58 protein-coding genes (2 of these 58 only partly in view) are annotated in these 55,708 nt (G+C 59.1%); 34 read left to right on the forward strand and 24 right to left on the reverse strand.

Annotation, left to right across the window (positions count from 1 at the left end; genetic code table 11):
• Nucleotides 1–34 carry the beginning of a lysylphosphatidylglycerol synthase transmembrane domain-containing protein gene (locus ABD903_RS09365; RefSeq protein WP_345223563.1) on the reverse strand. Its footprint begins 908 nt before the window's first position, so only the first 34 of its 942 coding nucleotides appear in the window; the start codon lies at nt 32–34; its stop codon lies off the left edge, out of view.
• 93 nt (nt 35–127) lie between these two features.
• Between ABD903_RS09365 and ruvC the strand changes: the two genes are divergently transcribed.
• Nucleotides 128–760, forward strand: a complete 633-nt coding sequence (gene ruvC, locus ABD903_RS09370; protein ID WP_345223565.1) for a crossover junction endodeoxyribonuclease RuvC — start codon at nt 128–130, stop codon at nt 758–760.
• A gap of 76 nt (nt 761–836) precedes the next feature.
• Here ruvC and ABD903_RS09375 read toward each other — a convergent pair whose 3' ends face one another.
• Together ABD903_RS09375 and ABD903_RS09380 are read right to left on the reverse strand one after the other, a co-directional pair.
• Entirely contained in the window at nt 837–1,799 is a 963-nt protein-coding gene (locus ABD903_RS09375) for an NAD(P)-dependent alcohol dehydrogenase (RefSeq protein ID WP_345223568.1), read from the reverse strand.
• Nucleotides 1,800–1,911: 112 nt separating this feature from the next.
• Nucleotides 1,912–2,715 carry a PhzF family phenazine biosynthesis protein gene (locus ABD903_RS09380; protein WP_345223569.1) on the reverse strand — a complete coding sequence of 268 codons (804 nt, stop codon included), beginning with the start codon at nt 2,713–2,715 and terminating at the stop codon, nt 1,912–1,914.
• 105 nt (nt 2,716–2,820) lie between these two features.
• On the opposite strand from ABD903_RS09380, the gene ABD903_RS09385 reads away from it, so the two are divergent.
• Nucleotides 2,821–3,441: a hypothetical protein gene (locus ABD903_RS09385; protein ID WP_345223571.1), complete on the forward strand. Its 621-nt coding sequence runs from the start codon at nt 2,821–2,823 to the stop codon at nt 3,439–3,441.
• Nucleotides 3,442–3,491: 50 nt separating this feature from the next.
• Here the strand turns inward: ABD903_RS09385 and ABD903_RS09390 are convergent, their stop codons facing one another.
• Together ABD903_RS09390 and hutI are read right to left on the reverse strand one after the other, a co-directional pair.
• The gene (locus ABD903_RS09390; RefSeq protein ID WP_345223573.1) at nt 3,492–4,145 is read right to left on the reverse strand and encodes an NTP transferase domain-containing protein; all 654 of its coding nucleotides are present in this window, start codon (nt 4,143–4,145) and stop codon (nt 3,492–3,494) included.
• 211 nt (nt 4,146–4,356) lie between these two features.
• Entirely contained in the window at nt 4,357–5,619 is a 1,263-nt protein-coding gene (gene hutI / locus ABD903_RS09395) for an imidazolonepropionase (RefSeq protein WP_345223575.1), read from the reverse strand.
• Nucleotides 5,620–5,892: 273 nt separating this feature from the next.
• Here hutI and ABD903_RS09400 point away from each other — a divergent pair, with 273 nt between their 5' ends.
• Nucleotides 5,893–6,249, forward strand: a complete 357-nt coding sequence (locus tag ABD903_RS09400; RefSeq protein WP_345223577.1) for a hypothetical protein — start codon at nt 5,893–5,895, stop codon at nt 6,247–6,249.
• 123 nt (nt 6,250–6,372) lie between these two features.
• Here the strand turns inward: ABD903_RS09400 and ABD903_RS09405 are convergent, their stop codons facing one another.
• Nucleotides 6,373–7,395, reverse strand: a complete 1,023-nt coding sequence (locus ABD903_RS09405) for a spore photoproduct lyase family protein (RefSeq protein ID WP_425555456.1) — start codon at nt 7,393–7,395, stop codon at nt 6,373–6,375.
• Between the two features lie 409 nt (nt 7,396–7,804).
• Between ABD903_RS09405 and pncA the strand changes: the two genes are divergently transcribed.
• The 4 genes from pncA to ABD903_RS09425 all read left to right on the forward strand — a co-directional run bounded on the left by pncA (nt 7,805) and on the right by ABD903_RS09425 (nt 10,667).
• Entirely contained in the window at nt 7,805–8,413 is a 609-nt protein-coding gene (pncA, locus tag ABD903_RS09410; RefSeq protein WP_345223581.1) for a bifunctional nicotinamidase/pyrazinamidase, read from the forward strand.
• 16 nt (nt 8,414–8,429) lie between these two features.
• A complete protein-coding gene (locus ABD903_RS09415) occupies nt 8,430–8,960 on the forward strand; it encodes a 2'-5' RNA ligase family protein (RefSeq protein ID WP_345223583.1) in 531 nt (176 codons plus the stop codon).
• A 192-nt stretch (nt 8,961–9,152) separates the two neighbouring features.
• Nucleotides 9,153–9,728, forward strand: coding sequence for a hypothetical protein (locus tag ABD903_RS09420; protein WP_345223585.1), 576 nt, complete (start codon nt 9,153–9,155; stop codon nt 9,726–9,728).
• A 228-nt stretch (nt 9,729–9,956) separates the two neighbouring features.
• Nucleotides 9,957–10,667, forward strand: a complete 711-nt coding sequence (locus tag ABD903_RS09425) for a hypothetical protein (protein WP_345223586.1) — start codon at nt 9,957–9,959, stop codon at nt 10,665–10,667.
• Nucleotides 10,668–10,700: 33 nt separating this feature from the next.
• On the opposite strand, the gene ABD903_RS09430 is transcribed toward ABD903_RS09425, so the two are convergent.
• The gene (locus ABD903_RS09430; protein ID WP_345223588.1) at nt 10,701–11,213 is read right to left on the reverse strand and encodes a hypothetical protein; all 513 of its coding nucleotides are present in this window, start codon (nt 11,211–11,213) and stop codon (nt 10,701–10,703) included.
• Between the two features lie 188 nt (nt 11,214–11,401).
• Here ABD903_RS09430 and ABD903_RS09435 point away from each other — a divergent pair, with 188 nt between their 5' ends.
• Nucleotides 11,402–12,961 (forward strand): malate:quinone oxidoreductase, encoded by a 1,560-nt coding sequence (locus tag ABD903_RS09435; RefSeq protein WP_345223589.1) that lies wholly within the window; start codon nt 11,402–11,404, stop codon nt 12,959–12,961.
• Nucleotides 12,962–13,039: 78 nt separating this feature from the next.
• Nucleotides 13,040–13,597, forward strand: coding sequence for a GNAT family N-acetyltransferase (locus ABD903_RS09440; RefSeq protein ID WP_345223590.1), 558 nt, complete (start codon nt 13,040–13,042; stop codon nt 13,595–13,597).
• A 6-nt stretch (nt 13,598–13,603) separates the two neighbouring features.
• Here ABD903_RS09440 and ctlX read toward each other — a convergent pair whose 3' ends face one another.
• The 5 genes from ctlX to ABD903_RS09465 form a co-directional block, all read right to left on the reverse strand.
• Nucleotides 13,604–14,536, reverse strand: a complete 933-nt coding sequence (gene ctlX, locus ABD903_RS09445; RefSeq protein ID WP_345223592.1) for a citrulline utilization hydrolase CtlX — start codon at nt 14,534–14,536, stop codon at nt 13,604–13,606.
• 474 nt (nt 14,537–15,010) lie between these two features.
• Entirely contained in the window at nt 15,011–15,205 is a 195-nt protein-coding gene (locus ABD903_RS09450; RefSeq protein WP_345223594.1) for a cold-shock protein, read from the reverse strand.
• 294 nt (nt 15,206–15,499) lie between these two features.
• Complete coding sequence (locus ABD903_RS09455; RefSeq protein ID WP_345223596.1) at nt 15,500–16,333, reverse strand: phosphatase PAP2 family protein; 834 nt, start codon at nt 16,331–16,333, stop codon at nt 15,500–15,502.
• Between the two features lie 337 nt (nt 16,334–16,670).
• Entirely contained in the window at nt 16,671–19,328 is a 2,658-nt protein-coding gene (locus ABD903_RS09460) for an outer membrane protein assembly factor BamB family protein (RefSeq protein ID WP_345223598.1), read from the reverse strand.
• A gap of 280 nt (nt 19,329–19,608) precedes the next feature.
• Nucleotides 19,609–20,313 carry a hypothetical protein gene (locus tag ABD903_RS09465; protein WP_345223600.1) on the reverse strand — a complete coding sequence of 235 codons (705 nt, stop codon included), beginning with the start codon at nt 20,311–20,313 and terminating at the stop codon, nt 19,609–19,611.
• Between the two features lie 505 nt (nt 20,314–20,818).
• Between ABD903_RS09465 and ABD903_RS09470 the strand changes: the two genes are divergently transcribed.
• The 3 genes from ABD903_RS09470 (at nt 20,819) to ABD903_RS09480 (ending at nt 23,572) form a co-directional block, all read left to right on the forward strand.
• Nucleotides 20,819–21,649, forward strand: a complete 831-nt coding sequence (locus ABD903_RS09470) for an ion transporter (RefSeq protein ID WP_345223601.1) — start codon at nt 20,819–20,821, stop codon at nt 21,647–21,649.
• Nucleotides 21,650–21,733: 84 nt separating this feature from the next.
• On the forward strand, nt 21,734–22,303 hold the full coding sequence (locus tag ABD903_RS09475; RefSeq protein WP_345223602.1) for a cupin domain-containing protein: 570 nt from the start codon (nt 21,734–21,736) through the stop codon (nt 22,301–22,303).
• Nucleotides 22,304–22,999: 696 nt separating this feature from the next.
• Complete coding sequence (locus ABD903_RS09480; RefSeq protein WP_345223603.1) at nt 23,000–23,572, forward strand: hypothetical protein; 573 nt, start codon at nt 23,000–23,002, stop codon at nt 23,570–23,572.
• Nucleotides 23,573–23,733: 161 nt separating this feature from the next.
• On the opposite strand, the gene ABD903_RS09485 is transcribed toward ABD903_RS09480, so the two are convergent.
• Complete coding sequence (locus ABD903_RS09485) at nt 23,734–24,162, reverse strand: BLUF domain-containing protein (RefSeq protein ID WP_345223604.1); 429 nt, start codon at nt 24,160–24,162, stop codon at nt 23,734–23,736.
• Between the two features lie 260 nt (nt 24,163–24,422).
• On the reverse strand, nt 24,423–25,331 hold the full coding sequence (locus tag ABD903_RS09490) for a DUF5694 domain-containing protein (RefSeq protein ID WP_345223605.1): 909 nt from the start codon (nt 25,329–25,331) through the stop codon (nt 24,423–24,425).
• A gap of 444 nt (nt 25,332–25,775) precedes the next feature.
• Between ABD903_RS09490 and ABD903_RS09495 the strand changes: the two genes are divergently transcribed.
• Nucleotides 25,776–26,345, forward strand: a complete 570-nt coding sequence (locus tag ABD903_RS09495; protein ID WP_345223607.1) for a hypothetical protein — start codon at nt 25,776–25,778, stop codon at nt 26,343–26,345.
• A gap of 186 nt (nt 26,346–26,531) precedes the next feature.
• On the opposite strand, the gene ABD903_RS09500 is transcribed toward ABD903_RS09495, so the two are convergent.
• From ABD903_RS09500 to ABD903_RS09515, 4 genes are all read right to left on the reverse strand, one after another.
• The gene (locus tag ABD903_RS09500; protein WP_345223608.1) at nt 26,532–26,873 is read right to left on the reverse strand and encodes a DUF3592 domain-containing protein; all 342 of its coding nucleotides are present in this window, start codon (nt 26,871–26,873) and stop codon (nt 26,532–26,534) included.
• A 214-nt stretch (nt 26,874–27,087) separates the two neighbouring features.
• A complete protein-coding gene (locus tag ABD903_RS09505) occupies nt 27,088–27,936 on the reverse strand; it encodes a GIY-YIG nuclease family protein (RefSeq protein WP_345223610.1) in 849 nt (282 codons plus the stop codon).
• Between the two features lie 27 nt (nt 27,937–27,963).
• Nucleotides 27,964–29,727 carry a urocanate hydratase gene (hutU, locus tag ABD903_RS09510; RefSeq protein WP_345223612.1) on the reverse strand — a complete coding sequence of 588 codons (1,764 nt, stop codon included), beginning with the start codon at nt 29,725–29,727 and terminating at the stop codon, nt 27,964–27,966.
• Between the two features lie 72 nt (nt 29,728–29,799).
• Nucleotides 29,800–29,997 carry a hypothetical protein gene (locus ABD903_RS09515; RefSeq protein ID WP_345223614.1) on the reverse strand — a complete coding sequence of 66 codons (198 nt, stop codon included), beginning with the start codon at nt 29,995–29,997 and terminating at the stop codon, nt 29,800–29,802.
• Between the two features lie 203 nt (nt 29,998–30,200).
• Here ABD903_RS09515 and ABD903_RS09520 point away from each other — a divergent pair, with 203 nt between their 5' ends.
• The gene (locus ABD903_RS09520; RefSeq protein ID WP_345223616.1) at nt 30,201–31,235 is read left to right on the forward strand and encodes an MBL fold metallo-hydrolase; all 1,035 of its coding nucleotides are present in this window, start codon (nt 30,201–30,203) and stop codon (nt 31,233–31,235) included.
• Between the two features lie 137 nt (nt 31,236–31,372).
• Here ABD903_RS09520 and ABD903_RS09525 read toward each other — a convergent pair whose 3' ends face one another.
• The 6 genes from ABD903_RS09525 to ABD903_RS09550 all read right to left on the reverse strand — a co-directional run bounded on the left by ABD903_RS09525 (nt 31,373) and on the right by ABD903_RS09550 (nt 36,469).
• A complete protein-coding gene (locus ABD903_RS09525; protein WP_345223618.1) occupies nt 31,373–32,188 on the reverse strand; it encodes a DUF4097 family beta strand repeat-containing protein in 816 nt (271 codons plus the stop codon).
• A 142-nt stretch (nt 32,189–32,330) separates the two neighbouring features.
• Complete coding sequence (locus ABD903_RS09530) at nt 32,331–33,092, reverse strand: LytR/AlgR family response regulator transcription factor (protein WP_345223620.1); 762 nt, start codon at nt 33,090–33,092, stop codon at nt 32,331–32,333.
• A complete protein-coding gene (locus tag ABD903_RS09535; RefSeq protein WP_345223622.1) occupies nt 33,089–34,288 on the reverse strand; it encodes a sensor histidine kinase in 1,200 nt (399 codons plus the stop codon). Before ABD903_RS09535 ends, ABD903_RS09530 begins: the two co-directional genes overlap by 4 nt.
• 22 nt (nt 34,289–34,310) lie before the next feature.
• Nucleotides 34,311–34,583, reverse strand: coding sequence for a TlpA family protein disulfide reductase (locus tag ABD903_RS09540; protein WP_345223625.1), 273 nt, complete (start codon nt 34,581–34,583; stop codon nt 34,311–34,313).
• Nucleotides 34,546–35,349 carry a hypothetical protein gene (locus ABD903_RS09545; RefSeq protein ID WP_345223627.1) on the reverse strand — a complete coding sequence of 268 codons (804 nt, stop codon included), beginning with the start codon at nt 35,347–35,349 and terminating at the stop codon, nt 34,546–34,548. Before ABD903_RS09545 ends, ABD903_RS09540 begins: the two co-directional genes overlap by 38 nt.
• A gap of 211 nt (nt 35,350–35,560) precedes the next feature.
• Nucleotides 35,561–36,469, reverse strand: coding sequence for an arginase family protein (locus ABD903_RS09550; RefSeq protein WP_345223628.1), 909 nt, complete (start codon nt 36,467–36,469; stop codon nt 35,561–35,563).
• 119 nt (nt 36,470–36,588) lie between these two features.
• Between ABD903_RS09550 and ABD903_RS09555 the strand changes: the two genes are divergently transcribed.
• The 20 genes from ABD903_RS09555 to ABD903_RS09650 form a co-directional block, all read left to right on the forward strand.
• Nucleotides 36,589–37,080, forward strand: a complete 492-nt coding sequence (locus tag ABD903_RS09555) for a hypothetical protein (RefSeq protein ID WP_345223630.1) — start codon at nt 36,589–36,591, stop codon at nt 37,078–37,080.
• Nucleotides 37,081–37,113: 33 nt separating this feature from the next.
• Nucleotides 37,114–37,977, forward strand: coding sequence for an SDR family NAD(P)-dependent oxidoreductase (locus tag ABD903_RS09560; protein WP_345223632.1), 864 nt, complete (start codon nt 37,114–37,116; stop codon nt 37,975–37,977).
• 126 nt (nt 37,978–38,103) lie between these two features.
• On the forward strand, nt 38,104–38,838 hold the full coding sequence (locus ABD903_RS09565; RefSeq protein WP_345223633.1) for a YebC/PmpR family DNA-binding transcriptional regulator: 735 nt from the start codon (nt 38,104–38,106) through the stop codon (nt 38,836–38,838).
• Between the two features lie 201 nt (nt 38,839–39,039).
• Nucleotides 39,040–40,122, forward strand: a complete 1,083-nt coding sequence (locus tag ABD903_RS09570) for a proline iminopeptidase-family hydrolase (protein WP_345223635.1) — start codon at nt 39,040–39,042, stop codon at nt 40,120–40,122.
• A complete protein-coding gene (locus ABD903_RS09575) occupies nt 40,122–40,799 on the forward strand; it encodes a hypothetical protein (protein WP_345223636.1) in 678 nt (225 codons plus the stop codon). Before ABD903_RS09570 ends, ABD903_RS09575 begins: the two co-directional genes overlap by 1 nt.
• A 79-nt stretch (nt 40,800–40,878) precedes the next feature.
• Nucleotides 40,879–41,454: a hypothetical protein gene (locus ABD903_RS09580; RefSeq protein ID WP_345223638.1), complete on the forward strand. Its 576-nt coding sequence runs from the start codon at nt 40,879–40,881 to the stop codon at nt 41,452–41,454.
• 101 nt (nt 41,455–41,555) lie between these two features.
• Nucleotides 41,556–42,557: a 23S rRNA pseudouridine(2604) synthase RluF gene (rluF, locus tag ABD903_RS09585; RefSeq protein ID WP_345223640.1), complete on the forward strand. Its 1,002-nt coding sequence runs from the start codon at nt 41,556–41,558 to the stop codon at nt 42,555–42,557.
• A 324-nt stretch (nt 42,558–42,881) separates the two neighbouring features.
• The gene (gene yiaA / locus ABD903_RS09590) at nt 42,882–43,280 is read left to right on the forward strand and encodes an inner membrane protein YiaA (RefSeq protein ID WP_345223642.1); all 399 of its coding nucleotides are present in this window, start codon (nt 42,882–42,884) and stop codon (nt 43,278–43,280) included.
• A gap of 130 nt (nt 43,281–43,410) precedes the next feature.
• A complete protein-coding gene (gene bioB / locus ABD903_RS09595; RefSeq protein WP_345223645.1) occupies nt 43,411–44,415 on the forward strand; it encodes a biotin synthase BioB in 1,005 nt (334 codons plus the stop codon).
• 98 nt (nt 44,416–44,513) lie between these two features.
• Entirely contained in the window at nt 44,514–45,671 is a 1,158-nt protein-coding gene (locus ABD903_RS09600; protein WP_345223647.1) for an aminotransferase class I/II-fold pyridoxal phosphate-dependent enzyme, read from the forward strand.
• A gap of 4 nt (nt 45,672–45,675) precedes the next feature.
• Nucleotides 45,676–46,299 (forward strand): dethiobiotin synthase, encoded by a 624-nt coding sequence (gene bioD, locus ABD903_RS09605; RefSeq protein ID WP_345223649.1) that lies wholly within the window; start codon nt 45,676–45,678, stop codon nt 46,297–46,299.
• A gap of 105 nt (nt 46,300–46,404) precedes the next feature.
• Nucleotides 46,405–47,733 (forward strand): adenosylmethionine--8-amino-7-oxononanoate transaminase, encoded by a 1,329-nt coding sequence (gene bioA / locus ABD903_RS09610; protein WP_345223652.1) that lies wholly within the window; start codon nt 46,405–46,407, stop codon nt 47,731–47,733.
• Nucleotides 47,726–48,907, forward strand: a complete 1,182-nt coding sequence (locus ABD903_RS09615) for a beta-ketoacyl synthase N-terminal-like domain-containing protein (RefSeq protein WP_345223653.1) — start codon at nt 47,726–47,728, stop codon at nt 48,905–48,907. Before bioA ends, ABD903_RS09615 begins: the two co-directional genes overlap by 8 nt.
• A gap of 84 nt (nt 48,908–48,991) precedes the next feature.
• Entirely contained in the window at nt 48,992–50,356 is a 1,365-nt protein-coding gene (locus tag ABD903_RS09620) for a M28 family metallopeptidase (RefSeq protein WP_345223655.1), read from the forward strand.
• A gap of 82 nt (nt 50,357–50,438) precedes the next feature.
• The gene (locus tag ABD903_RS09625) at nt 50,439–51,146 is read left to right on the forward strand and encodes a hypothetical protein (RefSeq protein WP_345223657.1); all 708 of its coding nucleotides are present in this window, start codon (nt 50,439–50,441) and stop codon (nt 51,144–51,146) included.
• A 14-nt stretch (nt 51,147–51,160) separates the two neighbouring features.
• Nucleotides 51,161–51,844, forward strand: coding sequence for a hypothetical protein (locus tag ABD903_RS09630; RefSeq protein ID WP_345223659.1), 684 nt, complete (start codon nt 51,161–51,163; stop codon nt 51,842–51,844).
• A 131-nt stretch (nt 51,845–51,975) separates the two neighbouring features.
• Nucleotides 51,976–52,911, forward strand: a complete 936-nt coding sequence (locus ABD903_RS09635) for an alpha/beta hydrolase (protein ID WP_345223661.1) — start codon at nt 51,976–51,978, stop codon at nt 52,909–52,911.
• Between the two features lie 60 nt (nt 52,912–52,971).
• The gene (locus ABD903_RS09640; RefSeq protein WP_345223662.1) at nt 52,972–53,436 is read left to right on the forward strand and encodes a GNAT family N-acetyltransferase; all 465 of its coding nucleotides are present in this window, start codon (nt 52,972–52,974) and stop codon (nt 53,434–53,436) included.
• A 22-nt stretch (nt 53,437–53,458) separates the two neighbouring features.
• Complete coding sequence (locus ABD903_RS09645; protein WP_345223663.1) at nt 53,459–53,845, forward strand: hypothetical protein; 387 nt, start codon at nt 53,459–53,461, stop codon at nt 53,843–53,845.
• A 93-nt stretch (nt 53,846–53,938) separates the two neighbouring features.
• Nucleotides 53,939–55,708 carry the 5' portion of a glycoside hydrolase family 97 protein gene (locus ABD903_RS09650; protein WP_345223665.1) on the forward strand. It continues 366 nt past the right edge of the window, so 1,770 of the gene's 2,136 nt are visible here — the first part of the coding sequence; the start codon lies at nt 53,939–53,941; the stop codon falls past the right edge of the window.

Here is a 55,708-nt window from a genome sequence, read left to right on the forward strand (position 1 = left end):
GGTACAGCAGCCAGAGTGTGAGGGCCGTAATCAATAGCTTACCAGCCACCACGGCCGGACGCCGCCACGGGTGCCGGGGCTTGCGTGGTGGCGAGGTATCGGGGGTTTTGCCGTAGTTTTGTAGATAATGGCCGCTCTTCTCGCTTCCCTCCCCGACCTGCCCAAGATCATCATGGGTGTCGACCCTGGCACCCAAATTATGGGTTACGCCATCATTGAGGTGACGGGCCAGCGCGTGTCCGTGCTGCGCTACGACGTTATTAATATGAAGTCCTTGGGCACGAATCACGCGGTAAAATTAAAGAAGATCTTCGACCGCATGATCGAGCTCATCGAGGAGTTTCTGCCCGACGAGCTGGCCATTGAGGCGCCCTTCTACGGCACCAACGTGCAAAGCATGCTGAAGTTGGGCCGGGCCCAGGGCGTGGCCATTGCTGCCTGCCTCTCCCGCCAGATTCCCTACGTGGAATACGCCCCCACCAAGGTAAAACAGGCCGTTACGGGCTCGGGCGCCGCCAGCAAAGAGCAGGTAGCGGCCATGCTGCGCCAAACCCTGAAGCTGCCCGTGGAAGACGTTCCCAAGCTGCTCGACGCCACCGACGCCCTGGCCGTGGCCATGTGCCACCATTACCAGAAGGGCAACAACGTGCAGGCCGGCGGCAAAAGCTGGGGCAAGTTTTTATCGGACAACCCAAGTAAGCTGGCCGCGCCGGTGGCGGGGAAGAAGGCCGTGGCGGCGCGCAAGAAACCGGCGGCTTAGGCTTAGCAAACCAATTCGGCAAAATGCGCCTTTAACCGACCAATTAATTTCAGTCTTACCACCATAGGTCGCTGTTTTAAAACATGGTAATGACCACGTTGCCGATTTTCTGGCCGGTTTCTACGTAGCGATACGCTTCCACGATTTGCTCTAGCGCATAACAGCGGTCAATTACGGGCTTGTATTTGCCTGCCACCACCAGCTCTTTCAGGAACTGAACATCCTGCTGGCTGATAGATGGCAACGGGAACAATACTTTCTTGTTGCCAAGCACCGGCGCGGCTAACGCCATAAAAACATTCTCCCCGTTTTTGCCCAGTTCGGTGGATATATATACCCCGTGCTTGCGCAGCAACGGCTTGCACTGGCCAAAAGAGCTTTTACCTACGGCGTCGAACACAAAATCGAATGGTTGTTCGATGGCGGTGAAGTCTTCCTGGGTGTAATCAATTACACGGTCGGCCCCCAAGCATTTGACCAGGTCCAAGCTACGGGTATGGCACACGGCGGTGACCTGGGCTCCGAAGTTCTTGGCCAGCTGCACTGCGGCTGAGCCAATACCGCCCGTAGCGCCATTTACCAGCACTTGGTGGCCACTGCTGACTTTAGCTGCCCTGATGTTGCCCAACGCATAGTGCGCACCTTCGGTAATTGGGGCCGCTTCCTCGAAAGTTAACCCTTCCGGTATCGTTGCCATGGCTCCTTCGGCATCCATGACCATGTACTCGGCATGGGCGCCGAAAGTGGAATCGTTGTAGCCGAATACCCGGTCACCTTTTTTGAGTGTTTTAACCTGTGCCCCAACGGCGTCTATTACGCCCGCAAATTCATTGCCTAGTATGTGGTTCTTGGGCCTTAGCAAGCCGCTGAATAACCGGGATACAAAGTACTCCGCTCTTCGAAAGCCACAGTCTGTACGGTTGACCGTGGCGGCATGAACCCGAATCAGCACTTCGTGGTCTTTGGGCACCGGCCGGTCTACTTCCAACACCTGTACCACTTCGGGCGGCCCGTACTTTCGGTGAATTGCAGCTCTCATAATTTGCTTACCAAATTGGTTGTATCATTTACCGCCAATGGCAGCTTGTTTTCAAGCATTTGCAGCTCCCAGCGTTATCAAGGGGCTTTTGTGTTTCAGATCCGGTCCTGACCTAGCTCCATTCGATTTCCCCACGCAAATACGTTACCGCGTAGCCGCTGATCAGCACCCGGTTGCCGCGCAGCTCGCACCACAGGTCGCCGCCGCGGGCCGATACCTGGCGGGCGTGCAGCTCGGTTTTGCCGAGGCGCTCGGCCCAGTACGGCACCAGCTGCGTGTGGCCCGAGCCGGTAACGGGGTCTTCGGGCACGCCCACGCGGGGGCCAAACCAACGGGAAACGAAGTCGATGTCGTTAGAGCCGGGCGCGGTGGCAATAACGCCGCGGTACTCCACCTGAGCCAGGTGCGTCATGTTGGGGTGCAGGGCGCGCACTTCGGCTTCGGTATCGAACACAGCAATTAGGTCGGGGCCGGCCAGAATGCGCAAGGGCGTGGCCCGCAGGCCGTCGGTGAGGCCCTCGGGGTGCTGGTGCAGCGGCAGTGGCGGCTGGGCCGGGAAGTCCAGGGTCAGGCGGCCGTTGGGCTGCTGGCGCACGTGCAGGGGGCCGCTTTTCGAGTGGAACGTAAGTTGCTCGGCCGTGGCGCCGAGGTGGCGAAACAGCACGTGGGCCGAGGCCAAGGTGGCGTGCCCGCACAAGTCTACTTCCACGGTGGGCGTAAACCAGCGCAACTCAAATTCGGCATCGGAGCCGCCGGCGCGGGGCACGAAAAAAGCGGTTTCGGCGAGGTTGTTCTCAGCCGCAATGGCCTGCATTTGCTCGGTGGGCAGCCACTCTTGCAGCGGGCACACGGCAGCGGGGTTGCCGGCAAACACTTTATCGGCAAAGGCGTCGACCTGGTAGATGGGGAGCGTCATAACCTGGAAGGGGAAAGGAGAAATCGGACTCTTTACGCCTGGGAGCTAGCGGCGGCCGGGACGAAGCTAGATATTGCTCCCCATTTCGCCGCTTTAACTTAATTTTTGATGCTGATTGTTGGTGCTATCCTGCTCGTTTTGCTGGGGCTTTTGCTCTACGCCTCCAACTCGCTGAAGAAACCGACTGGCAGAGAATCCACCGCATCCGCGGCGGCAGTGCCCGCCGGAGTAGCGCCGCCCAAGGACAAAACGGTTCTGGTGGTAGGGCCTCCCTTTGGCGAGGTTTTGCAGGCCGCAACAGAATTCACCAAGCTGTACGCCGGTACATCCATGAACCTACTGGCCGTGGAGTCGGGCATAACGGCAGCGGTTTTCCCCGCCAATATTGACCAGGGTAGGTTTTATTACCTTGTCAATTTCCTGCTTTACCCGCTTGATGTTAGTTACAGCCAGTCGGTACGGGTGCGGGGTTGGGCCAGTTTGCCGGTGGTTGCGCCCTGCCAACCGGGCTCTGATCCGGAACCCGTAATGGTTTTTGTGCCCGAAACGGACAACGAGTACGATTTTGTGCTGCTGGCCGCGGCCGCGGGCCCGGTCTACCGGGTTGATTTCGGCACCATGCGGCCCATTGAGCTTCCGCAGCCTGTGGCCGAAACCTATCTGCCTCTCCCCTACTCGCCAGACCGCTTGCGTGAGCTTGGTGCGCAAGCGGTTAGCGTACCGTGAGGGCCACTGCAGCGTTGGGAAGCTCCAGCGCCGCTTGCCTCGACTTGGGGCTAACGGCCCGCTGGGGTTTCGCCGGAATTCCGCGTGAGCACGTGCCCAGGGCGCAGGGCCCGCCGGGCGGCTTCGTATTCGGCAGGCGTGTTCACATTCAGCAGTTCGTTGGGGTTGGGCGCCCGCAGCAGGTGAATTTTACTGGGCGCGTAGTCCTGCAAAATGCGGCGTAACGAGGTTTGACCACGCGCCAGGGCTTTCAGTAACATCTCATGGCTGGAGGGTTCCCAGATGCTCAGCAAGGCCTCGGGTCCGTTTGCCGCTTGGTCCAGGAAGCAGGTAACGCACACTTTGGGCTGCCGATGCTCTACCAGGTACCCCAGGGTATCAGCCGAGAGAAAGGGAAAGTCGCAGGCTACGGCTAACCACGCGGCATTGGGCTCGTGGCTAAAAGCAGCCAGCAGGCCGCTGATGGGCCCTGCTCCCGACCACTGATCCACTAAAAAGGGCTCGTCGGGGTTGTGCGGGTCTTGCTCGGCCCGGCCCGAGAGCCATACCCCGCCGGGGCAAAAAGGCTGAAGAAGCCGTTGTAAATGCCGCCTGTGGGGCTGCTGGTGGTATTTCAGCAACCCTTTGTCGCGGCCCATGCGGGTACTGCGCCCACCCGTTAGTACCAAGCCACATAAAGGAGGCTCACTTGCAGAATCAGCCATAATCTAGCAAGACAAACAGTGAGTTAGCAACAACATACCGGCAACCGGCTAGTATACGGCACGCACTTTTTTAAGGGTAAGCCAACGTTTCGGCCACCTCTTTCCAAGCCGTTAAGTAACGCTGAATGATCCTGGCACCGATGGCGCGGCCTTCAACTACGTTCTGCCATTTCCCTCATCCGGCATCGACCAAGCAGGCCAGATTTAGCATCTAACTGATTTGCCCGCCAATAACTACTTGGCGCACCGGGTTTTCGCCCAGCCAGTAGGGTAATTCCCGATAATCGGGAACGTTGAGCACCAATACATCGGCGCGCTTGCCGGGCTCCAGGCTGCCTATTTGCTGCTGCCGGTCGAGGGCCCAGGCCGCGTTCAGGGTTACGGCGGCCAAAGCCTCCAGTGGGGTCAGGCCCATTTTCAGACACGCCACCGACACGGCCAGCCACAGGTTTTTACTGGGGCACGAACCGGGGTTAAAATCGGTGCTGAGGGCCACAGGCAGGCCCGCATCGATGAACGCCCGGCCGGGCGCGTATTTTTCCTGCCGCAGGTAAAGCGGCACCAGCGGCAGCAGCACCGCCACCGTACGGCCCTGACCGGCCGCGGCCACCTGCGCCGCGCCTTCGGGCGAAAGGTAGTCGCAGTGGTCGACGCTGGTTGCGCCCAGCCCGGCGGCCATTTGGCAGCCGCCAAGCTCGTGCAGCTGCTCGGCGTGAATTTTCAGCTTAAAGCCTAGGTCGCGGGCCTGCTGCAGGTAACGGCGCGAGTCTTCCACCGAAAAGGCACCTTCTTCGCAGAAAATATCCACAAACTCGGCTAGCCCGCGCGCCGCAGGCAGCACTTCACCTACCAAGTACTCGAGGTACTCGGCGGCGCGGCCTTTGTACTCGGGGCCGGGCACGTGGGCCCCTAAAAAGGTGTGTACTAGCCGAATGGGCTGTTGCCGGGCCGCTTCGTGCGCTACCCGAAGCAGGCGCAGTTCGGTTTCCAGGTCCAGGCCGTACCCCGTTTTGGCTTCCAGCGTGGTTACGCCGTAGCGGCGGAAGCCCTCGAGGTGGTGCAGGGCATTGGCCAGCAGTTCCTCGAAAGTGGCGGCTCGGGTTTTGCGAACGGTGCTTAGAATGCCCCCGCCCGAAGCCAGAATATCGAGGTAAGATTCGCCCTGCAGCTTGCGTTGAAATTCATCGGCACGGTTGCCGCCGAAAACAAGGTGTGTGTGGCATTCCACCAAGCCGGGCATCAGCACGCAGCCGCTCACGTCAAGCACGGTGGTGTGGGGGCCGATGCGGGTTTCGTCTAGTTCGCTCATGGGTGCCACGGCTGCTAAGGCGTCGCCGTGGCAGGCCACGAAGCCCTGCTCGATGATGCGCCACTGGCTGAGAGCAGCGCCGGTGAGGGGCTTATCGGTCGGGCCGCCAGCCATGGTAAGCACCTGGGAAGCATTGCGCAGAACAAGGGTATAAAACGAGGACATGCGGGCAGGGGGGCGAGGTTATCGGTGCAAATGTTGCCTTTTCAGCATAAGGCTCCGGCAATAATACCGAGCTAACTGCCAGCCTTGCTTAAAGATGATTGAATACGGCACTGGCAGGTACCGGCCTTAAAGCTCTTCCAGCCAAATCGAACTTAAAAGCCAGCCGGTTACGTTTGAATAGCAGACTTAAAAACGCTTCGGGCCCTAACAGTATGGCGCCCATATGCGTCACAGGTGCTGTTGGTAGTCTTGGATGTATAGTTGGTCTACTTTTTGGCCTTTTTCCTTGCTATTAAATATTATTCCTCACTATTATTATATAAACAAAGCAAAGTACTCATGACCCCAACCGCACACTCCCTCCCCCTGCTGATGGTGTCTTCGGCTCTGCCAGTTGAAAACGTTGAGCGCCTTCTTGGCTCTAGAGAACCATCGTTACCCGCCACGCATTTAAGTGTGCACGCGGATAAAACGACGAAAAAGCCGCATAGCGAGCCGCAACCGGCCTTTATGGTGATAAGTGCGCCCGACCCGCCGGAACCCTCCCCGGTAGCGAAACCAGCTGCCCCTCAGATCCATAAATACGACGAGTTCGTGAAGTTCTACCTGGATTACATGCACCAGGCCTAGTCCCGCCCCGAAAACCTGCAACCAACTTAGCGTAAGCACATCCCGATTACCCAAGTCAAACGCCCACCGAAAGCCCAAAAGGGCTTCGGTGGGCGTTTGCCGTTGTTAAATAGCCCTACGCGGCTAGGTCCAGTAAAGTATTGGCGCCTGCGGAAAACGACGCTGCCATTCAGCGTAGAAGAACTGCTTAAGTGCACGCATGTCCTCGGGCTGGTACACGTACTTGGTGCCTCCAAACTTGTTGCGCTTCACGGCTCGGGTAGCTTCGTCGAAATCGAGGCTGGTGTTGGGGTACCATTGCAGCAGCACGTCCTTGGAGCCGGGAGTGAATCGGTGACTGATGAACTCCACCGTCAGGTCGCAAGGGAAGTCCAGCGTGTTTTGCAGGCGGTCGAGCAGATCAGTATAATGCTGGCGCCAGTTTGGAATGGGCATAATGGGAGCCAACACCACGCCCACCGGATACCCGCCCCCGCCCTGTTCCTGCGGCAAGGCTAGCTGCCGCAGCGCCAGCAGCCGGGCCGATACCGATGCTGTACCGCCTTCTAACCGGCTGGCTACGGGCTCGGCATTCAGGCTGATGCGGGCTCGGGTGTGCCCGTGGTGCGGCAACGCAAGCAAGGGTTCTACTTGGTTGTACTTGCTCACAAACCGCAACCGAGCACCTTCGCGGGTGCCAAAGTACCGCACGCATTCGGCCAAGCTGCCGGTAAGGTGCTCAATGCCCAGCACATCGGTATAACAGCTGACTTCGAAGGAGGTAAGCCGACCCGGCTGCTCGTACTGCGCTGTGTTTTGCAAGAGCTGGGGCAGGTTGGCAAACACCCGTACTACGGGCGGGCCTTGTAAGCTGCCGGCCAGGTAACAGTACTGGCAGTGCGCCGGGCAGCCTTCGGCCAGGTTCATCTGCCAATCGGCCGAAGGCGGCGTGGGCTGCAACCGCAGGGCACCGGCGGGAGCCTTCACCACAGCCAGGGTGTTTTTTGCCCGGCGGTAGGTTTCCCGCTCATCGGCACCACGCAGGCCGGTAATGCGGTTGTTCTTGAGCACTTCCACTTCTAATTGGTGCGCTTCGGCACGCGCTAGAATTTGCTGGCCGAAGGGCTCCTCCAGGGCATCGGGCGTAAACAACACGCGTTTCGGCAGCCACAAACGGGCCGCATTGGTGCGGGGTTCAGGGGCTGTAAGCACGGGTAATTGCAGCGAGTCAGTCATCGGTTTGTAAACAATAGTCACTCGATGATAGCTCCATTTTGCAACGTAAAATCAGGCGCTTATCATGAATTTATATTATTGACTATCAGGTATTTTACTTTATTATCTAAATCATTCCTGTAAATACTCGAATGCAATACCGGGGCCGGCATTTTTATCATTAGCGCCTGAGTATTCCTGCAGCCGGATTTGCTTTTCCCGCTTCGTTACATTCGAATTACCCGTTCGGTTTCTCCTCTTACATAACATGTGGGAAGGCCACCGCTCTTGGCCATCTTGCGAAAGTTTGTTGCGGATACGGCCTACTAACTCGCCGTGCCCCTTACCCGTTTACCTCCGCATGAAAGCCTTGCTGCTCATCGACATTCAGAACGACTTTGTACCCGGCGGTGCATTGGCTGTGCCGGCCGGCGACACAGTCGTACCCATTGCCAACCGCTTGCAACCACACTTCGACCTGGTGGTGGCTACCCAGGACTGGCATCCGGCGGGTCACCACAGCTTTGCGTCGGCCCATGCCGGCCGGGAGGTTTTCGAAACCATCGACCTGCACGGCTTACCCCAGGTCCTGTGGCCCGACCATTGCCTGCAGGGCACCCCCGGAGCCGAACTGCATCCGCAACTCGATCAGCGGCGTATCGAAGCCATATTCCGTAAGGGCACCGACCCCGACATCGACAGCTACAGCGGCTTTAACGACAACGGCCACCGCAAATCAACCGGCCTCGCCGACTACCTGCGCGGCAAGGGCATTAAGCAGGTATATGTGGCCGGCCTGGCCGGTGACTACTGCGTGTACTTCACGGCCAAAGACGCGCTGGAGCTAGGCTTTGAAACCACGCTGATAACCGATGCCGCCCGCCCAATAAATGCCGAGGGATACGCCCAAGCCCAAGCCGATGTGCAACAGCGCGGCGGCAAGCTTCTTGGTTTCCACGATTTGCTGTAAAGCTTCGCGTCAATCCATGCAGAGCCCGGAAACTCCACCCTTAACCGCACCGCTCATCCTCACGCTAACCCTAAACGCGGAGGCGCAGGCGTATTTCGACGCGCTGCGCCGCCAGCACTTTCCGCCCGAACGCAATTACCTCGACGCCCACTTAACATTATTTCACCACTTGCCCGGCGACCAGCTACCGGCCCTTTCCCACCAGCTCACGGAGCTCTGCCAAGCCCAACCTCCGCTCCTGCTGCAGGTTAACGGCCTGCTGTTCATGGGCCAAGGCGTAGCGTACAAGCTGGAAAGCGCGGCCCTGGAAAACATGCACCGCATGCTTCAGCAGAGTTGGTGGCCCTTGCTCACGCCGCAAGACCAACAACGCCGCCGGCCCCACGTTACCGTACAGAACAAAGTGCGCCCGGAAGTAGCCCGCACCCTGCATCAGCAGCTCACCGAAACCTTCCTGCCGTTTGAAGCGCAAGGCATTGGGCTACGACTTTGGGCCTACCGCGGTGGCCCCTGGGAACTGCTGCGGACTTTCAGCTTTCAGGGTTAGTCCGTTTTAGGAGCATTCATATTCTTCCCAAATCGGCCATGCGCCGTTGCTGAAGGCCTGCGCAAAGGTTTAAAGCGCAAGCCGCCTTGCCTTAAGCCAATTGGGCTAAATCAGCCAGCGCACGAAATTCCCTAGGCCCGCGTTTCGTATCTTGTGCAGCGGTGCTACCGCTTGCGCCTATTCTGTTCCCGTATGACACCACGACTCCTTTTGGCCGGCTTGGCTTGCTTCCTTTCGGGCTCGGCTCTGGCTCAGGTAGCCACCGGATTACCGGCTTCGCCGGAGCCGGGGCTGCGTGCGCCGCGGGTTTCTTATAGCCTGACGGCTGGCTCCACGTTTGCCGGGCGTTTCGGTTCGGCCACCTACCTCAGCCCTACGGCAAACTATCAGCTTACCAACCGCCTCCGGGTGTTCGGTGGTCTTACGTACCTACGTGCCATACCGGGAGTGGCCAGCCCGATGGCTCCTGGAGAGGGTCGCGCTGCGGGCCTTGCCACCGGTACCAGCCACTTTTTGCTGCACGGCGGAGGCACTTATGCGCTCAGCCCACGGCTGGCCCTTACGGGCAGCGCCTGGAAAGATTTCACGCCGAATACGGGCCTGCGGGTAAGCCCATACGCCGGTTTCGGCAATATGGGTACCGGCATTAACCTGCGCGCCGATTACCACATTACCGAAAACCTATCGGTATCGGGCGGGGTGCGCGTGGTGCAGGGCACCACTACTGCGCCTTTTAACCCTGTGTTTAGCTCCCCGGTTGGGTACTAGCGGCAAGCACAAAAAGCTACTACAGTGAAAGCCCGGTTTCCGGGCTTTTTTTGTGCTTGAAATTCCAGGTCGAAGGCCGCAGTTGCCCGCTGTGCGTGTTCTGCTTAGCACGGTTTACTTATCCATCCGAAACGGCTCCACAAACAATAGAAAAACCAGATATAAGGCATGATTTTCGAGGCGTAGCTCCGTGGTCATTTTACACTTTTTACCGTTACCTTTTGCCCTATGAAACAGCTTGTACTGCTCGTTTTGCTTGGCCTTGCGTTCGGTTCGTCGGCACTTGCCCAGCGCCGTTTCGCATGTAACACGCCCCTGTTTTTAGTACACGCTTACTCCCATACTCGTCCCGATTCGGCACAGCGGTACGTCCCGTTTGAGCCGACGCGCTTCGGTGGTTTTTTAGGGCTTTCGGGTTTCTCCGATCAGCGGGCCAGCGCTTTTGGTGGCGTGAGTTTAAGCGGCCATTACAGGCTTACGCGCAGCCTGCAAACGGGCGTGCAAGGCTCCACAGCCTTTTCTCGGCGCATAAGTAAAAAACAGTTAGGCTACCCAGAGGTGCTCGAGCCCATGCTGGATTTTTCCACTCTCACCTGGAGCAACGGTCTGCTGTTATCCGACAACCCTCGCACGCGCGTGACCTTGCTGGCTGGCGTGGGCGTGGGTTGGGCAACCCTGCGCGACCAGGCTCAGCAGGTACCCGTGTCCGGCGGCTGCGGCTGCGACGATACCGAACCCCTCAAAATTGCCAGTACGTCCAGTCTCATTACCGAAACCGGTCTTTCGGGCAGCTACAAGCTAAAGCCCGAGTTGTGGCTGACCGTGCAGGGCCAGTACCGCTGGTGGTATAACTTTAACCGTCGCAGCCTGCCCGGCGACTACTCCCACTACGTGCTAAGCATTGGCGTAAGCCTCCCCGACGCGGCCCGACGCCGATAACCATCTATAGTATTTCCAATCAATCATTTAGCATTACTGGTGCTTGCCCGCGGCATAGTAGCGCGGCACCAGCAGCGCAATGGGCATGCCCACCATCAACACGACTATGGCAAGCCCCATGGCCGTGCCCTGCAAGGTGAATGGGGGCTGGGTAGCGCGGCTCAGCGGTACTACCACCAGGTTCATCAGCAGCCAAGCCAGTGCCCCGTAGCTGATGCCGCTAATCAAGGAGCGACGCCGCAAAAAATCGATTCGTGGGTAAGCCCACACGTAAACCGCCGCGAAACTTAGTGCAATGGCGTAATGGCAGGCCAGCCCCAGTAAAGCCGTAGCCGTGCCGCCTTGGAAAGCAGCGTTTCCCAGCAAACCTGCGGCAACGGATTGCAGAAGCTGCACCGGGCTTACGCGCCCCAGCAGCCCGCTGTACACCCCAATGGCGGTTAGAATATCGAGGCTGCCGGCTACAAAACCAACCCCAAGCACAGCGCGAGCCTTGCTGCTGGCCTCTGAACGCGGCTTGGAGGTAACTGCTGATAAAGTTGTCATGGCACAAGAGACGCAGCAAAATCAGCAGCGCTGCTCACCTGCAACTTGCCCAAAGGCAGGCAGTATTGCCAACGGCCTTGCGGTAGGTGGTCAAGTATCCATTTCGATCCTAACAAACCGGTAACGCAGCGCTGGCAGCGCTACTTTTTCCAGGAACGCACGTACCCTATCCTTTCCGCTACGCTCCTATGAACTCCCCCGCAAACTCTGCTTCCGCCTCCCCATCCGATACCGTTGATGTTGTGCTCATTGGTGCCGGCATCATGAGCGCCACCTTGGGCATGATGCTCAAGGAGCTACAACCCGATTTAAGCATCACCGTGCTTGAGCGCCTCGATGTGGCCGCCGCCGAAAGCTCCGATGCGTGGAATAACGCCGGTACCGGCCACTCGGCTTTCTGCGAGCTGAACTATACCCCTCAGCGCCCCGACGGCTCCGTGGACATCAGCAAGGCCATTGCCATTGCCGAATCGTTCGAGCAGTCGAAGCAATTTTGGGCGTTTCTGGCCGAGCAGTACCAGGTAAAGGAAATTTCGCGCTTCATTAACCACATCCCGCACATGAGCTTTGTGTGGGGCGAAAAGAACGTGGAATTCCTGCGCAAGCGCTACGCAGCCCTAATACAGTCGCCGCTGTTCAAGGAAATGACGTATTCCGAAGACCCCGCGCAAATTGAGCAATGGATTCCGCTGGTGATGGAAGGCCGCGACCAAAGCCAGCCCGTGGCGGCCACCTGCATGGAACTGGGCACCGACGTCAACTTTGGCTCCCTCACGCGTGGCATGTTTGCCCTGTTACAGCAAAAACCCAACGTGTCTTTCCACTTCAACCACAACGTGGAAAAGCTGCGTCAGAAAGACGACGGGCTGTGGCGGGTGCATGCGGAGGACCGCCAAACGGGTGAAGTGCGCAAGCTCAACGCCCGGTTTGTGTTCATTGGGGCTGGCGGCGGCTCCCTACCGCTACTCGACAAATCGGGAATTCCGGAAGGTCGTGGATTCGGCGGTTTCCCGGTTAGCGGGCAGTGGTTGAAGTGCCTGAACCCGGAAGTAATTGCCCGCCACAACGCCAAAGTGTACGGCAAAGCCGCCGTGGGCTCCCCGCCCATGTCGGTACCGCATCTGGATACGCGCATGATTAACGGGCAGCGCGAACTGCTGTTTGGTCCTTATGCCGGTTTCACCACCAAGTTCCTGAAGAAAGGTTCGTTCCTGGATTTGCCGCTCAGCATTCAGCTCAGCAACCTGCGACCGATGATTATTGCCGGCCTGAAAAACATTCCGCTTACCCGCTACCTCATCAACCAAGTGCGCCAATCACCCGCCGACCGGCTTAAGTCGCTTAAGGAATACCTGCCGAACGCCCGCCCCGAAGACTGGCAGTTGGAAATTGCCGGCCAGCGGGTGCAGGTCATCAAGAAGGATGAGAAAGAAGGTGGCGTGCTGGAATTTGGCACTGAGGTGGTTAGCGCCGCCGACGGCTCCATTGCAGCTTTATTAGGCGCCTCGCCCGGTGCCTCCACCGCTGTGAGCATTATGGTAGGGCTCATTCACAAATGCTTCCCAGAAAAAGCCCAATCGGCCGAGTGGCAGGCTAAATTCAAGCAAATGATACCCTCGCACGGCCTGAAACTCAACGAGAATCCGCAACTGGTGGAAGAAATCCGAACCCACACGAACGCCGTGCTGGACCTGGAGCCCGTACCAGCCGGCGGTAAAGCTGCCCTTACCAACGCCGGAAACCGGTAGTTAGCGCGCCGTGTGCTAGTTTAGCCGGTTCAGGCGTTGCCCCGGTACCGCTCCCTTACGTTTGTTCTCCCTCGCCGCATGATTAAACTGGAGCCCTTCACCCCCGCCGACTTTCCCCAACTCATCGACTGGATCAACGACGAGCGGCTGATGAAAGAATGGTCGGGCTCTTTGTTCTCGTTTCCGCTCACCAAAGATGCGCTAAGCTGGTACATCGAAGGAGCTAACGACCTGAAAGACCCCGACGTGTTCGTGTACAAGGCTGTGGACAGTAAAACCGGCGGCGTTATCGGCCACATCTCGCTGGGCAGCATCAGCCAGCGCGACCGGTCTGGGCGCATTACACGGGTGCTGGTGGGCGAGGCCTGCGAGCGGGGCCGCGGCTACTGCACAGGCATGATCCGGGCCCTGCTGCGCATTGGCTTCGAAGATCTGAAGCTGCACCGCATCAGCCTCGGCGTGTATGATTTCAACAAGGCGGCCATTAAATGCTACCTGAAGGCCGGTTTTAAACAAGAAGGCGTGCTCCGCGACGTGGTTCGCCACGGCGAAGACTACTGGAGCCTCGTAGAAATGGGCATTCTGGAAGATGAATGGCATCAACTCACGCACAAGTCCGAACCCCGTGCGGCGTAGCTGCGCTTATTGGCTGTGCAGACGGGGTAAGAACACCTCGGCCAGCATGCACCGGGCGCTACCCCCACCTACGGTTTCAATGGTAGGAATGGGCAAGGGTAGCAGCGTACAATAACGGCTCAGGCACTGGCGCTGCTCGTTGGAAAGGGCATCGTGGGCACTCTGCGACATAACCAATACCTCGGGGCCGCCCGCGCTGGGCTGGAGCGTGAGCATATTGCCCGCAAAGTGCGCCACCTGCGCCAGCGAAATGTCTACCACTTCGTGCCCGGTATTGCGCAGCGAGGCTTCTACCACGGTCCTTTCTGCCACATCGCGGATGCTTTCCAGGCAAATCACCGCAAACCTAGCCCCAACGCACATCATCACGTTGGTGTGGTAAATAAGATGCCCTTGCGTGTCGTGCGCGTGAAACGCCTGGGGCTGATAGCCCAGCTGCCGGGTCACTTCTTCAAACAGTTCGGCATTTGTGCGAGGCGAAAGGCAAGCGTACGCCACGCGGTGCTGGTGGTCGAAAATTATACTGCCCGTACCTTCCAGAAACCGGCCGGCTTGCTCGTGAGCCGAGAGGTCCAGCACCTCACCCACATGAAACTGCTGGCCCAGCGCCTCCACGATGTCGAGCCGCCGTTCGGGCCGCCGGTTGGGGGCGCATATGGGGTAAAGCAGCACGCGGCCGTCGGGGTGCAGGGTTAGCCAGTTGTTTGGGAAAACGGCGTCTGGCTTGGCAGGCTCGGCGGTGTCATCGAATACCAGCACCTGCAAGCCGTGCTGCCGCAGTGCAGCTACCGCTGCATCGAATTCGGCAAAGGCCCGGGCCTGCACTTCGGCTTCGTTGAGGCCAGTAAGAGCGTGTTGAAAATGGTTCGAGGCGGCAGTTTCGGCATTAAAGGCAAACCGGGTAGGCCGGACGAGGAATACGGTGTGGGCAGACTGCATACTCAGGATATAGGACGCCCAAAGGTTGAAAAAATTTACTCGCCGGAGCACTCATTAGCGCCTACCCCCGAAAGCGTAATAGTATGGTAACACCAAATCCGCATCAGCCGGGCCGCGGTAGCGTATCCATAACACCGTGCAAGCGCACCCGCCGCCCGCTTGTGACGCTACTAGTGTTGAGGAACCCGTGCCGGCGTCATGAATACCTTTTTCAGCCATGTATTCTGCCAAAACCTACCTCCGTGCCGTTCAACGCGCCGATGCCGTTGTGTACGTGCTTATGACCATGGGCGCGCTGGGGGCAGTGCTTTACTTTTTCTAAGCTCCCTTTTCTAATCGTTCTGGCCTTTTCCTTCGCCCGGTTCATTGCCTGAACCGGGCGAAGTGCTTTGGGGGCCTCAGCCAGGAAAAGGGCAAAAAAAAGAAGCATGCCGGGTGGCATGCTTCTTTGCTTCTGTGAGAAGCGCAGGCTAATTAAGCCGTGCGACGCACCTTAACGGCGCTCAGGCCTTTGCGGCCTTCTTCTACCTCGAACTCAACCTTGTCGTTGTCGCGGATTTCGTCGATGAGGCCGGTTACGTGAACGAACACGTCCTGACCAGTTGCGGAATTGTTGATGAAACCAAAGCCTTTGGTCTCATTGAAGAATTTTACGGTTCCTGTCTGCATGATTGCTAGGAAAAAAGTGAAAACGAAGCAATTGGCAGCGGAACTCTACGATTATTCAGCACGTGAATCAATAGTAGTGACACGAGGCAACTTGCCTTGAACGATGTAAAGATACGATTACTTTTCCAAACGGCCCCACTAGTGGAGATATTAGGCAGCATGCAGGAGGATCGGTAACCCTCAAACCGGCCGGGTATCATATTATGAGGGTGCTAACGCAGTCCGGCCACAATAGGTTCAGCTTACCGATCGTGTGGCTCATGAGCACGCAAGCCTGCTCCCTTCTCCTGATGATTAGAGGCGCTTGGTTAGCAGCAGGCCGCTGTAAGCGTAACCGTTAGCGTTTATGCCTTGCACGGGCGTAAACGAGAGGCCGTTTCGGTTAGCGGTTTTGTGTAGTTGCGGTACCACAACACCTACGGTTGCTCCTATAGCATACCCTACGATGTTATCGGTGACAAAATGTTTGCCGGCTTGCAGTCGATAGTAGCCTACTGCAGCCGGAATTACGGCGGCGGCACCCCATACAAACGGGCGCGCCGGCGAATCGGGGTTGAAGTCGTTAAAAACTTTGGCCGCAAAAAAAGTAGCCGTAGCGGCGTGAGCGGTGTGCCCGGCAAAGAAAGAGTTGGTTGAAATCTTGCTTTGGCGCCGGTTTTCCTTGCCTCCCGAGCCGTACAGGAAAGGACGGTACCGGGTTACGCTGCCTACGGTTAGGGTGAAAACGGCGGCCGTTGTGGTCATGGTTTGCAGGTACAAGCCCATCACCTGCCCGTAACGACCCCGCACGGCGGGATTCAGGGCCAGCAGTCCGGGAGCGGCTACCAACGAGCCGTAGCAGAGGTAGTCGCTTTTAAGTTGGGCGCTTTCGCTGTACTTACCGGCGGCAAACCGGTCGATTTTAGGCACGTCGTTTTTGTCGAGCGCGGCCAGTTCCTCGGCGTTGAGGCCGCTTTTTTGCTGGACCAGGTATAAGCCCAGCCCGCTTGCGGCTCCCATACCTACGGTAATGGGCGCATCAATGGCAAAGCGGGTGCGGTACGGCGACGGAGCCTGTTGGGCGGAAGCACAGGGTGCAGCGCCAACCAGTAGGGCGCCGGAAAGAAGTAAGGGAGCAAAGAGCTTCATAAGATGGAGGAAGAGTGAAGCTGAAACGTGAAACTGAACAGCAGGGTTAGTAGCCGCCCTTTAGCCAGTACCTGCTGCCAAGCCTAATCGTTTGCTATCTGCTGCTTACCTGCATTTCTTGAATTATGAGAGCAGCTAGGTCTTCGCTCCAAGTGTTAACCCTGAACGCCGTTCGGTACCAAAGTCGCAGCCCCGAACACCTGTACACCGGGCGTAAATGCCTAGCTACACTAACAACCACACGCAACGAGGCCCCGCCACCCTGGTTTACAAGGTAGCGGGGCCTCGTTGCGTGTGGTTGTCAGAGGTTTCTGGAACCTGTATCGGCAGTTCCGGACTAGATTTTATACGCTTTAACTGAATCGACATCGAACAGGTACACCACACTGTCTATTGGGTCGAAAATGTAATCGGGGGTCCGGTTTTCCACTTCCACCTGTCCCTCTACCTTACCGGTTGCCTTGTTGATTTTGAGGAGCTTGAAGCGCCCCACCTCGTCGCGGTCAGCTTTGGTTAGCACAATGTGGTGCTTCAGACCCGCTAGCAAACCATTTGCCCTTACAGTGCCGGGCGTGACTGCGGCGCTGCCGCCCAACTCAAACGTCCGCTGATTGGCAATCCAGGACTGCTTGGGGCCGCTCAGGGGCGCGGCTTTAACCTGTGCTGGCGTAGCGGCCTGCGCCGTGCTATGGCTTGCAATGGCCCCCGCCACCACTTTGGGCGGGGCAAAGTACAAGTTATACACTATGCCACCCTGGAAATTGACTTTCACTACCGATTGCGTGGTAATTACCGCCACTCCGTCGTCGAGCAGTTCCAGTTGGGGTACCTCTCCTTCCAGCAGCTTAATGGGCAGTTTGTCCTTGAGCAGCAGCGTTTCCTCGCCCTTTTGCAGGTTCACGCGGCCCAGGTAGCCGTTAGCCCAGAAGTAGGTATCGTCGCTGGCTTTGAGCTTCGCCCGTCCGGCAGGATCGAAGTACTTGGTTTTGCCAGTGGCGGCGTAGCCTTTGGGGTCGAAGTACTCCACAAACGAAGCGCTGAGCAGCCCCACCCCGTTGTTGGTGGCAAACAGCTGGACGTTGTCACCGTTGGTTTTAAAGGTCTTTTCGGCCTTTAAAGCCAGGTTGCTTAGGTCGATGAGCTTCACCGACGAGCCGCCGCCCACCACAAACAGGTTGTTGTTGTGGGCCAGCATGGCCCCGGCGTTGTTTATGTTAACAGTGGCCGAACGCAGCTCCTGGCAGGTACTTTTGTCGTACAGGGCCAGCAGCAGGTCTTTGTCTTTCTTACCCGATTTCCCTACGATAAGCTGGTTTTTGTCGAGTTCCCGAAACGTGACGAAGGCGCCGGGCAGCTCTTTTTCCCCGGTTATTTTGCCGGTCAGCAGGTTTACGCTCGTCAGGTAACCGTCCATCAGCACACACATGTGGCCGGGCGTACCCGTCTCGAATACTTCCAAGGTGGGCTCGGTAGGCGGCAGCAGCTCGGCCACCTTAGCCGAACGCTTCAGCGGCACGTTGTACACGAGCTTGGCCGCGCCTGGATCAAGGGCCGAAAGCCCATACGACGACAACATGGCCACTTTGCCGTTCGGCAGCGACACTACCTTGGCCGTTTTGCCACGGGCAGCCGAAATCTTGATATCGGCCAGGCGGGTGCCGGTGCCGTGCTCCAACACTAGGGCGCGGGTGCCGCCATCGGTAGCTTCCCACACCACAATATTTTGAGCGTCGATAACCCGATTTTCCACCTGGGCTACGCCTGCCGGCGGGCTATACACGGTACGGCCGGTGCGGGAATCCAGGATAATGGATTGCAGGTAATCCGATTGCAGCGAGGTAGCCACCACATGAATCAGCGGGCCGTTGCCCAGCAAATGTGCCGACTTGGTGCGTTCTACCTTGGTGAGCCACTGCTGCTTACCGGTGTTCTTGGCCAAACTCATTACGAAGTTCGGCTTCAGAATCAGGATGTTGCCATCGACGTTTATGTATTTCACCGGGGCCGGCCCGTTGCCCAGCTTCGTCCATACCTCTTGCCCTTGCGCGGCTTCCACCGCCGGCTCGCGCTGCAACGCGGCTACGGTTACCGGGGCTGTGGGAGCTGGAGTTGGTGCTGCTTCCACCGCGGCTGTTGCGGGCACCGGTTCGGCCGCAACGGCCGGCTCGGGCGCCGCGGTGCTTGCGGTAACGGGCAGCGCGGCATCGGCCGAAGCGGTGTTACTCGCCTGGGGCTCTGCCCCCGAAGGCGTGGCCGGAGCAGCCGGCGCGGCTGGGGCCGCCTCCGTAGCTGGCGCGGCAGGTTTTTCGTCGTTGCCGGAAGCAGGTGCGGCGGGCGCAGGTTGCGGCACTACCGCTTGGGGCGAGGCCTCCGGGGCATCCATTACGGGCGCTGCCGAATCGGACGGGCCGGACGCGGATTGTGCTACCGCAGCCGGTTGCGGGGTATTGGCCGGTTGGGCTGGCTGGGTCGGCGGAACTGAAGTAGCAGCGGCCTGATCGGCGCCCGGGGCACTAACGGGCGCAGGCTGAACCACGGCTAACTGGGACACCGGTGCTGGGGCCTGAGGGGCGGGTGTTGCGGGCGCCGCAGCAGTCGTTGCGGGAACAGGCGTCGCAGGTACAGCCGGTGCGGGAGCGGGTGCCGCAGGGGCTGCGGCCGCCACTTGCTCGGGGGCATTGAACTTCTCGCGTCGGCCTTTCTCGTAAATAATCATCCAAACGTCCGTTTTACGAACGTTGTAGAGAGGACCGTCGAGAAAATCGAAAAGGCGGTATTTAACGTGGTCTTCGGTTATCTCGATGACCTTGGAATTGATTTCCGTTTTGTCATTCTTGATGATGACATCCTGAGCCGATGCCTGGGCGGCGGCACAGACCCCAACTGCCACCGCCACCACCTGCCAGGCGCGCCGCGGCCCAAACCGACGCGGCAGCGCCGCAACAACCTGCGGAGCGGCACCAGGTCCGCTTAATTGAGAGTAGCGTTGCATCATAAATAGTAAGTTCAAGGTGTGCGGAAGGCGGGGGCGGAAGCGAAAAAAGAGGCCAAAAAGACGTCCAGGACATCAATTTGTGCATTAACAATCCTCGCAAAATACAAAGTACGCCAAAACCTAACGCTTTCCCAAACTCACGAAACACATTCTAGTCTGCTCTCATATATTGGTTGTACAGCCTCTTTTTTAAAGTAAAAACAGCCCCTTAAACATAGCCGCACATTACAGCGGACGAGAAATATCATTGCCCCGAGCTAAGAGAGGCATGCATCGTGCGCTACTCTTGGCTGGCCTCTAACCCAAGTGCGTCTTTGCGCATCCAGCCTCTGCTCGTCACGTTTTCCCAGTTGGTAAAGGTCACGTACACGGCATTCCCACGCGATTCACCGAGCCGCACTTTGTCGCCCTTTACGCAGTGGGCTTTGCGGGGCTGAACGAGGTCGGGGGAGTTATAGAAATACGACCTGGCAACCTGTACCACGGCAGTTTGGGCACTGCCCGTTGGCTGTGAGGCTGGGGCTGGGGCCGCGGCAGGCTCGCTCTTAGTAACCTCGGCCGTGGGTGCCGGCGGGCGGCGCGGGGCAGGCGGCGGGCTGGGGCGGGCTGCCGATGCGGAGGTGAGTTTGCCCAATTCTTCGGCTTTTAACCACCCCGTAACCTGGGCCCCGTTGGGGTTTACGAACCGGGTTTTCACGAAGCCATTGGCTTCGTCTTCGCCGTACAGCACATCGCCGCGGAGCAGGTATCTGCCATTCGGCGTCGATTGCCGGGGGGCATCGAAGAAGTAGGTTCGTTCGGCCAGCACCCGGTATTGCCCCGTGGTATTTGGGTCCGGTGCGGAGGCTTGCGGCGCTGCGGAACCGGCGGCAGCGGCGTTCGGTGCGTCCGTTTCGGCCTGTTCAACGCCGCTGGACTCGGTAGTTCTCAGCTCAGAGCTTTGGTTGCCCGTCTTGTCATTAGAGCAGGCTACAAGCCCACCCATCCCGAAAGCCAACCCGCAGAGCACAAATAGTTTAAAGCTTGTTGCGCCAGCAAAGCGCATTAAAGCGCTTTGCTGCGCACTGCACTTATTGCCAGCCGGTTGCTTACAGGCATTCGGCCGCCGAAGCCAATCTGCACTCATGGATTGCTGTTCGCTCATGGATAATCGGTACCGGGGCGGGCCGGTTGCTGGTTTCCGGTATCGTACGTGATTCAGGGCCAGACTGGTGCTTTTCAGGCCCTTTTACGGTAATGGGGCGCATTTATCCCGAGCCACTTAAGCGAGTCGGGTCATTCTAAAGGTCGATGGGCTAATTCTAATCGAAGCTTAGCGGCTTAATTACTTTGCAGCGCCCAATTCGCCAGCCTTTCCCATTTTCACCTGTTGGCAGACCCGGGCAACTCAGCTGCAGGCTTAGCCCGCCATTTAGCCTGCACTGGTAGGTTTGCGTACGTAACAGCTACTTACAAGCCGTGCTCATTGCTGGGGCGGTCTTTTCTGCCTTATGGATACCCGTCCCTCCGCTAGTGCGCCTTCCTGGAAGCAAACCGCTTACAGTGTCGTTTTTGAATCGGACACGCGGGCGGGTCAGCTGTTTGACATTGCCCTGCTGGCTGCTATTGTGCTGAGCGTGTTGGCGGTAATGCTGGAAAGCGTACGCAGCATAGAGGCCCGATACGGCCACATTCTGCGCGCAGTGGAATGGCTGTTCACGGGCCTTTTCCTCATCGAGTACATAGTGCGGCTGCTGGTGGTGCGCCGGCCGTTGGCATACGCGGTCAGCCTGTTTGGCATCATCGATTTCCTGTCCATCGCCCCTACCCTTGTGGCGCTGGTAATGACCGGCAGCCACTACCTAATGGTTATCCGCACGCTGCGGCTGTTGCGCGTGTTTCGCATCTTTAAACTGGGGCGCTTTGTGGGCGAAGGCGAATTCATTGTGGGGGCACTCAAGGCCAGTCGGTTTAAGATTCTGGTGTTTCTGACGGCCGTGCTCACGCTGGTGGTGGTGATAGGCACGCTTATGTACGTGATTGAGGGCGGGCAAAACGGCTTCACCAGCATTCCGAAATGCGTGTACTGGGCTATTGTAACGGTAACTACGGTGGGCTACGGGGATATTTCGCCCACTACGGTGCTGGGCCAAACTCTGGCCTCGGTGCTCATGATACTGGGCTACGCCATCATTGCCGTGCCCACAGGCATCGTGTCGGCCCAAATGGCGCTGCCTACCGCCGACAGGCCCGGCGCTAAGCTGGCCGTTTGCCACGTGTGCCAGGCCAGCGGCCACCGCGCCGACGCCGAATTTTGCTGGCGTTGCGGGGAAAAGCTGTAACGGCTTCCTGCAACCGCAGAATGTTTCTCCAGCGGCAGCCCAGCTACAAAATACCTATATTACCTTATATCCCAGCTAAGCATTATGCAACGACGCACCTTCCTCCAATTGTCGGCTATGGTGCCGGTTACGGCCTTTGTACTGCCCGCAGGGGTTTCCCTGCCGGCCGCTGCCAACCCTGCGGGGCTGCCGGCTCAGGCTGTGCTGGTTCGCAAGGGCCAGGACCGCTACAACCAGCCGTTCCGCTTTTTAGATGCCGAGTTTACCGTGAAAGTTTCGGGCAAGGATACGGGTGGGCGCTGCGTGATTTTCGACACTGTTCGCACCTCGTACGCGGGCCCGGCCCTGCATTACCACAAAGACTGCGAGGAGTGGTTTGCGGTGGAGGAAGGCGAATTCAAATTTCAGGCAGGGAAGGAAATTCTGCGCCTGAAAGCCGGCGACACGCTGCTGGTGCCCCGGGGCGTGCCGCACGCTTTCGTTAAAACCAGCGCCGGCACGGCCCGCCTGCTGGTAATGCACCAACCTGCCGGCACCATGGAAGAGTACTTTCGTGCGGGCAGCACGCTCACCGACCAGCGCATCGAAAGCCGCAAAGCCCTGGCTGCCCGGCATGATATTCACATCATCGGCCCGTCGCTGAAGCCCGACTAAGTTTTGTGTACCAAGGCGGCGGCTTTTATGGACCCAGCACTTGTTGCATGGACCTGCAACGCACGGGGTTCTGGTGGTTTCAGACTTGCATTACCGGCCATGCCAAGCTCCGGCTGCCGGGTTTGGCTTTGCCAGGTCGTTTCCGCTCCGGTCGGCTCTGGAGGAAGTGGTGCAAGGCCAGAGCCGGGCACACCATGCTGGCCTTTACCACTCGTGTATATGATACCAGGTGGTGGTGCTCCGCTCCCCTACCCCACGTGAATTAGGGTAGCCTGATTGGCAGTGCCCCATTCGAACACCTGGCGTTGCAGGGGAAACCGGAGCGGTTTCCTGCTGCCGTGCGCGAAGACACGGCAAGCAATGTTAGGCGTATCGGCATTACGTCCGGCTGTTCGCCACAAAATGCCGGAACTGTCCCTTCAACCACATACGCGGCTGGACTGATAGCTTCAGCGGTGCCTGCAACCCGGCGGCATCGGTGCTACTAAAAAACCGAATACGCTCGTTTTCAAGAATTAATAGCTGGCTCAAGTTCACTTCGAGAATAATTTACTTTGTATTACAAAGTTCTTTTATTCACTTCGCGTCATACCTGCTGACCTGGTCTTTAGCGCTGCTGTTAGCGGATTTCAGTCTACTGAGAAGCCTCAGGCAGTGGGTTCCAGCTTTGTTTTCCAACATCCATTTTCTACTGCCATGACTTTGCGCCTCAAAAACATTATTCGCATCGCGCTTGTAACCGTTTGCCTCTTAATGGTGCCCTTGGCAGCCACATTGCTGAGCAATGGCGAGGGTTGGGACGCGTTTGACTTTGCGGTGGCCGGCACGCTAATCTTTGGTACGGGCCTTATGTACGAGCTGGTTTCCAGCCAATGGAGCGGCCTCACCTACAAGTTGGCGGTGGGTCTTGCGCTGGCGGCCGGGTTCCTCACCATCTGGACCAATCTGGCGGTGGGCATCATTGGGGATGGCGCCAATCCAACCAACCTGCTGTTCGGTGGCGTGCTCATGAGCGTGTTCCTCGGGTCGATTATTGCGCGCTTGCGGCCGCTGGGCATGGCCCGCACCATGTTTACGGCGGCAGCCCTGCAATTCCTGGTTCCCGTGCTTGGGCTGCTGATCTGGAAGTTTGATATTACCCCCGATGTATGGAAGGGCGCCGTGGGGAACATGCTTTTCGTTACGCTTTGGGTTGGGTCGGGCTTGCTGTTTCGGCAGGCGGCCGGCCAACGCCGCGCATCGGAAACGGAAACTAGCGGAGCGGTTTAGCACCGGCGCCCGGGCCTGAAATTCGCCTACCACCACCGGGGCCTGCTTGGTTCTGGCTGAACTTCAACCAGGCTCGTGAACAAGGCGTAAGGCCTTTGACCAAACACTTAGCGTTGCGGTATCGGCTCCTGAATTCGAAGCTGCAAACAGAGGGCACTTGCTTAAAACTGCGCGCTTTCGTCGACCACGAACGATTTGAACACGCTCACCAGCTCTTCGTCGACGGAGGGTAAGTATGCGTCGAGGAAGCCGGAACGGTAGGGGTCGATGTAGCCGGTGAGGCGAGCAAATTCCTCGCCCGTTAGCGTTTGGAAACCCATGCTCCAGTTAGCAAACAGGCGTTTCTGAATGGGGCCATCGGCCAGCTTGAACACGCGGGTGTTTCGGTAATCGACCTTTATTCGGGCATAAACCGCCCGCACGGCTTCCTCCTCTCCTTCCAGCACCTGCAAAAAGCTGTGGCTGCCGTAGAGCAGCAGGCCCGTAATTCCCAGGCGCAGGTTATTGGTGCGGGCCTGCTCCAGCAAAAAAGCAAGATCGGCAGCGGTTGGCTCACCCACGGCACTGCTTTGGTAAACAATGTGGTGCATATAAGGAGCGTTAGGCCCGCTAACCGAGCGGCGTGGTTTGCAGATGGCTATAGAAAGCAGTAGGCAAGTAGCGTTAATATAGTCCTTCACCTTCACGAAAGCAACTTGCCCTCAGGCCGTTGGTTTCTCAGCCCGCCAATGCACCTGTAAGGCGTGGGTTTGTGTCCGAGGCAGCGCAGCCGGAGTTGCTGCAACGGAAGTGGCAACACTACCTTCTCTCCAATCCTGGTACTCGCCCCCGTTTGCGGGTGCGCAGCAAGTCAGCGTCCTTTTTCGGCTGTTACCTGAGGTTTGGCCGCCTGCCGCAAGTAGGGCTCCACGTCAACCAATTGGTACTCGGGTGAGCATTGCAAAAAGTAGTTGAGCAAACCCGCGTGCCCGGCCCCGATGATGAGCAGCACCCGGTCGCCGGGGCGGATGGGCAGACGCTGCATGTTGCGCAGGATACGCAGGTTGCGGCTGTACCAGCGCGAGGTTTCAAAGTCGACGCCGGTGTAGCTGCCCGGCTCTTCTTCGTACTTAAAGCTGCCCACCAGGTAGGCGCCCTGCTTGTGGCGCAAATTGGCCGGCTCGTTAAGCGTGGTTAGGGCCGCCACCAAGCCGGCTCGGGCGGGCAGCAGGTCATCGGCGCGGTATAGAGCTTGGTAGCGCCGCTGCACCGCCGAATCGGGGTTGTGGTCGAGAAAACGCTCGAAACGCCTGACCCGGGCGGTGTCGTTGAACAGTTGCTGCAGCGAATTGTAATAGGCCCCGTCCGCATCGACGCCCCAAACGCGGGGCAGGCCCAGCTGCCGGGCCAGCCGAAAGCCGAGCTGCTCCCGCTCGTCACGGCGTAAGGTGTGCCGCCCGGCCACGTAGGCCCGGTAAAGCGAGTCGTTGCGCGGCTGCTTGGCGGGCTCGGCCTCCACTAGCACGTGCGTAGGCCGGAAGCGCGCCAGCGCATCGGCCAGGCGGGTTATTTCGGCCTGGTACCGCGGGGCCAGCACGTCTACCTGGTCGGTACGCTCAATTTTGTGCCGATCGAGGTTGGGATACGCGAAATGAAACGTGCCCAGCGTCATTACCTGAATAGGTGCCGGCTTCGACTTTGGAGCGGCTTTTTGGGCAGCCAGGGAAAGAGGAACTGCTATCAGCAACAGGGTCGCGAGTTGTCGGGCGAAGGTCATCATACCCAGCCAGATGCAAGACCGGTTCTTACCGTTGCCTGCCAGTCAAACGGTTTGCAGCCAAGTGCATTGCGCACATAGCGGGTACTGTTGCCGAACCAAAGGCAAATGCGCTTCCCAAGCGTGGCCCGGGAGGAGTGTGCCCCGCACGCAGCATATAGTCTGTAGGTCAGCCGCGCATCAAGCGGGCCTGCTACGTGGTGCCGATGACCCAGCAGCCCGACACACATCAGCGTCAGAGGCCCCTTGTCAGCAGCCAAGCTGTGTTTCAAGCAAAACTTGTCACGATCAGAGTTGCTCTAGCTTAATTTACTTTGAAATACAAAGTTCTTTTATTTGCTTTGCATCATTCCTGCTTTGGTGGCCGACGGCATGTAAAGTCTACCCTCCAGAGCAACGCAATACCCTACCCTTTCACTTCCTTTTCACCCAACAGCCTGTACCGGTATGGCCTTCCAACCTAAAAATTTTGTTCGTCCCGCGGTGATAACCGCGTGCCTGTTGCTGGTTCCGTTTGTGGCCATGCAAGTAACCAGTGAGGTTAACTGGACCTTGTCAGATTTTGTGGTAATGGGGGCCTTGATCTTCAGCACGGGGCTGGCGGGCGAACTGTTGTTCAGCCAGCGCGGCAATGCTACCTACCGCGTGGCCGCGGGTTTGGCGGTGGCCGCCGGGTTTCTGTCGGTGTGGGTAAACCTAGCCGTGGGCATTATTGGGGCGGGGCCCAACCCTGCTAACCTGATGTTGGGCAGCACGTTTCTGATTGCCATTATCGGGGCCGTTATGGCGCGCTTCCGGGCGCGCGACATGGCCCGCGCCATGCTTGCGGCCGGCGCGGCACAATTCCTGGCGCCGCTGGCCTCGCTGCTGTTCTGGCAGCCGGATTTTACCCCGGATGTGACGCGGGGCTTGGTCGGCAACATGCTTTTCGTGGGCCTGTGGCTGGCCTCGGCGTGGCTGTTCCGTCAGGCGGCCGAACCACAAGCGTCAGGAGCCGGGGCTTCCCGCGTGGCTTAGAAAAACCGTTGCAGCCTAATTGGGGACGGCACCATCAACTTACCACTTACCCAAATGCTGGGAGGCCAGCATCAGCGAGATGCAACGGAAACAGCGCCGGTTTTCTGGGCCAGGCCGTTCAGGGTTCCGGCCCGCGGGAGTTTGCAATGTAAACCGAATGGCCCAGGCCCGTAAGCCGTTTACTACTCAGATGTACCTACGGCTGGCTGCTACGATATCAAAGTCGTCAGGATTCATTGCATCGTATAATATGGTTACCGTCGCCCCCTTTGGGTGACGAGGTACTGCCAAAGCCACTCCATGCTCATACAGCGCCTCAATAATTCGCCCATCTTGAATTTCAAATCGAATAACCGGCTTAACTACCGTAATCCTCCCCCATATTATCTTATTCTTTACTACTATTCCTTGTGCATACTGGCCATTTACCCGTAGTCTTTCTTTGCGCTTTTCAGCACTATAAAATGCGTATATCAGCATTGCTGCCATTATAGCCAATATTAGCATCGTAAAAGCATTAATTTCCATATATCATCGGGATTTATCTAGTCAATACTAGAAGTTTCACCAGTATTCCGACTACGGTTCACACACGGCTATAAACCGCACATTATAACTAAATGAAAAACGCCGCAGGATCTTCCCGGGGATGTCGCTGATGCCAGTAGCTATGGCACGGCAGAAAGGGGCAATCAACTGGCATGTGTTATAATATTGCGCCATTCAGATTGTGCAAACTACTCTAAGCTTCTATTTGCTTCAGGGTTTTTCCAGCACTATTTCTCCAAGATGTCAACCCATTTGCGCCCCCTCCTTGTATTACTGCTGCTGCTGCACTTGGACTTGTGAATTCTACATCTTCGGAAAATATTAGTAGATCCTTATCCTTTATCAGAATTCCTTCCTCAATTAATTTATTCCGCAATTCTACAACATATCCATGCTGTGTTCCAGCTGAGGGTCTTTCAGCTAAGACTGCGGTAGAGTTCTTAAATACTACAAAACCAGCAGGTGTCCTTTTACCCCTAGCTACTGCATTTTTGATTCGGCAAGTTAGCTCGCCTTCAAGTTTAGCAGTTGGCACGGCGCTAAGTAATGGCGCTAGTAAATCAGAACCCAGTACGGGTAAAACCTGCCTGATGCGCGTTAGGAACACTTCCATATCTTCTCTATCAGACTCAGGAAGCTTTGGTTTATTCAAAGTGGTATTTTCTAATTGATACCGCCCAACGCCTCGAGCTTCATCAATAAGTCGTGCCTCAAGATATCTTATATGTGCTTTTGTGAGATTTTCATCTTTACTAACAAAAAACACGAGTGAATTCCAGAAATCTTTGGCTTTGTGTTGCTTAAGTCGCTCCCCAATTACCTCTGCTTCACCTATGTAAGACCGTGGCTTTCCTGTTTCTGGGTCCACGCCAAACAAAAAGTAAATCCCAGCATTATGAGCTTCGTCACGCTTCAATAGATCCTCTAATTCGGTTCGTGGTGCTGCTAAGGCTTTGCCCGTCCAATTAGATACTTCTACAACACGCAAGCGTTTGGCATCCCCATGCGGTAAGAAAAGCTTGATTGTGGCTGATACATTCATACAAACAAACGATGCAATAGAAACTAATTACTCCCTTCCCGGAATCTTCACCCCGCGCTCCTCGGCTACCTGCTGGGCCAGCTCGTAGCCCGCGTCGGCGTGGCGGAAGACGCCCATGCCGGGGTCGGTGGTGAGCACGCGGCGCAGGCGCTCGGCTTTTTCGGGGGTTCCTGTCGCTACTATCACCATGCCGGAGTGGGTGCTGTTGCCGATGCCCACGCCGCCACCGTTATGCAGGCTCACCCAGTCGGCGCCGGAGGCGGTGTTGGCTAGGGCGTTGAGCAGGGGCCAGTCGGCCACGGCGTCGGAGCCGTCTTTCATGCCCTCGGTTTCGCGGTTGGGCGAGGCCACGGAGCCGCAGTCGAGGTGGTCGCGGCCGATGACGATGGGGGCCGAGACTTCGCCGCGGGCCACCAGGTCGTTGATGACCAGGCCGAACTTCTCCCGCTCGCCGTAGCCCAGCCAGCATACGCGGGCCGGCAGGCCGATGAAGGGCACCTTGGCCTGGGCCTTCTCGATCCAGCGGGCAAGCATCTTGTTGTCGGGGAAGGTTTCCAGCAGGGCCCGGTCGATGCGCAGAATGTCCTGCGGGTCGCCGCTGAGGGCGGCCCAGCGGAAGGGGCCTTTGCCCTCGCAGAACAGCGGGCGGATGTAGCCGGGCACGAAGCCGGGGTAGAGGAACTGCCCGTTTTCGTCGCGCACCTGCAGGCCGCCTTTTTCGGCCTGCCCGCGCAGGTTGTTGCCGTAGTCGAGGGCCACGGCGCCGGCGGCCTGCATGTCGATAATGGCCTGGCAGTGCTTCACAATGGAAGCCAGGGCCTGGCGCTTGAACTCCTCGGGGTTGTCTTTGCGCAGCTGCAGCACCTGGTCGATGTCGCCCTCGGGAATGTAGTCCATCAGGTCGTGGGCCGAGGTCTGGTCGGTGACTATGTCGACTTTGTAGCCGCGCTGCAGCAGCTCGGGCAGCACGGTGGCGGCGTTGCCGGTGAGGCCGATGCTCCAGCCCTGGCGCGCCTGCTTGTACTGCTCGCACAACACGAGGGCGTGGTCTAGGTCGCGGGCCTGCTCGTCGAGGTAGCCTTCCTGCACCTTTTGCTTCACGCGGGCGTCGATGGGCTCGATAACGAGGCACACGCCGTCGTTCATGGTGACGGCCAGCGGCTGGGCGCCGCTCATGCCGCCGAGGCCCGCCGTTACGGTAACGGTGCCGCCCAGCGTGCCACCGAAGTGCTTGTCCCCCACAGCGGCGAAAGTTTCGTAGGTGCCCTGCAGAATGCCCTGGGTGGCAATGTAAATCCAGGAGCCGGCCGTCATCTGCCCGTACATCATCAGGCCGAGCTTGTCCAGCTCGTCGAAGTACTCCTGGGTGCTCCAGGCGGGCACGATGTTGGAGTTGGCAATGAGCACGCGCGGGGCGTGGGGCCAGGTACGCAGCACGCCCACGGCCTTGCCGCTCTGCACCAGCATGGTTTCGTCGGCCTCCAGGTTCTTGAGAGTCTTGACGATGGTCTGGTACTCCTTCCAGTTGCGGGCCGCGCGGCCAGCGCCACCGTACACAATCAGCTCGTCGTACACCAGGCTCACGGCCGGGTCGAGGTTGTTTTCGAGCATGCGCAGGGCCGCTTCGGCTTCCCAGGTTTTGCAGCGCAGCGTGGTACCGTGCTGGGCTTTCACCGTTTCCGCGGGCTTGTGCTCGTAATACATCGGGCGCTGGGCGTTTTTGCCGGTGGCCGAAGATTTGGAGGTGGCTTCGAGGTTGAGTTCGGGAGTGTCGAGGGCGGAGTGCGACATGGCTGGGTGGGGAAATTCAGGGTTGGGGTGGAACGGCGAATATAGGAGTTTCAGCGCGGGGTAATAAGCCTTTCAGAGCGAATACGCCACCCAGGAAAACGCCGGTGGCACCACCAGCGGCACCGAACCGACCAGCAGCTCGATGGATGCTACTGATGACGGCGGCGTGAGCAATGACACCAGCATGAGCGACATGAGCAATGGTTCTACGGCTGGCAGCTCTACTGCAGGCGGCACCATGACCACCGACGGCACAAGCATGGGCGGCATTACGGCCGGCGGTTCAACAGCAGGTGGCACGGGTACTACGGGCACCGGCGGTACCACCGGCCGTTACTATTTGGCTTTCCGCACAAAAAAGCCCCTTGGTTACCCGAGGGGCTTTTTGGCTTCGTGCTGCGCCCAAACATCAATCTTTTAATCCCAGCCGCTAAATCTGCGTACTCCTTGCTACACTAAACTGCTAAACGAGTATGAACCAGGTAGCCGCTGGCGTGACCCAGCTTCAGATCCAGCGTTTTGTCAACGTATACTTCGTGGAAACCGGCACGCCCGGCGAATGGGTACTGGTGGACACCGGCCTGCCGGGTTCGGCCAAGGCCATTATAGCGGCGGCCGATCAGCTGTTTTATCCCGGCTCACACCCCCAGGCCATTGTACTGACCCACGGCCACATGGACCACGCCGGCTCGGCCCGTGAACTGGCCGAGCATTGGCATGTGCCCGTGCTGGCGCACCCGCTGGAGCTGCCGTTTCTACAGGGCCGCGCCGTGTACCCGCCCGCCGACCCCACCGTGGACCGCGGCGGCTCCCTGGCGTTAATGGCGCGGTTGTTCCCGCCGCAGTCGTTTCAACTCACCGATGTAGTGCAGGCCCTGCCCGCCGACACGAACGACGTGCCTTACCTGCCCAGCTGGCGCTGGCTGCACGTGCCCGGCCACGCCCCCGGCCAAATAGCCCTGTTCCGCGACGAGGACCGTACGCTGCTGGGCGCCGATGCTTTTGCCACCGCCAACCACGAGTCGGTGCCGGCGTTGCTGCTGCAGATGCCGCGCATCAGCATGGCGGGTGCCCCCTTCAATTACAACTGGACCGAAGTACGGGCTTCCGTGGAACAACTAGCGGCACTGCGGCCCGAAGCCATTGGCTGCGGACACGGCCCCGTTATTACCGGCCCCGAAGCAGCGGCGGGACTTGAGCGCCTCGCCCACGACTTCCCCATGCCCGCCCACGGCCGCTACGTGCAAGAGCCCGCCCGCCTCGATGCCGATGGCGTGCAGTACCTCCCGCCCGCTCCCGCCGACCCGCTACCGGCCCAGGCCGCTGCCATTGGCATAGGTGCTGCCGTAACCATTGGGGTGCTGGCGCTGCTGGCCAGCCGGCGTAGTAAAACCGATGACTACGCCCGCACCCGCAAATGGGGCCGCAAGGGGCGCAAAGCAGGCTACGCAGCCGATGAAACCGAGAATCCGTTTCCGCCTTACCCGTACAAAGAGGTGTACTTCTAGTCACACCATGGAAAGCAAAAAGTCAGGTATCAGCCAAGCTTTGCGTTGAACACCGGCCTTGCTAAAACCTAACGGGCCGCCTCTGCACTGGCAGAAGCGGCCCGAACTTGTTTAGGGAGCAGGTTACTAAGTACGGCTTATTTACCGGCTCGGCTGACATTGATGCCCCCGTTGGTGGTTACGGCACGCACCGAAGTTCCGCCTTTGCCCAGATTCAGAGCTATTTCCCTCCCAATTCGGCCCTGCACATTTACGGGAAAATCGGTGTTAATAGGACCGTGCTGGGTGCTGGTGAAGAGCTGCGCGGAGTAATCCTGGGGGACTTTCCAGTTAATGCCACCGTTGGTGGTGGTTACGTCGAGGCCTTTACCGTCCCACTTTTTGCCGCTGAGCGTGATGTTCAGCCCCCCGTTGCGGGTGGTGCCGCGCACGTCGCCGCCGTCGCCGGAAATGTTTACGCCGCCGTTTTGGGCCGCAAAGGTTACCGCGCCGCGCACGTTGGCAATGCTAATGCCACCGTTGTGGGTGGTTAGGGCCAGGTCTTGCTTTTCGGGCACCAGCAGCTCGTAGCTCACCGAGTAACCGCTGTTTGTAGTACCCGATTCGTCGGGACCGGTGGCTCGCAGGGTGTTATTAGCGGTGCTGATTTGCACGGCGCCCACTTTGGCTTTGGCCATAGCTTCGTCGGTGGCCCAGGCCTGCACCTTTACCCGCACCCGCACCTCGGTGCCGCTGTATCCTTTCACCGAAATGCCGCCGTTGCGCTGCCCGTCTACCGTGAGCGGCCCCGATTTAACAGCCGGCAGCGTCAGGTCGCGGGTTTCGCAGTAGCGTGACTGGCCGGAATTGCTCCAGTGGCCTTCGTCGCAGGTGGAGGTGAAGGCCGGGACCGATTGGGCACTGGCAGCGAGGGCAGCAGAGCCGAGCAAAAGAGCAGCAAGTAGGGCTTTCATGGTGTTGTATGGGTTTGGTTGCGGTGAGTACTCCATCGACAAGGCATCGTTACAGGCTGATGCGCAAATCGACGGATTATTTCGTACACATCGCCGCGGGAACCACTGCCTCCTTACTAACCGGCTAAAAGTGTACCGCTCATCAGCCCAGCAACGGGCGGAGCGAATCGGCATGGCTGCGGCTAACGCGCACCACGCGGCCGCCTTCCAGCGTGGCGTAGAAGCCGCCGCTGCCGTCGCGCTCCAATTCCCGCACGGCATCGAGGGCCACCAGCACCGAGCGGTGAATGCGCAGGAAGCGTTGCGGGTCCAGGCGTTCCTGGAGGGCCGAAATGCCGAGGTTGCTCAGGTGCTGCCCCGCCGTGGTGTGCAGCGTGGCGTAGTCGCCGGCCGCCTCCACCCACCGAATGGTATCGACGGGCACCGCCACCAAGCGCGGCCCCTGCGGCACAAACAAACGCGGCGGGTAGGTGGCGGGCGTCGGAGCCGCAGGCTGGGCAGCCCGGCTGGTTTCGAGGCGCTGCAACAAGCGCTGCAGGGCGGCATCGGGTTGGGCGGCGTGGTTGAGCACGCGGCCCACGGTCAAAGCAAACCGAGCGCGGTCGTAGGGTTTTAGCAGGTAATCCACGGCGCCGGCCTCAAAGGCACTTAGCGCAAATTGGTCGTAAGCGGTGGAAAACACCACGCGCGGTACCACTGGCAGCCGGGCCAGCACCTCGAAACCGGTGAGACCCGGCATTTGAATGTCGAGGAAAATAACCGCGGGCTGCCGGGCCTGAATCTGCTCCACGGCCGACAGGCCATCGGCGCACTCACCCAGGATTTCCAGCTGCGGAAAATCGGCCAGGTATTGCCGCACAATGGTGCGGGCCGGGGCTTCGTCGTCGATGATGAGCGTGGTCATGCCAGCGGAAAGTCAAGCGGAAGTACAAAGCTGACCTGCAGGCCGTGCGGCTGCACGGCCTGCAAGTGCAAGCCGGGGCTGCCCAGCGCCTGCAGCCGGGCGTGGGTGTTGCCTAAACCAATACCGTGGGCGGCCAGCAAATCGGCAGGGCGTGGGCCATTGGCGGGCAAGCCGGCGCCGGTATCGGTTACGATGAAGCGAATGGCCGTGGCGCCTTCCGGGCGGGCCTGCACCGTAAGTGTGCCGCCCTGCACCACCGGCGCCAGGCCGTGACGAACGGCGTTTTCAATCAGCGGCTGCAGCAGCATGGGCGGCACCAGCACCGGCAGCAACTTTTCTTCCACCGCAAAGCGCACCTGCAGCCGGTCGCCGAAACGGGCCTGTTCCAGCTCGAGGTAGCTGCGCAGAAAGGCCAGCTCGTCGGCCAGGGGCAGACGTTCGTGGCAGGAAGCTTCCAGGGCAAAACGAAACGTGTGCGCCAGCCGCACAATCAGGGAACGGGTTTCCTCCAGCTCCACCGGCACCGACGCGCTGATGGAGTTCAGGGTGTTAAACAGAAAATGCGGATTGATTTGCGCCTTTAACGCCGCCAGCTGACTGCGGTGGGCCTGCTCGCGCAGTTGCTGCTCCAGAAAGGTGCGCTGCTGCAGCTGGCGGGTAAAGCGTGCCACGTGCAGCACGCCAAACTGCACGCCGTAAAACAGCGCCGGAATGTATACGTCCCAGGCGCGGCCGTTGCCTCGCATGGTGCCTTCGCCCAGGTGCTGCATGAGCCCGTAATACGTAACAAACCACGCCCACACCCACAGCGGCCCCAGCACCATGTGTGCCAGCAGCTTCAGCGGCCACGAGGCCCGGTCGAGCGGTGAGCGGAACACCAGCCACCACACGGGCAGCGTCCAGAGGGCCTTGAGTGGGTAATCGAACAGGAGCACCTGCCGCAAGTAGGCCGGAAAGGCATTGGGTTGCTGAAAGTCCTGCGCCGTGTAGGCAATGGTAGCGGCGTAAAACACGCCGAACAACACGTAAAACCCGCCCATAGCCGCCAGCTCGCGGCCCGTGAGGCGGGCAGGCGGCTCGGCGGCCCATGCCGCGGCGGGCGGCGGCGCCGTGGGCCGCCCGAAACGCGCCTTGGCGGCCGGCGGTAAGCGGGGCTCCACGGCGGGCGGAGGCGGCGTAAGCAGTTCAGAAGACATAGCGGCGGGGCAGGCGGCTAAGTTAACGAATGAGCGTGGCCACTTTTTCCGCCAGCTCGGCGCCGCGCAGGTTGCGCGCCACAATGCGGCCCTGCGGGTCCAGCAGCAATGTCAGCGGAATGGATTCGGCGGCGTAGGTGCGCACCACGGGGCTTTCGAAACCGCGCAAATCCGACACGTGTACCCAATCCAGGCTGTCCTGCGCTACCGCCTGCACCCACTTCTCCCGCAACTCGTCGATCGACACACTGTAGACCTCAAACCCGCGGCCGCGGTACTGCCGGTGCAGCTTCACCAGCGCCGGGTTTTCCTGCCGGCAGGGCTTGCACCACGAGGCCCAGAAATCCCAGCAGCACGTAGTTGCCCCGCAGGCTGCTCAAGGCCACTGGCTGTCCTTCGGGCGTGTTCAACCGAATATCGGGAGCCATGGCGCCCACGGCGGTGGCGCGCAGGGCTTTTCGGCGGGCCAGCAGCACCTCCGTATCGAGGCTTTGCGGCTGGCGGCGCTCCAGAACGGTGGTCATGGAATCGACGAAGGCGGCGTTTTCGGGGTAGCCGGCGAGGGTGGTAACGGCGTAGGGCGCGGCGGCTGTGCCCGCAAAGCGGCGCGCTACCTGCCGGGCCGTGCCGTGCAAGGCCTGCCGGGCCTGGTCCCAGGGGTTGGGGCCATTGCCGTAATCCACCTGCCCGTTTTTCGCGCTCCACTCCTGCATCAGCACCTGCAAACGCGCATCGTGCGTGCGTTGAGCGGCCTGCAGCAGCTGCACCGCCTCGGCCGCAGACGAGCCATTCACGGTGGCAGAAGTAAGGCGCGAAGCGTCGGCTTGCAGCTGCAGGCGGGCCCCGGGCTCCAGCGGCAGCAGTACGCCCGGTTTTGCCGGGTTGGTGCGCAGCTGATACACGCCGGGCGTAACGGCGCCGCGAAGCAGAAACCGCCCCGCCGCGTCAGTCCTTGCGGAATCGAGACGCTGGAACTGGCCTGCCTGGATGCGGCACAGCACAAGGCGGGTGCCGGGCTGCGCCCGGCTTAACGTGCCGCGCACCTCATAATCCGCCGGCACACCGCCAGCAGTAAGTACCCAGGCGGCCGCTCCCAACAAGAACCGGCGTGAAAGGCTTTGCCATTTGAAAGCACACATGCGTAACTCAGCGTAGGTGAGCTACCAAGTTCAACCGACTTGGCAGCAAGACCTAGCCAGTGGCGCCGAGTGGCGGCCGGCACCGACCGGACGCGGATAAAGGCGGTAAATAACGGGCCGAAGAGATTGTGCCTTAGGCCCGCAACTGCGCCGCCAGCCCCGTGAGGTAGGCGGTAACGATGGTAGCCGCCAGCCGGGCCGTCATAAAGTCGCGGTCGTAAACGGGGTTAAATTCAACCACTTCAAACAGCCTTACGGACGCGTGTGTGCCAGCAGCAAAAGCAGCCTCCACGGCTTGGCGCGGCGTAAGCCCGTCGCTACTGGGGGCCGACACGGCCGGCGCGAATGCCTGCGCCACGGCATCTATATCGAAGCTCACGAAGGCCGGCGCGAGGGCGCGGCGCAGTGCGCGCTCCATGTACAGCGGCATCCCATCGGACTGAACATGGCTTAGCGGGACGATGGTGGCATCCTGCTGGTTAAGGAAATTGATATCGTCCCAAGTGTTGAGGTTGGAGTGCAGCCCGATTTCGGTGAAGCGGCTGCCGGCCACAAATCCTTCGCGCAGCAGCTTGCCGTAGGGCGTGCCGCTGCCCAGGTCGGCGCGGTCTTTCACGTCGGCGTGGGCATCCAGGTTAATGCCGCCCACGGGCCGCTGCCCGGAAGCATCGAAGAGGCCGCGCACAGTGGCGTAGGTGCCGTCGTGCGAGCCGCCCAGGATAACCACGCGCGGGTATTGCTGCAGCAACTCCCCTACCCGCTCCCGAATGCGCTGGTGGTGCGCGGCGTGGTTGTAGGGCTGCGGACCGGGTACGTCGCCGGCATCGGCAATGCGCAGGTGGTCGAGGCTGACGTGGTGCTCGAGGTTGTAGGTTTTGTGGTAGCGGCGCAGCTCACGCCGAATGGCCGCGGGGGCGCCCACGGCCCCGGCGCGGCCGCCTTCCAGCACCGTGCCGTGGTCAAGGGGCAAACCCAGCAGGCATACGTCGGCTTCGGGTAGCTCGGCAGCGGGGCGAATCAGTTCGCGCAGAAACGTGGGCATGGCAGGTAACGGTTATAACGGAAACCCAAAGCACGGGAACCCGGCGCGGTACGCCAAACGTAATGGGGCGTACTTTCGGCAACCGGCAGCGCCCGAGCTGCCCTGTTTACTTTCGCTGCATGCAACTCCGCTTCTTTCCCCTTCTGGGCCTGTTCATTTTTCTGATTAGCGGCTACGCCTGCCCCGCGGTGGCGCAAAGCAAGCCAGCTAGCAAACCCAAAGTAGTGGAACGGGCCGCCGTTCCGGCTACCGCCAACCCGGCTTCCTTTTACACCACCTACCAATACCGCTCTTACACCATTTACTCGGCCGGCCAGGAGCCGGTAACGGCGGGCGGCGTGGGCGGTACACTTACTTTGCTCCCATCGGGCATGTACGAAAAGCACATGCAGCTCACCGGCCCTAATGGCCCGGTTACGTTCGATCAGCGCGGCCGCTTTACCGTGAGCGGCGACAAAATCAGCTTTCTGTACCTGAGCAGCCAGGGCGACCCGAAGGCCGACAACGGCACTTTCCGCTTCGACCCCAAAAAGCAGGTGCTGGATATGACAATTAACGGTTTTCCGGCGGGCAGTAAGGGCGTGTATCAGCTGAGCGTGCTGAAAAAATAGGCGCTGCGCGGACTGAAATGCTAGCTTGCGGCCATGAGCAGCACCGCAAAATCCATTCTTATTACCGGCGTATCCACGGGCCTGGGCCTGGCCACCGCACGGGCGTTTTTAGCCAGCGGCTACCGCGTATTTGGCAGCGTACGGCAAGCCACCGATGCCGCGCGGTTGCAACAGGAACTAGGCGCACAGTTTCAGCCCTTGCTGTTCGATGTGACCGATGCGGCAGCTATTCGCCAGGCCGTTACCGAAGTAACGAACCAAGTGGGCGACGCGGGTTTGCGCGGCCTGATCAACAACGCGGGCGTAGCCTTTGGCGGCCCGCTCATGCATCAGCCCATTGAGGTCGTTCGGCAGCATTTCGAGGTAAACGTTATTGGCCTGATTCAGGTGACCCAGGCTTTTTTGCCACTGCTAGGCGCTAGGCCGGGCTTTGCGGGCACGCCGGGGCGCGTGATGAACATCGGCTCGGTGAGCGGGCAGGTAGCAGCGCCGTTCGTGGGCGCTTATGTGGGCACCAAGCACGCGCTGGAAGGTATTTCACACACCTGGCGCCGGGAGTTGCAGCTGTTTGGTATTGATGTGGTGCTGATAGGGTTGGGCGTAACCAATACACCTATTTGGGACAAAGGCATCGATCTGGAAGCTTACCACGATACGCCCTATTACGGCCCCGCGCAACGGTTCACGCGTTTCGTGCAAAGCCAGCGCGCCAAAGGCCTTGAGCCGGCCAATGTTGCGGCTCAACTGGTCGCCATTTTTGAAGCCCAAAAGCCCAAGGCGCGCTACACCATTGTGCCCAGCCGCCTGCAGGACTGGATTTTGCCGCGCCTGCTGCCTAGCCGCCTCTTCGACCGCATTATCGGCAAGCAAATCGGGTTGCTTCCGCCCGGCGCCTGAGCCGTACTTGCGCCCAACCGGGCTTGGGGGTTGCCCTCCGCCGGGCTTTCGGCTAACTTGCAGCCCCTTCGCGGGCCCGTCCCGCCTTATCCCTTTTACCTACTCACCTACTTACCCGAACCATAGATGGGACGCGCGTTTGAATTCCGGAAAGGCCGCAAAATGAAGCGCTGGGACCGGATGTCCAAGGATTTTACCCGCATCGGCCGGGAAATTGTAATTGCCGTGAAGGAGAATGGGCCCAACCCTGACACCAACTCGCGCCTGCGCACGGCCATGCAAAACGCCAAGGGCGTGAACATGCCCAAAGACCGCGTGGAAGCCGCCATTAAGCGCGCCAGCAGCAAGGACGAAGGCAACTATTCCGAAGTGGTGTACGAGGGCTACGCACCTCACGGCGTGGCCATTGTGGTAGAAACCGCTACCGACAATCCCACCCGCACCGTGGCCAACGTGCGCATGTACTTCAACCGCGGCAACGGCGCCCTGGGCACCGCTGGCTCGTCAGATTTCACCTTCACCCGCAAAGGCGTGTTTAAGCTGGCCGCCGAAGGCCTCGACCGCGACGAGCTGGAGCTGGAGCTGATCGACTTCGGCGCCGAAGACATTTACGAGGACTCGGAGGAAGACGAGCACGGCCAGGAAAAGCACTACATTGTGGTGGAAACCGCTTTTAGCGACTTCGGCCAGATGCAGAAAGCCCTGGAGCAGAAAGGTCTGAACGTGATTAGCGCCCAATTGCAGCGCATTCCCAACACCACCGTGCACCTAGAAGGCGAGCAGCTGGAAGAGGTCATGAACCTGATCGAAAAGTTCGAAGACGACGACGACGTGCAGGCTGTGTACCACACGCTGGGCTAGACCACGGATTAGCTTCGCTGAACTTCGTTTCCGGCGGATTTTTCGGATTGCGCGGATTTTGTGGACGATTGGTCGGCACGGCGGGCCGCTCCATTCTGGGGCGGCCCGCCGTGTTTTTGGTGCGGCATGAATTATCGGTACGTTTAGGCACCGGCTCGGCCGACCCGTGGCTTCCCTCCAGTTAACCCTATTCCCGCAACCATGAACACCCTTCGGCTCTTTTTCAGCGCGTTTCTGCTGGCTCTTGGCTTCGGCAATTTCTCCTGCTCCCAGCAAACCCAAGATGAGGGTACCAATCAAACCTCCGCATCCGGTACCGTTGCGGCCAGCTACTTTGCCGGCGACACGGCCCGCGTGAAAGACGGCGGCGTGCAGATGGTTTCCATTACCACGCCCAAGGGCAAATTCAACGTTTGGACCAAGCGTTTCGGCAACAACCCGCGCATTAAGTTGCTGCTGCTTAACGGCGGCCCCGGCGCCACGCACGAGTACTTCGAGTGCATGGAAAGCTTCCTGCCGCAGGAAGGCATCGAGTTCATTTACTACGACCAGCTCGGCTGCGGCAACTCCGACAACCCCAAGGACACTGCCATGTGGAGCCTGCCGCGCTATGTGGAGGAAGTGGAGCAGGTGCGCCAGGCCCTGAATCTGAACAAGGATAACTTCTACTTGCTCGGCCACTCCTGGGGCGGCATTTTGGCGGCCGAATACGCACTCAAATACCAACAGCACCTCAAGGGCCTCGTCATTTCGAACATGATGATGAGCATCCCGGCCTATGGCAAGTACGCCGAGCAGGTACTGGCCCCGCAGATGAAACCCGAAGTACTGCGCGAAATCCGGCAGATTGAAGCGCGCAAAGACTTCCAGAACCCGCGCTACATGGAGCTGTTGATGCCTAACTTTTACGTGGAGCACATTCTGCGCCTTCCTCTGGACCGGTGGCCCGAGCCGGTGAACCGCTCGTTCGCCAAGATGAACCAGAGCCTGTACGTGACCATGCAGGGCCCCAGTGAGTTTGGCGTATCGGGCAAGCTGCTGCACTGGGACCGTACCGCCGACCTACCCAAGCTCACGGTTCCGGTGCTCAGCATCGGCGGCAAGCACGATACCATGGACCCCGAGCACATGCGCATGGTGGCCGACAAGGTGCAGAACGGCACCGCTCTTATTTGCCCCAACGGCAGCCACATGAGCTTCTACGACGACCAGCAGACCTACATGCGCGGGCTGATTAAGTTCATAAAGGGCGTGAACAAGGGCGAGAAAGAGGTGGCGTTGTAATGCGTATCTGGTTCAAATTCCTGTTGTGGCCTTTTATGGTGCTGCTTGGCATTGGCCTGTTTGGCGCCTGCGCTCCAGAGCCTGCAACACAAACAAACGTATATCAGCAGCGCACAATAAGCCTGAACGCAAAGGAAAACGGGCCGGCTTTTGCCCGCATCAATCTGGAGGTGCCAATTGCTTACGACACGTTGCTGCAGTGGGTCCATTATTCGGATTGTAATTCCTGTCACCGCTACAAACACCGCTTTCTGTCCAAGCGCAATTGCTTGCACCAGGAAAATGGATGGTTTGACCCGCTTACCTGTGTTGATACCCTTGCCCGACTTACCATTACGCATGAGTTGGAGAGTACTGGATTGACAGCTTTCGATACTGCTGAGGTTCGAGGATTCGTTTTTTCTAAGAACCGAGATAGAGCCGCTAGAAAAGCACCGCCATTAGTTTGGCTGGCATCACGGTTGGAGAAAATCGACGGTACGAACTTCATTATTCTTGATTACAACCAAATTGGTCCGGACAGAACCAGCTCAAGCCGCATTGAGGCGCGTTCCGTTATTAACGGGCGCGATGTCATCTTTGAATTTGAAAGCGGGACAGTGAGTTATCCGGATTTTCGAACGCACGCTTACCATACCCTACGCACTCTTGCCATTCAGTCGGTTCCTGAATCATAAGGTAACCCGAGACAGCAAACATCCTGAAAGCCAAATAACCATTCCCGACCATCTAAAAAAGCTTCGTTTAGGCTGTGCTATGCACGTACAACTCATTCCCGTACTGGAAGTCAGTCACCCCAGCCCTGCATTAGTTCCCTTCGCGCCGGGGCTACCCTTCTACCGTGCCGCGACCATGGAATTGAACCATCTCAAAAAAGTGGTGGCCGATCATCTGCAAGGCTATATAAAAGGTGAGTATGGCGCCGATGGCATTGGGTCGTTATGGGGCGGCTATGTCCTGCGCATCGACAACACCAACGTCCTGTTTCCGCAATGTTGTGGCGAGTTATCCGATATTATTTTCTGGAAGCATGTAGCCCTGAAAAACCAAAACGCATACTATAACGGCCACCCAGGACCGGTAGCCTCCTTTTCAGAACACGAGGTAATTCTGCACTGTACAGACTCTTACGAATCGTTTGTGCCAGATACCGCTGCGGTAACTCGAGTACCCAAAACAGCATTGGCAGCGGCTTATACCCAAGCGGTTCAAGAGTTAGAGGTATTGGAACGCCTCATTACCCAGATTGGGCAACACCTGGCAATGCCTATCAATAACTTGGCCCACTTGCTCATTTATCGGAACGCTGAAATGCCTGCTGAACTGCCCTAAGTGGTCCGTGGCTTTCTACTCGGGGTTACTGTTGCGGGCTGTACCGGTTGGGGCGGACCGCCGTACTTTTGTACTTCGCCATTCATTAGCCCCGCTCCTTCATGCCTACCCGCCTCAACAAATACATCAGCGAAAGCGGCATTTGCTCGCGCCGCGAAGCCGACCGTTTCATTGAGCAGGGCGTGGTAACGGTGAACGGCAAGCGTGCCGGCATCGGCGACCAGGTAACCGAAAAGGACCGCGTGGTGGTGAACGGCAACCTCATTGAGCCCCGCGCCGCCGAAGATGCCATTTACATTGCCTTCAACAAGCCGCCGGGCATTACCACCACCACCGAGCGGGGCGTGAAGGACAACATCATCCGCTTCATCAAGCACAGCGAGCGGATATTTCCCATCGGCCGCCTCGACAAAGACTCGCAGGGCCTGATTTTGCTGACTTCAAATGGCGACATCGTCAACAAGATTCTGCGGGCCGGCAACCAGCACGAGAAGGAATACATCGTGATGGTGGACAAGCCCATTACCGAGCATTTCCTGGAGGGCATGCGCAACGGCGTGCCCATGCTGGGCACCATGACCAAGAAGTGTGAGGTTAAAAAAGAAACCGATTACATCTTCCGCATTACCCTTATTCAGGGCCTGAACCGCCAGATCCGTCGCATGTGCGAGCATTTCGGCTACGAAGTAATGCAGCTCGAACGCATTCGGGTAATGAACATTACCCTGAAAGGCCTGGGCGTGGGCGACTGGCGCGAGCTGACGGAGAAGGAACTAACGGGGATTTTTGCGGCTCTGGAAAACTCCAGTGGCACTGCCTCCCGGCGCACGTCGGGCTCCAAAGCCGCGCACAAGCTGGCCAGCAACGAATGGCTGTCGGAAGCGCCCCGGCCCCAAAAGTCAGCCCGCACGGCGCCGGCCGGCGCACGTCCGGCCCCGCCCAAAGCAGCCGGCAGCCGAACCGGCAAGCCCGCTGCAGGACGCGGGGCAACTCCCGCAGCTTCTAAACCGGCGGCTCGTACGGGCAATGGCCCGCGCGGAGCCGCCAAAGGCCTGTCGAGCAAAGGCAAGCGCGGCAGCTCCCGTCCCGGCAAACGCTCCTAGCGTAGCGGATTGACCGGCTACTTAAGCTGCTTAGGCTTCAGTTAGGAGCTGAATTTACCAGATTGTAAAGTCAGAAAACTGGCTATTTTTTTGGCTGAAAGGGCGGCGGATTGCAACCTTTTTTCTGCCTTTCCTTCAGGGCCCAGCTTGTTTCGCCTGATTAATTCTAGCCAGATGAGTGCGCGGTAAGCCGTCGAAGTGTGCGCGAGTAACGTCAGACGGGCGAAATAATTCGGGTACCAATTTCTGGGGCTTGCTGCTATGTTTGGGCGTCGGCTGGCAAGGTGCTGCCGTTTGCTTTTTCCTGGTATCATTCTACCCCTCATGGACGCCAAACCCTCCAATGCCTTTGTGGCCGCTTCGTGGCTTGCTCTGCTAACCGGCATCGTGGCCTTCGTTGTGGGCCTCTGGAACGCCCAAATGCTGCTCAACGAGAAAGGCTACTACTTCACGATTCTGCTGTTCGGGCTCTTTGCGGCCATTTCGTTGCAGAAAACGGTACGCGACCAGCTCGAAGGCATTCCGGTTACTAATATTTACTACGGCCTGTGCTGGTTCTCTACCATTGCGGCGCTGCTGCTGCTCACCGTAGGGCTGTGGAATGCCAACCTCACGCTCAGCGAGAAAGGCTTTTACGCCATGTCGTTTATGCTGAGCCTGTTTGCCGCCATTGCCGTGCAAAAGAACACCCGCGACAGCCGCAACAGCAGCGCTAATCAGTAGCCCGGCGTCGCGCAAAACAAACTTCCCTCCTACCTTCGGCCCGCCAAAGCAGTCTTTCCGCTGCTGAGGTGGGCCTTTTGTTGCCGCTTTAGGTTTCTCGTCCGCATTACATTTCCCCAACCACGACTCTATGCTCCGTACCGACTGGACCCTCGCCGAAGTTCACGCCCTCTACCACCAGCCCGTGCTGCAACTGGTGGCCCAGGCCAGCGAAGTACACGCCCGGCACCAAGCCACCGGCGAAGTGCAGGTGTGCACGCTGCTGAGCGTGAAAACCGGTGGCTGCCCCGAAGACTGCGCTTACTGCCCCCAGGCCGCCCGCTACCACACCGGCGTGCAAGCCCATAAGCTGCTACCCGATGCCGAAGTAATTGCTGCTGCCCAGCGCGCCAAAGAGGCTGGCTCCACCCGTTTCTGCATGGGCGCAGCATGGCGCGAAGTGCGCGACAACCGCGACTTCGACCGCGTGCTGAACATGGTGACGCAGGTAAACGACCTCGGCTTGGAAGTATGTGCCACGCTGGGCATGGTGAATGATTACCAGGCCGAGCGTCTGAAAGAAGCCGGCCTGTACGCCTACAACCACAACCTTGATACCAGCGAGGAGCACTACGGCGAAATCATTACCACCCGCACTTACGACGACCGGCTGAACACGCTGGAAAACGTGCGCAAAGCTGGCCTGTCGGTTTGCTCGGGCGGTATCATCGGCCTGGGCGAAACCGACGAGGACCGCGTGAAAATGCTGCACACCCTGGCCACGCTGCCCGCTCACCCCGAGAGCGTGCCGGTAAACGCGCTGGTGCCCGTAGAAGGAACGCCCCTAGCCGAACAGCCCCGCGTGAGCGTGTGGGAAATGCTGCGCATGATTGCCACGGCCCGCATCCTCATGCCCAACACGATGGTGCGCCTCTCCGCTGGCCGCCAGGAAATGCCTGTGACCGAGCAAGCCCTGTGCTTTTTGGCCGGCGCCAACTCTATTTTCAGCGGCGAGAAACTGCTCACCACGCCTAACCCCGATTTCGACGCCGACCAGCAGATGTTTGCGCTGCTGGGCTTAACCCCGCGCAAGTCGTTCAAAAATCACGTGCCCGAAGGTGCTACCGTGTTGGCCAAAACCGCCGTGGAAGCATAAAGCCAAACCTAAAAAGCTACAGCTGGTACTGGTTGCCCTCCTCAGCTGAGGAGGACAACCAGTACCAGCTGTAGCTGCTTGTTCTCGACGCGCTAAGCATGTCCAACCCTCTCCTTCAGCGCCTCACCCAACACCTTGAACAGCGCGAGGTCAGCGGCACCCGCCGGCGCCTTACGCTGCCCGCCACTGGCTTAGTCGATTTCGCCTCGAACGACTACCTCGGTCTGGCCCGCTCACCGGAGCTGCGCGCGGCCATGCAAGAGGCGCTGACCGAAACCGACGTTCTGGGTAGCACCGGCGCCCGTTTGCTCACCGGCAACTCCGCTGCGGCAGAGGCCTTGGAGCAGCGTATTGCCGCCTTTCACCATGCCGAAGCGGCGCTGCTGTTCAACTCGGGCTACGCCGCTAACCTGGGCTTTTTCTCCGCCGTGCCCCGCCGCGACGACGTTATTCTGTACGACGAAGCTTCCCACGCCTCGGTGAAGGACGGCATCCGCGCCAGCTTCGCCACTGCTTACAGCTTCCGCCATAACGATGCGGCCGACCTACGTCGACTGCTGGCCAAATCCGTCACCGCTACTGGAGCGTTGTTCGTGGCCGTAGAGGCGGTGTATTCCATGGGTGGTGACGCCTGCCCGCTGGTGGAATTTGCCAGCGCCTGTCAGGAGCACGGCGCGCATTTGGTAGTCGATGAGGCGCATAGCTTGGGGGTTTACGGTCCGCAAGGCGAGGGACTGGTAACGGCGCTGGGCCTCGATGCGCAGGTGCTGGCCCGCATCGTCACCTTCGGGAAGGCGCTGGGCGGCCAAGGCGCGGCGGTGGTCGGCCCGGCCGTGCTGCACGATTACCTGCTGAACTTCAGCCGGCCGTTCATTTACACCACCGCGCTGCCTGCCGTAACTATTGCGGCTTTGCAAGCCGGCTACAAGCTGCTGCCGAGCCTTGCCGAAGCCCGTACCCGCTTGTTCCACCTTTCTGCCTACGCCCAATCACAATTGGCCACAGTTACGCAGGTGCAGGTGCCCGCCGAGAGCCGCGTGATTCTGCCGCTGCGCCTGCCGCACTTTTCGCCCATTCAAGTCCGCGCCTTAGCTGCTGCGGTACAAGCCGCTGGTTTCGATGTGCGCGCCATTGTACCGCCCACCGTGCCGGCCGGCCAGCAGTGCTTGCGTGTGATTGTGCACAGCTATAACTCTGAAACCGAAATAGATGACCTCGTTGTCGCCCTCCGCCAAGCCTGTGAAGTCTGCGTCTAACTCTATGCCAGAGCGGTTGTTCGTTACCGGCATTGGCACCGATGTAGGCAAAACCGTAGCGGCCGCGGTGCTTACGCAGGCCCTGGGCGCCGACTACTGGAAGCCCGTGCAAGCCGGCGGCCTCGATCATACCGACTCCGACGAAGTGCGCCGGTTGGTGTCGCACCCCGCCACTCGTTTCCACCCCGAGCGGTTTCGCTTTCAGTTGCCCGCTTCGCCCCACAAAGCTGCTGCGTTTGAGAACGTGCGCATCAACCCGACTGATTTTCAGCTACCCCACACCGACAACCATTTAGTAGTAGAAGGCGCGGGCGGTCTGCTGGTGCCACTTGCCCCGGGCTTTCTGGTGGCCGATTTGGTCAAGCATCTGGAACTGGATGTGGTAGTCGTAAGCAGGCATTACCTCGGCAGCATCAACCACACGCTACTCACGCTGGAATTTTTGCGGCAGCGCGGAATTCCGGTGCGCGGCCTGGTTTTTAACGGTGCGCCCGAGCTGTACACCGAGGAAGCCATTCTGGAAGCGTTTCCGCTGCCAATACTGCTGCGCCTGCAACCCGAGTCGGAGCTGAATGCAGACACTGTGGCCCGCTACGCTGCGCAAACCGAGTTGGCAGTTATGAGTTGACAGTCTTTCGTTGCGAGTTGTTAGTTGCGAGTTGTCAGGATAACAATGACCTGACAACTCGCAACTGACAACTGACAACTGACAACTAAATTCCTTTCCCCGTTTATGTCCTTAGCCTCCCGCGACCAGCACGTTCTCTGGCACCCGTACACCCAAATGCAAACGGCGCCCCTGCCCATTCCGGTGGTGCGCGGTGAAGGTGCCTGGCTGGTGGCCGAAGACGGCACGCGCTACCTCGATGCCATTGCCTCCTGGTGGGTGAACCTGCACGGCCACGCGCACCCGCACATTGCCCGGCGCGTGAGCGAGCAACTGCACACGCTGGCGCACGTGCTTTTTGCGGGCTTTACGCACCCGGCCGCCGTGGAACTGGCGGAGGGTCTGTTGCGCATTCTGCCCGCCAATCAGCAGCGCGTGTTCTACTCCGATAACGGCGCTACTGCCATTGAGGTAGCGCTGAAAATGGCGTTCCAGTACTTTCACAACCTGGGTCAGCTCGAGCGCCGCACCGTGGTAGCCTTCCGCGACTCTTACCACGGCGACACGTTCGGAGCCATGTCGGTGAGTGCGCGCTCGACCTTTACCGCTCCCTTCGCGCCGCTGCTGTTCGAGGTGCAATTCATCGACGTGCCGGTGCCGGGCTGCGAAGCCGCAGCGCTGGCGCAGCTTGATGCCGTGCTGGCCGCGCACGACGTAGCTGCTTTCATCTTCGAGCCGCTGGTGCTGGGTACGGCGGGCATGGTGATGTACGAGCCGGCCGCGCTGGATGCGCTTATTCACCGCTGCCGCGCGCACGGCGCACTGACCATTGCCGATGAAGTCATGACTGGTTTCGGGCGCACCGGCCGCCTTTTTGCCGCCGATTTTCTGCAGGAGCAGCCCGACATCATCTGCCTTTCCAAGGGCCTGACCGGCGGTACCATGGCCTTGGGCGCCACCACCTGCACCGCCCCCATTTACGAAGCCTTCTTAAGCGACGACCGTACCCGCACCTTCTTCCACGGCCACTCCTACACCGCCAACCCCGTGGCTTGCACCGCCGGGCTAGCTAGCCTGGAGCTGCTGCTCACCCCCGAGTCGGCCGCCGACCGCGCCCGGGTTGCGGAATGCCATGCCGTCTTTGTGCGTGAGCTACAGGGCCAAGCGGGTATTGCCCAGGTGCGGCAGCGCGGCACCATTCTGGCCGTGGAGTTTCAGGTAGCCGAAGGCACTTCCTACTTCAGCCGCCTCCGCGACGAATTTTACGCCCTAGGCCTGGAGCGAGGCGTGCTGCTGCGGCCCCTGGGCAATATTGTGTACGTGCTGCCCCCCTACTGCATCACCAACGACGAGCTGCAGGTGGTGTACGACACGCTGCGGGCCATGCGCGAGTTGGTGCTGCGTCCCGCCACGGCGTCCGTACTGGCCGGTTTACCCGAGTTTCCGCATGACTAGCCCGCTTGCCAGCGTTGTTATCCGCGGCTGGGGCAGCGTATCGGCCCTGGGTTTCTCAGCGGTACCTACCCACGCAGCTGCCACAACCTTTCGGCCTGATGCCGCCTCCGGATTGCCTGTGGCGGCCCTTCCCCCAACCGCCGAAGCGGCACTAGCTGCGTTGCGCCAGCGCCGCCCCGCTTACCGCGCCCTCGACCGCAGCGTGCTGCTGGCCCTGCTGGCTACCGAACGGGCCGTGGAGCAAGCCCATTGGACGCCCACCGATAGCGCGACCCTGGCCGTTAGCCTAGGGTCCTCGCGCGGCGCTACCGAACGCCTGGAAACCTTTCATGCCGAATTTCTGCACCACGGCGCCGTGCCTACTACCGCCTCCCCGCTTACCACGCTGGGCAACGTGGCCAGCTGGGTGGCCGACAGCGTGGGCGCAACCGGCGCTGCCATTAGCCATTCGAGTACCTGCAGCACCGCGCTGCAGGCACTCGGCAACGCGGTAGCGTGGCTGAAGGCCGGCTTGGCCGAGCGGTTTTTGGCGGGCGGCACCGAGGCGCCCCTGACGTCTTTCTCGCTGGCCCAAATGCAGGCCCTGCGCATCTACTCCCCGCATCGGCCCGACGAATTTCCGTGTCGCCCGGGTGCGGGCGGCGCTTCCAGCTTCGTGCTGGGGGAAGGCGCGGCTGTGCTGGCCCTGGAAGCCGTACCCGCCGCCCAACTTCAGCCCGGTGACTTGCTGCTGGAAAGCGTGGGGTTTGGCTTTGAGGCTACGGGCACCAAAACCGGCCTGACGCCCGATGGCCAGCATTTTCAGCAAGCCATGCGGCAAGCTTTGCAGCTGGCAGATAAGTCGGTTTCCGACGTGGATTTGCTAGTGCTGCACAGCCCCGGCACCGCCGCCGGCGACGCTTCTGAACATGCGGCGGTCAAGCTGGTTTTTGGCGCTGATGTTCCGGCTTGCACCTCCAACAAATGGCTGCTGGGCCACACCTTGGGCGCCTCAGCGGCGCTCAGTCTTGATTTTGCGCTGCACTTGCTCAAAAACCAGGTAGTCCCGACGCCTTTGCCGTTTGATACCTGGCTGAATCACCGACCTGCGCCGCGCCGCATTCAGCGGGTAATGATAAACGCTGCCGGTTTCGGAGGCAACGCGGCCAGTGCTTTGGTGTCAGTGGTCGGTTAGCGGCGGCTGGGCGGGTTTTCTGCAAATTCTGCACGGTTTTGCCCGCCGCCGCGTAAGTTTAGGTCTCTCGTTCTTCCGTTCTCTATGAAATTCCCATTTTTCCTGCTCGGCGCCGCGGTGCTGTTCCCCCTTGCACTGCAAGCTCAAACCGCTGCCCAAACGCCTCCCACCGATGCGACCATTCAACAAATGGTGGGCGAAATTTCGGCCGACCGGCTGAAAGACGACATTGCCAAAATGGTGTCGTACGGTACGCGTCATACGCTTTCGGATACCAAGAGCAAGAAGCGCGGCATCGGGGCGGCGCGGCGCTACGTGGAGGACGAGTTTAAAAAGTACGCCAAGGCCAGCGGCGGCCGCCTGAAGGTGGAGCAGGACACGTTTACGGTGAAGCCCGATGGCCGCCGCATCGACGTGAAAACCGTTATGGCCAACGTGGTGGCCACGCTGCCCGGCACCGACCCCAACGACAACCGCATCATCATTGTGAGCGGGCACCTGGACTCCCGCGTGACCGACGTGATGAACCGCACCGCCGATGCGCCCGGCGCCAACGACGACGCTTCGGGCGTAGCCGTGGTAATGGAAATGGCCCGCATCATGAGCAAGCAGAAATTCCCCTGCACCCTCGTGTTTGTAGCTGTGCAGGGCGAAGAGCAGGGTTTGCTGGGCTCGGGTTACATGGCTAAAAAAGCCAAAGCTCAGAACTGGAACATCGTGGGCATGCTCAACAACGACATTGTGGGCAACTCCCACGGCCACGACCCCGACCTGCACATGCCCGGCCACGTGCGCGTGTTCAGCGAAGGCGTGCCGGCCAACGAAACGCCCGAGCAAGCCCAGCTGCGCCGCCAGCTTTCCTCTGAAAACGACTCGCCCAGCCGCCAGCTGGCCCGCTACTCAAAGCAAGCCGGCGAGCAGTACGTGCCCGGCCATACCGTAGCCATGGAGTACCGCCCCGACCGTTTCCTGCGCGGCGGCGACCATACCCCGTTCAACCAGCAGGGCTTTGCGGCCGTGCGCTTCTCCGAGATGAACGAGGATTTCACGCACCAACACCAGGATTTGCGCACCGAAAACGGCCGCCAGTACGGCGACCTAGCCGAGTTTGTGGATTACGAGTACCTGCGCAAGAACACGGCCGTAAACCTCGCTACCATGGCCAACCTGGCCCTAGCTCCGGCCGCGCCCACCAACGTGGGCGTGCTCACGGCCAACCTCACCAACCGTACCGAGCTGAAATGGGAAGCTCCCGCCACCGGCCGCAAACCCGCCGGCTACGTGGTGCTCATGCGCGAAACCACTTCCCCGGTGTGGCAGCAGCGCTTCCCTGTGCAAGGCCTCACCGCCGATTTACCCCACAGCAAAGACAACTACATCTTTGGGGTGGCTTCGGTGGATGAGCAAGGCCACGAGAGCCTGCCGGTAATTCCGAAGCCGGTTAGGTAAAACCATTTACCACGCGCACTGCATGCAACCCTTTTGCGAGCGAGGCAATCATGGATTTGTCTACCTCTAGCAAACAACTGATATGCCTCTTCTAATTCGGTACGCGTTGTCAAGTGCTTTTTTGCTTATAATCCTAACGGGCTGTTCAAGAAACGAAGATCCGGCACTGACAACGGTGGAAGGCATCGTGACAAATAAGTATACCGGCGAAAGGGTTTCTGGGGCTGTGTTGGAAGTGCAGAAAATCACGCCTATGTTATTTAATACACCTTCGCAGGATTCTATTACAGGCGGAGTTTCTGATTCTGATGGCCACTATAAATTGACTTTCACTGCCCTTGGCAGAAAGCAGTATAGGGTGCGTCTTGTGGGTGGTGCCACCTTGGCCGACTTGAATAATTACCACGATCTAGACAGCTACCATTACGGCGCGTTGATTAACAACGGGAAAGGCAATAATGCTGACTTTGAAGTCACTCCTTACAAGCCGGTTAAAATCAACATCAATTCAAGCAAAGACGGTAAAACCGACATCAGCTTTTCCTTCGTCAACGCCGACCAGGGGGACTGGTTTGGTGGCTCTATTTTTTTCGATACCACGCGCACTAATCAACAGTTCAGCCTGACAAAAACAATGTGGGTGCTGCCTGACAGGCCTTACTGTTTCTTCAAGTACACTGCGAATCGCGTCAGAGGCTACGGATATAATTACTCATTCAGGGATGAAAGCCGGACTATTATACGGCGGACCGTGCTCTACACCGATACCACCGTTATCAATTTCGATTGAGAGTTGCCGCCTTCATGCTGCGTTTCCTTACTGCCCTTTTCCTGCTGCTATTCCCACTGCTAGCCCAAGCCCAAAGCCCGGTTTCAGTTAACCTGGACAGCATTGCCAGCATCACCTTCCCAGCCGCGCCGCAGGTGCTCGACACGCTGGGCCAGCGCATTTACTCGGCGCAGGCCAACGAGGGCACTTACATGGTGACGAGTCGGCGCCTGGACAACCAGCCGGGGTTTAAGCTGGCGCAGGGCGAGTTATCCGATTTCTACCTCGGCCTGGCCCGCGGCGCTACGCAAGCCAGTGGCGGCAAAGTGCTGCGGCAAAAGTCCTTCGCGGTGGACGGGTTGGATGGCCTTGAGCTTACCTATACCAACACGACCAACCAAACCCTGCCGGCCGAAATAACCAGCCGCTCGGTGTATGTAAACGGCTATCTGATAACGTACCAGGTATTGCCTACTGGCAAGCCCGGTCCGCAACACCCGCAGCAACAAGCTGCTTTTTTCAGCTCTTTTCGGCTTCAGCCGCAACTGGTAAATAACGCCCGGCAGTACACCCTAAACGCCGAAGGCGAACCGGACCAGTCGCAGGCCGGTCGGCTTGGTTACGTTGTGGGCCAGGCTGCATTTTATCTGCTACTGGCAGTGGGTCTTTTTCTGCTGGTGCGGCGCTTAACACAGCGCTCCAGAAAGCAGCGCGCTTAGCAGTAAGGGTGTCCGAATGACTACCATGCCCCTTGTGTAGCCGCCTCACATAAACGGGTGATTCACCTAAAAGAAGCGCAGCTTGGCCGGTACATTGCACGTCCGTGAAGCCCACTCTCCGACGTACAATCATGCCCAGCCTTACCTACTACCTCACCGCTTCGGTCATCAAGCTCAAAGGCCTCAAGAAAACGTTTTCCGAGTCGCCGATTAACTATGCCCGCCTGCGCAAGGACGATGTGCATCACCCAACCAAAAAGCACACGCTGGGCCTGCCCTTTAGGACCTTCGCTGTCGGTCAGGCCAGCATCACGGAAATTACCCCGAACGAGGTTAGCAATCCGGATGTAGCCATTCTGTATTGCCCGGGCGGTGCCTTCGTGTACGGCCCCACCGAAATCAACTGGCACAGCATAGCCACACTGGTCAAGCAAACCCGCCTGCGGGCTTATCTGGTTGATTACCCCAAAGCGCCCGAAAACCAGATCGAGGCCATCAACCGCAGCATCGACGAAGTGTATGCCCACCTACTGGGCCAATACGAGGCCCGGAACATCATCCTGATTGGCGACTCGGTGGGTGCTACGCTGCTTACGCTACTGGTGCAACGGCTGCTGCAACAACCTACCCGCGAACTGCCGAACAGCCTGATTCTGGTGTCGCCGGTGGCCGACGCCAGTCTGAGCAATCCGGCCATTGCAGCGGTCGATCGGCAGGACATTATGCTGTCGGTGCCGGGGGCATTATCAGCTAAGCGTATGTGTGCCGGCGACCTGGATTTGTGCAGCCCCGACATTTCTCCGCTGTACGGTACGTTTCAGGGCTTCATCCCCACCCAGATTTTCATTGCCGAGCGCGACATCATGCGGCCCGATGCCGAGCTGCTGGCTGAAAAGCTGCGCAACGCGGGCGCGCCATTGCGTGTAGTGCGCGGCGCTGGCATGCCGCATATCTGGCCCTTTTTGCCCGTAATGCGTGAAGCCAAACAGGCCCTAAACCATATTGCACAAACCATTACCGAAAATGCGCAAGCTTCGCCAGTCAAGACGGCCGAAGCGACACGCTAATTTTCTGTTCTGCCGGCCCCTCTTGGCCAAGGCCGGCAGCCTTATCCCCTGAAAGACCATATGGCTATTCTGTACCGCGAAGCACAGTTGAGCGACATTCCAGAGCTGGAAATAATCCGCGGAGCCGTAACCGAAAACGTGCTTTCCAACCCCGCCCTGGTTACCACCGCCGATTACGTGGAATACCTCACCCGGCGCGGTAAAGGCTGGGTAGCTACTACCGCCAATGGTGCCGTAGTCGGCTTTGCCATTGCCGATTTGCTGGAGCACAACATCTGGGCGCTGTTCCTACTGCCCGAATACGCCGCGCAGGGCATTGGCAAGCGGCTGCATGCGTTGATGCTGGACTGGTACTTTATGCAAACCACGCACCCGGTATGGCTGAGCACCGACTCCGGCACCCGCGCCGAAACGTTCTACCGCCGCCAAGGTTGGCGCGAAACCGGGCGGACGGGTAGCGGAGAAGTGCGGTTTGAAATGACGGTGGAGGAGTGGAATATATACCGAAGCAACATATTGGTTTGATCTAATGGCTGCAGAGAGTAACATGATAACTCAACAGGAGCAGTCTTTTATAAAGAAGTATATCGTTAGAGAAAAGCAGGAACGCTATCTGGCGTTTCTCTCCCACGCACAGAACAGGCGTAAGTTTATCGAAGCGCTATACCATTTCACGGATTTCAAATGGGAGTTGATGCAGGAAATAAAAGGCCCGGACGAAACGCATGCTATTGTTGATAAACTAAAAAGCTATGAACACATTATCAACTGCTCTGTAATTTCTACTGACACTAACTATGATGGAAAGTTATTGCCAGTCCGAGAAGCCATACAGAAAGTTGTCGGCATCGAAGGCTCTATTCTTATATTCGGAGCGGCTGAGGTAATATACTACGAGGGTGAAGCACCTAAAAGAAGATACATCAGTGTCTGAGCTTCATATGAATATTTTAGTGCCCTGTGAACTCCAATTTGGCATAAAAAACGACGCAACTTAACCCGCGGACCATCCTTACCTTGCGGCTCTATGAACCGCGCCTTTCTCACGCTTGCCGCCACACTGCTGGCTTCCCTGCCCACGCTTTCGCAGCGCCTCCACTCCCCTACCAACAAGCTGGCCCTAAGCTTCCAACTGGGCCCGACCGGAGAACCGACATACCAGCTCAGCTTTGGCTCAAAAACGGTGCTCAAGCCGAGCCGGCTGGCCGTGCTCGTTCAGGGTCAGCCGGGCTTCGAGAAAGGCCTGACAGTGGTAAAAACAGACTCCGCGCAGGCAGATGAAACCTGGGCGCCGGTGTGGGGCGAGGTCAAGCAGATTCGTAACCGGTACAAGGAGCTGGCCGTGACGCTGCAGCAGCCCGGGCCCGAGAAGCGCCAGCTACGGGTGCGTTTCCGGCTTTTCGACGACGGCCTGGGCTTCCGCTACGAGTTTCCCGAGCAGCCCAACCTCAAATACTTCACGGTGCAGGACGAGCGCACCGAGTTCAACCTCGCCGCCGACTGCAAAACGTTCTGGATTCGGGGCGACTACGACACCAACGAGTACCTCTACGCCACCACCAAGCTCAGCGAAGTCGGTCCGAAAAACACGCCGTCCACGCCCGAAATTGGCGTGCAGGTGCCCGTAGCGCCGAACGCGGTGCAAACGCCGCTCATGCTCAAAAGCCCCGACGGCCTCTACATCAACATCCACGAGGCGGCGCTGGTAAACTACCCTGCCATGTCGCTGCTGGTGGACAACGCCCGCTTCGACCTCACCAGCCAGCTCACCCCCGATGCCACCGGTGCCAAGGCGTATTTGCAGGCGCCCTGCCACACGCCCTGGCGCACCGTGGTGGTGAGCGACAAAGCCCCCGAGGTGCTGACGTCCAAGCTGATTCTAAACCTGAACGAGCCGAGCAAGCTGCAGGATGTGAGTTGGATTACGCCGCAGAAATACGTGGGCGTGTGGTGGGAAATGCACGTGAACCGCAGCAGCTGGGACTACGCCAAAGTCAACAACATCAAGCTGAACCAAACCGACTGGCAGGCCCTTAAGCCCCACGGCCGCCACGGCGCCAACACCGCCAACGTGAAGCGCTACATCGATTTCGCCGCCAAAAACGGCTTGCAAAGCGTGCTGGTGGAAGGCTGGAACGTGGGCTGGGAAGACTGGTACGGCAACTGGAAAGAGGAAGTGTTCGATTTTGTGACCCCCTACCCCGATTTCGACGTGCAGGAGCTGCAGCGTTACGCCGCCAGCAAAAACGTGAAGCTCATTATGCACCACGAAACCTCGGGCTCGGTTACGAACTACGAGCGGCGCATGCCCGCTGCTTACCAGTTTATGCAGGACCACGGCTACGACGCCGTAAAAACCGGCTACGTGGGCCGCATAATTCCGCGCGGGGAACACCACGACGGGCAGTGGATGAGCAACCACTTCGTGCGAGCCGCCGAGCAAACCGCCGCCCGGCGCATCATGATCAACATGCACGAATCCATCCGGCCGACGGGCTTGCACCGCACCTACCCCAACTGGTTGGCCAACGAAGCCGCCCGCGGCAACGAGTTCAACGCCTGGAGCCAAGGCAACCCGCCCGAGCACGAAACCATTCTACCCTTCACCCGGCTTATGGGCGGCCCCATGGACTACACGCCCGGCATCTTTCAAATCAAGCTGGAGCACTGGAACCCCACCGCCAACAAAGGCCGCCAAGTGCACACCACCCTCGCCAAGCAGCTGGCCCTGTACGTAACCATGTACAGCCCGCTGCAAATGGCCGCCGACCTGCCCGAAGCCTACGAGCAACGTCCC

This window comes from Hymenobacter koreensis, from assembly GCF_039541855.1.
Taxonomy (GTDB): Bacteria; Bacteroidota; Bacteroidia; order Cytophagales; family Hymenobacteraceae; genus Solirubrum; species Solirubrum koreensis.

Coding starts and splice junctions, on each gene's coding strand:
- ABD903_RS09495 (WP_345223607.1), top strand. CDS start 25,776: ATGGCCTTCCAACCTAAAAATTTTGTTCGTCCCGCGGTGATAACCGCG.
- ABD903_RS09430 (WP_345223588.1), bottom strand. CDS start 11,213: ATGACAACTTTATCAGCAGTTACCTCCAAGCCGCGTTCAGAGGCCAGC.
- ABD903_RS09450 (WP_345223594.1), bottom strand. CDS start 15,205: ATGCAGACAGGAACCGTAAAATTCTTCAATGAGACCAAAGGCTTTGGT.
- ABD903_RS09480 (WP_345223603.1), top strand. CDS start 23,000: ATGACTTTGCGCCTCAAAAACATTATTCGCATCGCGCTTGTAACCGTT.
- ABD903_RS09635 (WP_345223661.1), top strand. CDS start 51,976: ATGCCCAGCCTTACCTACTACCTCACCGCTTCGGTCATCAAGCTCAAA.
- ABD903_RS09555 (WP_345223630.1), top strand. CDS start 36,589: ATGCAACTCCGCTTCTTTCCCCTTCTGGGCCTGTTCATTTTTCTGATT.
- ABD903_RS09455 (WP_345223596.1), bottom strand. CDS start 16,333: ATGAAGCTCTTTGCTCCCTTACTTCTTTCCGGCGCCCTACTGGTTGGC.
- ABD903_RS09560 (WP_345223632.1), top strand. CDS start 37,114: ATGAGCAGCACCGCAAAATCCATTCTTATTACCGGCGTATCCACGGGC.
- bioD (WP_345223649.1), top strand. CDS start 45,676: ATGCCAGAGCGGTTGTTCGTTACCGGCATTGGCACCGATGTAGGCAAA.
- pncA (WP_345223581.1), top strand. CDS start 7,805: ATGAAAGCCTTGCTGCTCATCGACATTCAGAACGACTTTGTACCCGGC.
- bioB (WP_345223645.1), top strand. CDS start 43,411: ATGCTCCGTACCGACTGGACCCTCGCCGAAGTTCACGCCCTCTACCAC.
- ABD903_RS09600 (WP_345223647.1), top strand. CDS start 44,514: ATGTCCAACCCTCTCCTTCAGCGCCTCACCCAACACCTTGAACAGCGC.
- ABD903_RS09525 (WP_345223618.1), bottom strand. CDS start 32,188: ATGAAAGCCCTACTTGCTGCTCTTTTGCTCGGCTCTGCTGCCCTCGCT.
- rluF (WP_345223640.1), top strand. CDS start 41,556: ATGCCTACCCGCCTCAACAAATACATCAGCGAAAGCGGCATTTGCTCG.
- ABD903_RS09505 (WP_345223610.1), bottom strand. CDS start 27,936: ATGAATGTATCAGCCACAATCAAGCTTTTCTTACCGCATGGGGATGCC.
- ABD903_RS09485 (WP_345223604.1), bottom strand. CDS start 24,162: ATGCACCACATTGTTTACCAAAGCAGTGCCGTGGGTGAGCCAACCGCT.
- ABD903_RS09515 (WP_345223614.1), bottom strand. CDS start 29,997: ATGCCGCCCATGCTTGTGCCGTCGGTGGTCATGGTGCCGCCTGCAGTA.
- ABD903_RS09575 (WP_345223636.1), top strand. CDS start 40,122: ATGCGTATCTGGTTCAAATTCCTGTTGTGGCCTTTTATGGTGCTGCTT.
- ABD903_RS09470 (WP_345223601.1), top strand. CDS start 20,819: ATGGATACCCGTCCCTCCGCTAGTGCGCCTTCCTGGAAGCAAACCGCT.
- ABD903_RS09425 (WP_345223586.1), top strand. CDS start 9,957: ATGAAACAGCTTGTACTGCTCGTTTTGCTTGGCCTTGCGTTCGGTTCG.
- ABD903_RS09460 (WP_345223598.1), bottom strand. CDS start 19,328: ATGATGCAACGCTACTCTCAATTAAGCGGACCTGGTGCCGCTCCGCAG.
- ABD903_RS09645 (WP_345223663.1), top strand. CDS start 53,459: ATGATAACTCAACAGGAGCAGTCTTTTATAAAGAAGTATATCGTTAGA.
- ABD903_RS09625 (WP_345223657.1), top strand. CDS start 50,439: ATGCCTCTTCTAATTCGGTACGCGTTGTCAAGTGCTTTTTTGCTTATA.
- bioA (WP_345223652.1), top strand. CDS start 46,405: ATGTCCTTAGCCTCCCGCGACCAGCACGTTCTCTGGCACCCGTACACC.
- ABD903_RS09465 (WP_345223600.1), bottom strand. CDS start 20,313: ATGGGTGGGCTTGTAGCCTGCTCTAATGACAAGACGGGCAACCAAAGC.
- ABD903_RS09620 (WP_345223655.1), top strand. CDS start 48,992: ATGAAATTCCCATTTTTCCTGCTCGGCGCCGCGGTGCTGTTCCCCCTT.
- ABD903_RS09500 (WP_345223608.1), bottom strand. CDS start 26,873: ATGGAAATTAATGCTTTTACGATGCTAATATTGGCTATAATGGCAGCA.
- ABD903_RS09375 (WP_345223568.1), bottom strand. CDS start 1,799: ATGAGAGCTGCAATTCACCGAAAGTACGGGCCGCCCGAAGTGGTACAG.
- ABD903_RS09535 (WP_345223622.1), bottom strand. CDS start 34,288: ATGTCTTCTGAACTGCTTACGCCGCCTCCGCCCGCCGTGGAGCCCCGC.
- ABD903_RS09570 (WP_345223635.1), top strand. CDS start 39,040: ATGAACACCCTTCGGCTCTTTTTCAGCGCGTTTCTGCTGGCTCTTGGC.
- yiaA (WP_345223642.1), top strand. CDS start 42,882: ATGGACGCCAAACCCTCCAATGCCTTTGTGGCCGCTTCGTGGCTTGCT.
- ruvC (WP_345223565.1), top strand. CDS start 128: ATGGCCGCTCTTCTCGCTTCCCTCCCCGACCTGCCCAAGATCATCATG.
- ABD903_RS09550 (WP_345223628.1), bottom strand. CDS start 36,469: ATGCCCACGTTTCTGCGCGAACTGATTCGCCCCGCTGCCGAGCTACCC.
- ABD903_RS09580 (WP_345223638.1), top strand. CDS start 40,879: ATGCACGTACAACTCATTCCCGTACTGGAAGTCAGTCACCCCAGCCCT.
- ABD903_RS09615 (WP_345223653.1), top strand. CDS start 47,726: ATGACTAGCCCGCTTGCCAGCGTTGTTATCCGCGGCTGGGGCAGCGTA.
- ABD903_RS09490 (WP_345223605.1), bottom strand. CDS start 25,331: ATGATGACCTTCGCCCGACAACTCGCGACCCTGTTGCTGATAGCAGTT.
- ABD903_RS09630 (WP_345223659.1), top strand. CDS start 51,161: ATGCTGCGTTTCCTTACTGCCCTTTTCCTGCTGCTATTCCCACTGCTA.
- ABD903_RS09475 (WP_345223602.1), top strand. CDS start 21,734: ATGCAACGACGCACCTTCCTCCAATTGTCGGCTATGGTGCCGGTTACG.
- hutU (WP_345223612.1), bottom strand. CDS start 29,727: ATGTCGCACTCCGCCCTCGACACTCCCGAACTCAACCTCGAAGCCACC.
- ABD903_RS09415 (WP_345223583.1), top strand. CDS start 8,430: ATGCAGAGCCCGGAAACTCCACCCTTAACCGCACCGCTCATCCTCACG.
- ABD903_RS09640 (WP_345223662.1), top strand. CDS start 52,972: ATGGCTATTCTGTACCGCGAAGCACAGTTGAGCGACATTCCAGAGCTG.
- hutI (WP_345223575.1), bottom strand. CDS start 5,619: ATGTCCTCGTTTTATACCCTTGTTCTGCGCAATGCTTCCCAGGTGCTT.
- ABD903_RS09390 (WP_345223573.1), bottom strand. CDS start 4,145: ATGGCTGATTCTGCAAGTGAGCCTCCTTTATGTGGCTTGGTACTAACG.
- ABD903_RS09520 (WP_345223616.1), top strand. CDS start 30,201: ATGAACCAGGTAGCCGCTGGCGTGACCCAGCTTCAGATCCAGCGTTTT.
- ABD903_RS09380 (WP_345223569.1), bottom strand. CDS start 2,715: ATGACGCTCCCCATCTACCAGGTCGACGCCTTTGCCGATAAAGTGTTT.
- ABD903_RS09530 (WP_345223620.1), bottom strand. CDS start 33,092: ATGACCACGCTCATCATCGACGACGAAGCCCCGGCCCGCACCATTGTG.
- ABD903_RS09565 (WP_345223633.1), top strand. CDS start 38,104: ATGGGACGCGCGTTTGAATTCCGGAAAGGCCGCAAAATGAAGCGCTGG.
- ctlX (WP_345223592.1), bottom strand. CDS start 14,536: ATGCAGTCTGCCCACACCGTATTCCTCGTCCGGCCTACCCGGTTTGCC.
- ABD903_RS09420 (WP_345223585.1), top strand. CDS start 9,153: ATGACACCACGACTCCTTTTGGCCGGCTTGGCTTGCTTCCTTTCGGGC.
- ABD903_RS09435 (WP_345223589.1), top strand. CDS start 11,402: ATGAACTCCCCCGCAAACTCTGCTTCCGCCTCCCCATCCGATACCGTT.
- ABD903_RS09440 (WP_345223590.1), top strand. CDS start 13,040: ATGATTAAACTGGAGCCCTTCACCCCCGCCGACTTTCCCCAACTCATC.